The following is a 56836-nucleotide window of genomic DNA, read 5'->3' as shown; positions in this document are numbered from 1 at the left end:
ACCAATCGTTGGTGGTCGATCAATACGGGGTGATGTACTTGCCGTAGGCCCAGCCGGTGACGAAGGCGCCGTTCTTGGCCGGGTCGTGCCAGACCTCGCACCAGCGATAGCGAACCGTCTGCTGTTGCTTCCATGCCGGTTGATTGGCGGTGTCGAGCAGGTTTATGCCGCCGGTGCACCGTCCGGTCATCTGCAGGACGGTCCCGTTCGGGTATGCGGCCTGTTTCTGCGATGTGCCGGACGGATATTTACGCACATTGAGCGTGTAGCCGAACGGCACATTGGCCACTTGCCAAGCCGCGAATACGGTCGCATGAGACTGGCCAACAACGACCAGAGTCAGCGAAGCAACGGCGAAAGTCGCGGCAATCCGAGATCGAACAGTCATCATCTTCCCTCCCGGCCCATCTCCTGGAGCCGGCACCACCTCTAGGCCGCGGCCCTTGAACCCACCCTGATCGGCGTGTTCATTCACCATTCAAGATAGTTCCAAGCGAGACGCAATGACCAAGACTTCCCGATTTCCGATCGTCAGCCCGCCAACACCGCAGAAGCGGCCGGTTTTCGACACGCATCACGGCATCAAGCGAACCGACGAATATGCCTGGCTGCGGGCCGACAACTGGCAGGAGATGTTCAGGGATCCGTCCCTGCTCGATGCGGGCATCCGCGCCGAACTCGAAGCCGAAAACGCCTACCAGTCGAAGCTGATGGCCGACACGGTCGAGCTCCAAAAGCAGCTTTTCAAGGAGATGAAAGGCCGCATCAAGGAAGACGATTCTTCGGTTCCGATGAAGGACGGGCCCTACGCCTATGGGTCTTCCTTCAAGCTCGGCGGCGAGCAGCCGCGCTATTTCCGTCTGCCGCGCGATGGCGGAGCCGAGCAGATCCTGCTCGACGGCGACCTCGAGGCGGAAGGCAAGGCCTATTTCCGGCTCGGCGGCGTCGATCATTCAGCCGATCATCGCAAGCTCTTGTGGGCCTTCGACGACAAGGGTTCGGAATTCTACACGCTGCGCGTGCGCGACCTTACCGACGGCAAGGAACTGGCAGACCAGATTCCCGCCACCGGCGGTTCGGGCGTGTGGGACGCGGGCAATGACGGGTTCTTCTATACGCGTCTCGACCCCAACCACCGGCCGTCAAAGGTGCTGTTCCACGCGCTCGGACAAGACCCTGAAAACGATCGTCTGATCTATGAGGAAACCGATCCCGGCTTCTTCATGAATGTCGACGGTACGCGCAACAACCAATGGATCATGATCGGCATCAACGATCACGAGACCTCGGAATACCGCCTGTTGAGCGCCAGCGATCCGTTTGCCGAACCCAGGCTGGTTTCGGCACGCGAGACCGGCCTGCAATATGAGCTGGAGGAAGGCGGCGACATCTTCTTCATCCTGACCAATGCGGACGGGGCGAAGGACTTCAAGATCATGACGGCGCCGGCAAGCGATCCGGTCCGCGCCAACTGGCAGGAACTGGTGGCGCATGAGCCGGGCCGGCTGATCCTGTCGGTGATCGGCTTCAAGGACCATGTGGTCCGGCTCGAGCGCAAGGAGGGCCTGCCGCGCATCGTCGTGCGCGACCGCGCCAATGGCGAAGAGCATCTTCTGTCGCTCGATGAGGAGGCTTTCTCGCTCGGTCTGTCAGGCTCCTATGAATACGACACCGAGATCATGCGCTTTTCCTATTCGTCGATGACGACGCCGGCGCAGGTGTTCGACTACAATATGCGCAGCCGCGAGCGGGTGCTGCTCAAGACCCAGGAAGTGCCATCCGGCCACGATGCGGACCATTATGTCACCAGGCGGCTGATGGCACCCGCCGCCGACGGCGAGCTGGTGCCGATCTCGCTTCTGCACCATCGCGACACGCCGCTCGATGGATCGGCACCGTGCCTGCTCTACGGCTACGGCTCCTACGGCATCACCGTGCCGGCGGCCTTCAACACCAACTGCCTGTCGCTGGTCGACCGCGGCTTCGTCTACGCCATCGCTCATGTCCGTGGCGGCAAGGACAAGGGTTACGGCTGGTACGATGACGGCAAGCGGGCGCACAAGATGAACACGTTTACGGATTTCATCGCCTGTGCGCGCCACCTCGTTGCCGAGCGCTATACCGCGCATGACCGCATGGTCGCGCAAGGCGGCTCGGCCGGCGGCATGCTGATGGGTGCCATCGCCAACATGGCGCCGGACTGCTTTGGCGGCATCGTCGCCGAGGTTCCCTTCGTCGACGTGCTCACCACCATGCTCGACGCGACCCTGCCACTGACGCCGCCGGAATGGCCGGAATGGGGCAATCCGATCGCGTCGGCCGATGACTACCGCACCATCGCCGCCTACTCGCCCTACGACAATGTCGCCGCCCTCGACTATCCGCCCATCCTGGCGCTCGCCGGCCTCACCGATCCGCGTGTCACCTATTGGGAACCGGCCAAATGGGTGGCGCGGCTGCGCGACCGCAAAAGCGGCCACAATCCGGTGCTGTTCAAGATCAACATGGATTCCGGCCATGCCGGCGCGTCCGGCCGGTTCTCAAGGCTTGAGGAAATCGCTTATACCTATTCCTTCGCGCTGAAGGTGACGGGCAAGGCGCAGCTCGCCGAGGAACCGCTCAAATTATCGATCTGTCCACTTTGATTGCCTATATCGCCGTCGTGCTCGGCTTTGTCTTTATTCCGGGTCCGGCCACGCTGCTGACGATCGCCCGGGCAACGAGTTCGGGAACGAAGGTCGGGATCGCGACCGGCGCCGGGATCGCGGCCGGCGACATATTTCACACGATCATGGCGATGGTCGGCATCTCGGCGATCATCGCCACCTCGGCGACACTGTTCAGCATCGTAAAATACATCGGCGCGGCCTATCTCGTTTACCTCGGCATCCGCGCGATCATCGAGAAGGCGCCGACCGATCCAACTGCCGGCGCGCTTGCGATCTCGGCCGGCAAGGCGTTTCGACAGGCTGTCCTGACTGAAGTGCTCAACCCCAAGACCGCGCTTTTCTTCCTCGCCTTCCTGCCTCAGTTCGTGCGTCCCGAAAACGGAACCGTGATGCTTCAATTGGCCGTATTGGGAATTGTCTTCGTGATGCTCGGTCTTTTCAGCACGGTCGTCTTTGCCGTGAGCGCCGGTCGCCTCGGCGCTTTCCTGCGCCGAAATCCGACCGTGCTGAAATGGCAGGGCAAGGTTGTCGGCGGCATCTACTGCGCCCTGGGCGTGCGTCTGGCGCTGCAGCAACGCTGAGGGCTCCGGGCAGCACGTTCACTTTTGGATTTGGCGATCATGACTTTTTGAATTCCGCATCGCTCATTTCCACTCGCAATTGTGATGGTCGCGCGTTACCCAATGCACGACTTTCCCGGGCGATGAAGCCCGCACGCGCACAAGGGTCCATTATGCTGCTCGTCGACGTCTATCTCGACAAATCGCCCATTCAAGGTATCGGTGTCTTTGCCAAGCACCACATCCCCAAGGGCACGCTGATCTGGAAGCTCGACCCCCGCTTCGACCGGATCATCGACGTCGAGACCTATGAGGGCGAGACCGGGCCGGTGAAAAACTACCTCGACCGCTATTCCTACCCAGACCGGCGCGATCCGTCCTATATCGTCTTCGAAGCCGACGACGCCCGCTACATGAACCATGACGACGAGCCGAATTGCGATGTCTCCTCGCCCGAGGAAACCTACGCCTTGCGCGACATCGCACCCGGCGAGGAACTGACCTGCAACTACAATCATTTCTTCGAGACGGGCTTCGATTTCCTCGGCGACCGGCATCTGTAATCTGGAGCGCGCGGCATTCAGCCACCGCGCTTCGTGCATGTCGTTTACAAGGCCGGTGGGTTGGGGCGGACGGGCATCAATTCGCGGCCGGTTTGCGTGCGGGATAACCGTTCGGGTGCGGCGGTACGGCCTTGAGGTAGGCGGCGATCGCGGCACGATCCTCCGGTGTCAGCTCAGCCATGTTGCGCTGCACGTCGACCATGGCGCCGCCGACGGAATCGAAATCGGGCGTGAAGCCGGTTTCGAGGTAGTTGGCGATCTCAGCTTCCGACCAGTTGGCGAGGCCGCCGCCCGATGTGATGTTGGGCACGATGCCCGAGCCTTCGGCGGCCACCGCACCGGCCAGCCACTCGCTTTTCTTGGTGCCGCCTGCGAAGTCGCGCGGCGTGTGGCATTCGCCGCAATGACCAGGCCCCTCGACCAGATAGCGGCCCGCCACCACCTGATCGCGCGTACCACCGGCCAAGGCGACAACCGGCTGGTCGCTGAGATAGAGGCGTTTCCACAGGCCGATGCCGCGACGGATGTTGAAGGGGAAACCGAGCGAATTGGCCGGCGCCTTGCCGGCGACTGCGGGCAGCGTCTTCAGGAAGGCATAGAGATCGGCAATGCCCGATGGCTTCATGCGGGCGTAGGACGCATAGGGAAAGGCCGGATAGAAATGCTCGCCGGACGGCGACACGCCCTTGAGCATGGCGTTGGCGAGATCCTCGACCGACCACGCACCGATGCCGTCCTTGGGGTCCTGCGAAATGTTGGGCGGAACGAAAGTACCGAACGGGGTCTTGAGTTGGAGGCCACCGACCAGTTGAAGCCGCGCATCGCCCTGCGAACCCGGCTTCGCGTGGCAGGAGGTGCAGCCGCCGGCATAGAAAATGCGCTTGCCCTTGGTCGCGTCGCCCGGCCCGAGTTGTGCCAGGGCCGCCGCATCCAGTTTCACCGGTGCCGAAAGCAGCCAACCGGCAGCCGCGCCGGCGCCGCCCAGAATGAGGGCCGCGCCGACGAGCTTCTTCAGCCATGCCATATCAGGCAATCAGCTCTTCTTGATCCTGTACCCCTGATGGCAGGTGCCGCAATCCGAGCCCATAGCGCCGACTTGCGCTTTCAGCGCGTCGACGTCGGCGGGAGCCGCCGCGACCGCGGCCTTGACGTCGGCCAGATACTTGTCCCCGGTGGCCTTGAAGCCGGCCATGTCTTCCCAGATTTTCGGCCCCGCCGTGGTGTCGCCGGTATCGCTGCCTTTCGGGAACAACGCGTCGACATCGAACTTCTCAGCATTCGCCTGCAGCGCCTGCAGTTGCGTCAGCACGGCTGTGGCGTCAAAGGGCTCCTCGCCCTTGGCCACTTTCGACAGGCCGCCGACGATCTTTCCGCGCTCCTTCATCAGAGCCTGCCGGTCGAGGATCGGATCGGCAAAGGCCGCCGAACCGGCGAAGGCGAGCATTGAGATGGCGATGACAAGCTTTCTCATTCATTTGGCTCCAGGACGAAGGTATTTTGGGACAGAACGTCAACGGATGCGGCGGACGGATTATTCCCTTTGCTCGGACGATTTTTTGCCGGGCCTTCGCAGCCACCGACGTCGATACGGAAAAGAAAAGCCCCGGGTTTGCCGGGGCTTTTCTGACGATCGATTACTTCGCCTTTTCGTAGAGTTCCAGCACGTGATCCCAGTTGATCAGGCTGTCGACGAACGCCTCGAGATATTTTGGGCGGGCGTTGCGGTAGTCGATGTAATAGGAATGTTCCCAGACGTCGACGCCGAGGATCGGCGAGGCACCATGAACGAGCGGGTTTTCGCCGTTCGGGGTCTTCGAAATCGCCAGCTTGCCGTCCTTGACGGAAACCCAGGCCCAGCCCGAACCGAACTGCGTCGTGCCGGCAGCGATGAAATCAGCCTTGAACTTGTCGTAGCCGCCGAGATCGCTGTCGACCGCCTTCTGCAGCGCGCCCGGCAGCTTGTTGCCGCCGCCGCCCTTCTTCATCCACTTCCAGAAATGGATGTGGTTGTAGTGCTGCGCGGCATTGTTGAAGAGGCCGGCATTCTTGCCGAACGACTGCTTGACCACCTCTTCGACCGACAGGTCGCCAAGGCCCGCCTCGGCGGCCAGCTTGTTGCCGTTGTCGACATAAGCCTTGTGGTGCTTGTCGTGGTGATACTCCAGCGTCTCTTTCGACATGTAGGGCTGCAAGGCCTCATAGTCGTAGGGCAGAGCGGGCAATTCAAAAGCCATGGGTAGTACTCCCTCGTGGAAAAATCCGGTGTGGATACCGGATTAAGATAGGTCTGGATTGAGCTGGAACAACTCCGGAATGAAGCGCCGGTTCCCTTTCTAAGCGGGTTCCGGAAAACTGTCACACGGTTTTCCTGCGGCAAAGCAGGCAGCGACAAAAAGGCCGGGCTGGCGCGTCAGCCGGCCGATTTCGAATGCGCCCAATCCCAATAGAGCTCGCGCGCCTTCTTGGCCACCGGCCCGGGTTGCAGATTGCGATCCTCGATGCGCGTGATCGGCACCACCTTGGAATGGTTGCCGGTCGAGAAAATCTCGTCCGCTTCGAGGAAATCGCGAACCGACAGCGTCTTTTCCGTCGTCTTGAAGCCGTACTCGCCGAGCAGCGTCATCGTGCGCGAGCGGGTGATGCCGGACAGGAAGGTGCCATTCGGCGCCGGCGTCAGCACGTGGCCATCCTTGACCAGGAAGATGTTGGAGCTTCCGGTCTCGGCGACATTGCCCAGCATGTCGAGCACCAGCGCATTGTCGAAGCCGCGCATCTTGGCTTCGAGGATGGCACGGCCATTGTTGGGATAGAGGCATCCGGCCTTGGCGTTGGTCGGCATGGTTTCGATGGTCGGGCGCCGGAACGGCGACACCGTCACCGAAAATCCGGTCGGCGGGATCATCGGCGATTCATAGAGGCAGAGACAGAAACGCGTCGATGCGGGATCGGCCGGCACGCCCATGTAGCCGCCATGCTCGGCCCAGTACATCGGCCTGATATAGACCGCCGTCTTGCCGTCGAATTTCTTCAATCCGTCCCAGGTCAGCCCGACGATCTGTTCGGGCGACATGTTCGGCTTGAGACCGAGCGCTATCGCCGAGGCGTTTACCCGCCTGGCATGGAGGTCGAGGTCGGGCGCCACGCCCTCGAACCAGCGCGCCCCGTCGAACACGCTGGTGCCCAGCCACATGGCATGGCTGCGCGGGCCCAGAATAGCGACATTGCCCTCGTACCAGTCCCCGTCGACGAAGGTCCATGTCGCGGATTGCGCCGCTGCCGCCAGTGTCATTGCGTTGTCCCGTTCCGATCAATTGTGTGACAACATTGGATGATGCTTTGGCCGCTGCCGTCAACGGGCATCGGGGAGTTTTATTGAGGCCAGCGGCGGGCGCGATGCAATCAAGGCTTGCACCTTGCCCCGCCTCGCCTCAAAACTGTTGCCATGCAATACGCCGCCTATGTTTTCGACGCCTACGGCACGCTGTTCGACGTGCATGCCGCCGTGCGCCGCCATGCCGACCAGATCGGGCCCGACGGCCAGTTGCTGTCCGAAATCTGGCGCGCTAAGCAGCTCGAATATTCCTGGGTGCGCACGCTGATGGGCGCCTATGCGGATTTCTGGCAACTGACCGAACAGGCGCTCGACTTCGCCTTGCGCAAGGTCCCTTCGGCAGATCCCGGTCTCAGAGCAAAATTGCTGGAAGCCTACTGGCGGCTGGATTGCTACCCGGAAGTGCCGGCCGTGCTGAAAGCGCTCAAGGCTTCGGGAGCCAGGCTGGCGATCCTTTCCAACGGCTCGCCCGAAATGCTGGAAGCGGCGGTCAAATCCGCCGCACTCGACCAGGTTCTGGACGACATCTATTCCGTCGATGCGGTGCGGCGTTTCAAGACAGATCCGGCGGTCTACGACATGGTTGCCACCGGCTGGCGGCTCTATCCCGGCGCGGTGTCCTTCCAGTCCTCCAACCGCTGGGACGTTGCGGGCGCCACCAAATTCGGCTTCCGCACAGTGTGGATCAACCGCTCCAACCAGCCCGAGGAGTACCGGGACTTCCCGCCGGCGCTGATCCTGCCGACCCTCGAAGCTTTGGTGCCCGGTAGCTAGGCCTGTGTCCCAGGCGCCACAGTGGCGGCGCAGTCACAGCTTCGCCTTTGTTTGTCCACGTTCGGGCCAGAATCGGAACCGCCTATCGCGCCAGGTGTTGTCAGGCACCTGCAACGGCGATCGGCGTATTGACGCTTTGTTGCGATTTGAGTCTTAAAGAAGGCAGCCATGTCCATAGCCGAAATCGAATCCTATCGCCTGAGCCGTCGCGGCTTCCTCAACGCCGCAGCATTGGGCGCCGCCTCGATCGCGGTTTCCGCATGCGCCACCACCGGTCCCGAGCCGGTCGAGCCGCCGCCGCCAGCCTATGTCGAGCCGCCGCTTGCCGATTATGCGTCGATGTACGCGGCCGTCAGTGATGGCGGCTTCGACCTGCCGGCCATCCCCGTCGACAGGATCGATCCGCAGTTCCTGCGCCAGATCGTTCCCGACCCGACCGGGCAGAAGCCGGGAACCATCGTCGTCGATACGACAGGCCATTTCCTCTATCTGGTTCGTCCAGGCGGCCAGGCGATCCGCTACGGCGTCGGCCTCGGCCGCGCCGGCTTCGAATGGTCGGGCGACGCCGTCGTCCAGTGGAAGCAGAAATGGCCGAAATGGACGCCGCCGGATGAAATGGTCGCCCGGCAGCCGGAATTGAAGCAGTACAGCGCCGACAATGGCGGCATGCCCGGTGGGCTGAAAAACCCGCTCGGCGCCCGCGCGCTCTATCTCTTCCAGGGCAATGTGGACACTCTCTATCGCCTGCACGGCTCGCCGGAATGGAAGTCGATCGGCAAGTCGGTGTCGTCGGGCTGCGTGCGCCTGATCAACCAGGACATCATCGACCTCTACGACCGCGTGCCGTCGAAAACCCCTGTCATCGTGACCAGCGACGCCAGCCAGCCGATGGTGGCGGCAGCGACGGCGAACCACAAGGCCATCCCGATCGACGCCGGCGTGCCGGACGGATCGGTGCTGCTCGGGCCGGTCAAGGCGGTCACGAACGCCATCTTCTGAGTTTGTCGAAGGAGCGGCGGACAACCGTCGCTCCCTCCATGCATGCCGGTGCCGACAGCCTACGATTTCAGGGGCGGCATCCGTCAGAGGCCAAGCAGAGCCCTGAACGCCGCAAGCTCCTCGTCGGTGATGGCGACCACGTGCTGCGGCTCGGGATAGGCGCCGGTCTTCACGTCGGAGATGAACTCGCGATAGGCGGCGATGCGCTCGCGTTGCAGCCGCTCATACTCGGCGGCGAAGTTGCGGTAGGTCTTGGCGTGGCGCGGTCTGTGGCCTGATGTGTGGCCGAGCACGTCCTCGCTGAACAGATACTGCGCGTCGGCGTGCGGTCCGGCGCCCATGCCAAGCATGATCATCGGCGTACTCCTGGTGATCAGTTCGGCAATCCGGTCCGGCACCACTTCCAGCTCGGCGCCGAAGCAGCCGATGGTTTCCAGCCGCTTGACGTGATCCCACACCGCACGCGCGCTGTCGGCCGTCCTGCCGACGGCCTTGAAGCCGCCGGTCCAGGTGCATTGCGAGGGGATCAGCCCGACATGGGCAACGACCGGCACGGCGTTGTCGCAAAGCGTCTTCTGGATATCGAGCGAGGCGGCGCAGTAGAAACAATCGCCGCCGATGCGCATGAAGTGGTAGGCGGTTTTCAGATAGTCCTCCGCCGTGACCAGATTGCCGGCGGGGCCGTAGGGAAGCCCGACCTGGACGAAGCAGCGGCCGGCCGCCTCGCGCATCTCGGGCGAGAAAAAGCGGCCCTCGATCGAAAGCATGTCGACGCCGGCCGCGTCCGCCGCCGCCGCCTCTTCGAGCGAGGTAACGTAGAGCATGGAAATCTTCTGGCCGCGGCCCTTCATGGCGCGGATGTCGGCGACGGTCGGGCGGCTGTTCTTGGTGACCATTTTGTTCCCTCAGACGGTGAAAGCTTCGCGGAAGGCTTGCAGGGCCGCTTCGGGGTCACCGGAGGCGAACGCCTCCATGCCCACCGGCCCGCGGTAGCCCATGTCCTTCAGGGCATGGGCGATGCCTCCATAGTTGATCTCGCCCGTGCCAGGCTCCATGCGTCCGGGCACGTCGGCCACCTGGACCTCGCCGATCCAGGGCAGGCAAGCGCGGCACAGTTCGATCAAATTCCCCTCGCCGATCTGCGCATGGTAGAGATCGAGGTTGAGGCGCAGGCCAGGGCGATTGACGCTCGAGACCAGCGCCAGCGTGTCTTGCGCGCGCCCGAACGGCACGCCGGGATGGTCGACCGGCAGGTTCAAATTCTCCAGCGTGAAGGTCACGCCTTCCGCCTCGGCAAGGTCGGCGATGCGGTTCAGCGTGTCGCGCGCCTTGAGCCACATGGCGCCGGTGACGGCCTCGCAAGGCGTGACCGGCAGGCCGCCTTCGCCGAGCCCGGTGCCGTGCAGATTGAGCCGCGCGACGCCGAGGCGCTTGCCGACCGCCGCCGTCTCCCTGGCCGTCTTCAACAGCTCGGCGGCGCCCTCGTCGTCGGCAAGCCTGCCGCGCAGATACCCGTTCATGATCGAGAAGGTCGCGCCGGATCTTTCCAGCATCGCAAGGTCATGGTCCGGCCAGTTCCACAGGCCGACCTGAAAACCCATTTCGGTAAGGCGCTTGACGCGCCATTCCATCGGCCGGTCGCGCCAAAGCATTTCGACGCAAGCCGCAAGCGTAAACGTATCGGACATGTCAGACCTCGATGTACACGCGGCCGTCCTCGACCTTCGTGGTGTAGGTTTTCAGGTTCACGCAGACCGGCGCGCGCAGCGCTTCGCCGGTCCGGTAATCGAACACGCCGCTGTGCTTCGGGCATTCGATCCTGTGTTCCAAAACCAGCCCTTCGCTCAGATGCACCTTCTCATGCGTGCACAGCCCATCGGTGCAGAAGAGCGCATCGTCGGGACTGCGGTAGATGGCGAATGTCCGGCCCTCGTGATCGAAGCGGATGACGTCCTCTTCGTCGATGTCATCGGTTGCGCACGCATCAATCCATTTTGCCATTGTCACTCTGCCGTCTGTTCTTTGGTTGGTCGAAAAGGCGGCCGGCGGGATTCCGCCGGCCGCCCAGGAAGATGCCCGGGAGGAGGAGATGGGCGTCTTCACTGATCATGCATGGCTCGCACCGTGCGGCGCATGCCCGTCATCGGTGGCGGAGAAGCTCTCGATCTCGGCTTCGAGCTCGGCCATCTGCTCGCCGCCCGCCATCAGGTCGGTGATCGCCTCGCGACTTTTCTCGCCCTTGCGGAAGTCGGCGGCCTTGGCGCCTCTGATGAGCACGGCAAAATGATCGCCGACGGTGAGCGCATGCACGACATTGTGGGTGATGAAGATCACCGCGATGCCTTTGCGGCGCGCCTGGAGCACGATGCGCAGCACATGCGCCGCCTCCTTGACGCCGAGCGCCGCGGTCGGCTCGTCGAGGATCAGCACGCTGGCGCCGAAATGCACGGCGCGTGCGATCGCCAGTGCCTGGCGCTCGCCGCCTGACAGTCCGCCGACCAGGCGGTCGCCGTCGTCGATGCGGGTGATGCCGAGCTGGCGCATCTCGGTGACGGCGATCTCGTTGGCCCGTTTGCGGTCGTAGATGGTGAGCGGCCCCCAGCGCCGCGTCAGCTCGGCGCCGACGAAGAAGGAGCGGCCGATGCTCATCAGCGGGAATGTCCCGCCGAACTGGTGGACGGTGGCGATGCCATGGTCGCTGGCGTCGCGGGGGCTGTCGAAGGCGACCGATCTGCCGTCCATCTCCATCGTGCCCGACGTCGGCTTGTGGACACCGGAGAGGATCTTGATCAGCGTCGACTTGCCGGCGCCGTTGTCGCCGAGCAGGCAAAGTACTTCGCCTCTGTTGACCTCGAGCGAGATGTCGTGGAGCACGTCGATCGGACCGAACGACTTGTTGATTGCGGTCAGCCTGAGCAGGGGCGTGGTCATCAGCGTGCCCTCGGTTTGGTGCGCGGCGCGTAGGTCAGTGCCATTGTGCGGAAGGTGTTGTTCATCAGCACGGCGGCCAGCAGCAGGACGCCGATGATCAGGCTTGCCCAATTGGCGTCGAAGCCGGTGTAGAAAATGCCCTGGTTGACGATGGCGAAGGTCAGCGTGCCCAAGACGATGCCGACCACCGAACCGTAGCCGCCGGTGAGCAGCACGCCGCCGATGACCACCGCGATGATCGAGTTGAAGATGAAGGACTGCCCGGCGGCCACCTGGGCGCTGTTGTAGAGGATCGCCTGCGACATGCCGACGAAGGAGGCGCACAGGCTGCTGCTCATGAACAGCGCGATGGTCACCCGATCGGTCGGGATGCCGGCATTGCGGGCGCTGACGGCGTCGCCGCCCATGGCCAGGATCCAGTTGCCGAAACGCGAGAAATTCAGGATGAAGCCGACGATCAAGACGGCGGCGATCCACCAGAACAGCGTCACCTCGAACTTGCCGCCGAGATAGTCGCCGAACAGCAGCTTGGCGGTGGGGCCGCTCTTCAGCGCGACGCTGGTGCTGCCGGACAGGATGACCGAAAGGCCGAGCGTCAGTCCGGCCAATGCGAACAGCGTGGCGAGCGTGACGACGAAGGACGGCACCTTGGTGCGGATCACCAGCACGCCGTTGATGAAGCCGACGGCGAGCCCAAGGCCAAGTGCTGCGAGGATGCCGACGACGATCGGCAGGCCATAATGGCCCGACAGGATGGCGATGGTCATCGAACTGGCGGGGACCATCGAGCCGACGGAGAGATCGAGATGCCCGGCGATCATCAGCAGCCCGATGGGAAGCGCGATGATGCCGAGTTCCGAGGCGACGTTGAGCCAGCTCGCGGCACCGCCGGCCGACATGAAATTGGCACCGCCGAAGACCGAGAAGAAGACCAGAACGGCGACCATGCCGATCAGCGAGCCGACTTCGGGCCGGCGCACGAGGCTGCCGATCGAGGGCATCGAAGAATGCGGGGCGGGCGGCGCGGTGGCTGCCGCGGCGGGCTGGTGATGGGCTTGGGATGTCATCGAAATGTCCCTGGCGTTGTGGCTTGAAATATGGCTCCCCCTTCTCCCCTTGTGGGAGAAGGTGTCGCCGCAGGCGACGCATGAGGGGTGCTCCAGCTTGGCAAGGACGGCGATCCGTCACGCACGCCCTCATTCGTCTCGGCGCTGCGCGCCGATCCACCTTCTCCCACAAGGGGAGAAGGTGAGGCGTAGCGTTATCGAGCGCCGGCCGCGGCACCGGCCATTGTCGCGTCGACATTGGCAGAGTCGACGATCCCTGGTCCGGTCAGCACCGGCTTGGTCGGCAGGTCGAGCCCATAATTGACGAAGCCGTTCAGCAGCGACACCGCGAGATAGCCCTGTAGATAAGGCTGCTGGTCGACCGCGAACATCTGCGTGCCGGCCTTGATGCGCTGCAGGCCGGTCTCGTCCATGTCGAAGGAAGCGAGCTTGACCTTGTCGCCGGCATTGGCCTGGCTGATGGCGTTGGCGGCGCTGTTGGCGTCGCCGGCGCTGATGGTGATAACGCCGTCGATGGTGTTGTCCTTCAGCACGGCGGCCTTGATCGCCTCAGCGACCGCGGTCGGGTTGCCGAAGCTGGATGAAGGCAGCGGCAACTGGCTCGATTTGCCGCCGCTCTTGGCGATGGCGTCGGCAATGCCCTTGCAGCGGTCTTCGGTGTTGGTGGCACCCGGCAAGGTGTTGACGCACAGCACGTTCTTGGCGCCATGGCTGCCGTAATAGGTGCCGCCGCCAAGGCCGGCGGCGTATTCCTCATTGCCGACATAGTTCATGGCGCCGAGCCGCTTGGCCGCGTCCATGCCGCCGGAATTGTAGATGATGAGCGGCACACCTGCCGCAACGACTTCCTTGAAAGCGTCGTCCATGGCTTCCGGCACCCAGTCGGGGCCGACAATGGCGCTCGGCTTCTGGCTGAGCGCGGTGCGGATCAGCTTGGCGGCGTCCGGACCGAGATTGTCGTAGTTCTGCGGACCGAGCCAGGTCACCGAACCGCCGGTCAGTTCGGCGACCTTGCCGGCATCGTCGGCGCCCTTCTTGACCTTCGACCAGAACGGGTCGTCCGCCTTGCCGCCGATGACGAAGATCTTCGCCCCGTCAGCCATTGCCGAGGTGGCCGATGTCGCCGCCACGCCCGCAAGCATGATTGCCGTCAGCAGTTTCGTGATATTTTTCATTTCATTCCTCCCGGTTGCCGTCGTCAGACGGGTTAGAAAAAATTGAATTCATCTGCCGACGCGCCTCTCTCCCGTTGCGCGTCGCTAGATCAATGGTTCGCCGCGGCTTTGGCGTTCATGCGTTCCTTCTTTTTCTGGAAGCGGGCGTCCATCATGGCTTCGCCCTCTCGGGTGCCGTCGTGCCAGGTGCCGAACCACCGATCGAGCGGGATCAGCCCGTCGCCGCCATAGTTCACCTCGAAATATTTGTGGTGCAGGTAATGCGTGTAGGCGTGGCTGTTGACGGCCGTATCCTCGGTCACTTCCAGCTTGTCGAAGCCGAGATGGCCATTGACGGCGCCGAAGCCGGCGACATGCAGCTGGAACAGCGCGACGATCGGATTGGACGGGATGATCAGGTGCCAGAAGGCGACCGCGTGATAGAGGAACCCTTCCACCGGATGCATCGACAGCGACGACCAGGGCGACGGGTTGATCGAATTGTGGTGGACCGAATGGATCCAGCGATAGAGCGGTCCCCAGTGGATCAGGCGGTGGATGAAGAAGAAGTGCACCTCGTGGATGGCCGGCGCGACCAGCACCAGGGCGGCGAGGTAGACCGGATGATCCTGCCAGCCGACCCACGGCACGTAGCCATTGGCAAAGCACCAGAGAAAGATGACTTCGACCACCGTCCATAGGGGAATGGTGATGAAGAACGAGCGCATGAAATTATCGAGGTTCTGGCTCTGGAACCAGAAGACGTCGGAGGGCGCATCGGCGGGGAATTTGTGGTTGTACTTGAACCGCGTCGCCTGGGCGCGCTTGATGTAGTAGCGCAGCTCGAAAATGCCGTAGAAGACCAGGATCGCAGCGGCATTGACGGCATAGAGCCACAGCGCCCAGCCCCAGCCGATGGTCTTCATCGTCTCGACGCTCGGCACGATATAGAACCAGTACAGCAGCGCGGTGGCCATGTGGAAGGCATTCCACGGCCAGATATAGCCGGGCAGCCATGCCAGGATCTTCGGCAGCCTTGGCGGCCAGTTCCACAACGGCGCACCCTCGATGCGTCCGTTCGGCTTCCAGTCGCCGCGCTTGTCGCGCACGCCGTATTTGAGATCGTCCATGCAATCCTCCACCCGCAACGCCTTGGGATAGGCCGCACGCGCGCTGCCTCAAACCGCCTGAGGCGGTGGGCGAAAACCCGTCCGTGCTGTGCTGCTGCTATCCCTGGGCTGGCGGTGCGTCCGCCTTGCTTGCTTTTGACGAGATAAACATCTTGATCCAAAATGAATCAAGAATAGAATGTTTGTTCCAATTGGATTGTGTCATTCATATCAATCTGGCACGACAAATGATATTTTCGTATCAATTGCTACAATCGGATGAGACGAAATGGATCAGAACAAGCGGCCGACGATCAAGGATGTAGCCGCCGAGGCGAATGTTTCGGTGGCCACCGTCAACCGGGTGCTGAGCGGCGCTGGCGCCGTCCGCCAGGGCACGCGCGAGCGCGTCAAGCTGGCGGCCGAGCAGATCGGTTTCTACGGCATGGGCGCGTTGCGCAGCCGCGTGGCGGCCGCCCGACCGCGCTACCGGTTCGGTTTCCTGCTGCACCAGCCCGGCCGCGCCTTCTACCGCAACATCGCCGAGGCGCTGCGCGCGGTGGCGCCGACCATGCCCGACTGCGAGATAGAGCTGCGCACGGAGTTTCTGGACGACCTGTCGCCGCAGAATGTCGCCTCGCGGATGCTGGCGCTCGGCACCGAATGCGACGCCGTCGGCGTCGTCGCCGCGGTCCATCCCCTCGTCACCCAGGCGGTGGACACGTTGCATGCCCGCAACGTGCCGGTGTTTGCGCTGATCTCGCAGATTTCGGCGACCGGACATGTGCGCTACATCGGACTGGACAATTGGAAGGTCGGCCGCACAGCGGCCTGGGTGTTCGAGCATGTCTGCAAGGCGCCCGGCAAGCTCGGCATCCTCGTCGGCAACCACCGCTACCGCTGCCAGGAGATGAACGAGAGCGGCTTTCGCTCCTATTTTCGCGAGCACGCCCCTGGTTTCACCCTGCTCGAGCCGCTACTGACTTTTGAATCCAGCGCCATCGCGCAGGAGATGACCGAAAAGCTGCTGAACGAAAATCCCGATCTGTCCGGCCTTTATGTCGCCGGCGGCGGCATCACCGGCGCCATCGCGGCCCTGCGCTCCACCGGCAGGGCCGGCAGCCTGGTCGTTGTCGGCTATGAACTGATGGAGTCGACCCGCCCGGCGCTGCTCGACGGCACGCTGACCTTCATCATCTCGCACCCCCTCGCCCGCATCGCGCAAGAGACCCTGGCCGGCATGATCCGCGCTGTCTCAGCGCCGAACGAAAGCGGGAGTTTTACAAACATCCTGCCCTTCGAGATCTACACCCGCGAAAACATCTAGCGAGCCGCGCCCGATTCGCTGCCCTGGGCGCGGCTCAACGCCCTCGCGACAGGCTTCCCAGGATCCCGCGCACGATGGCGCGTCCGACCGACGAGCCGACCGAGCGCACCACCGACTTGATCGCGGCTTCAGCCACCGTCTGGCGATTGGAGGGGCGCGGCGCCGGTGCACGGCGGCCACCGGACTGCGGTGCGGGATCGTCATTGCCGAAGCCCGGAATGGTCCAGCGCGAACCGCCAGTGCCCGCCTGCTGCGCCTGCGCTTCGGCGTCCTGCGCCTCCTTGGTCTTCTTCTGCAGGATTTCGAAGGCCGATTCGCGGTCGATGACCTGGTCGTACTGGGCGGCGACAGGGCTCTGCGCGATCAGCTTTTGCCGCTCGGCGGGGGTTATCGGCCCGAGCCGCGACGACGGCGGACGGATCAAGGTGCGTTGAACCATGGACGGAATGCCCTTGTCTTCCAGCGTCGAGACCAGCGCTTCGCCGGTGGCGAGCTGGGTGATGGTGGTGGCACAGTCGAAATCGGGGTTGGGACGGAATGTTTCCGCCGCCGTCCTCACCGCCTGCTGCTCACGCGGCGTATAGGCGCGCAGCGCGTGCTGAACGCGGTTGCCGAGCTGGGCAAGCACTTTTTCGGGGATATCCAGGGGATTCTGCGTGACGAAATAGACGCCGACGCCTTTCGAGCGGATCAGGCGGACCACCTGTTCGACGCGGTCGATCAGCACTTTCGGCGCCTCGTCGAACAGCAGATGCGCCTCGTCGAAGAAGAACACCAGCTTCGGCTGGTTCGGATCGCCGACCTCGGGCAGTTCCTCGAACAGTTCCGACATCAGCCAGAGCAGAAAGGTCGCGTAGAGCCGCGGATTCATCATCAGCTTGTCGGCGGCGAGCACGCTGACGGCGCCCCGTCCGTCACGCGTGGTGCGCATGATGTCGGAGATGCGCAGAGCCGGCTCGCCGAAGAAGTTGGCCGCGCCCTGCTGCTCCAGCACCAGCAGTGTGCGCTGGATGGCACCTACCGATGGCTTGGTGACATTGCCGTAGCGGGCGCTGATTTCTTCGGCGCGCTCGGCGATGTTGGCAAGCAGCGCCTGCAGGTCCTTGAGATCGAGAAGCAGCAGGCCCTCTTCATCGGCAATGCGGAAGGCAATGTTCATGATGCCTTCCTGCGCGTCGGTCAGGTTCATCAGCCGCGACAGGAGCAGCGGCCCCATTTCCGAAATGGTCGCGCGGATGGGATGGCCCTGCTCGCCGAACAGGTCCCAGAAGATGACCGGGAATTCCTGGAAGTCGTAGGGGTCGAGCTTGACCTGCGCGGCCCGCTTGACCAGGAAATCCTGTGCCGTGCCCATCATGGCGATACCCGACAAGTCGCCCTTGATATCGGCGCAGAACACCGGCACGCCGGCATTCGAAAAGCCTTCGGCCAGGATCTGCAAGGAGACGGTCTTGCCAGTGCCGGTGGCACCGGTCACCAGGCCATGGCGATTCCCGTACTGCAGCAGCAATTGCTCGGGGCGCTGATAGCTGTCGTCGGGCTTGCGGCTGGCGCCGATGAAAATACTGGTGTCGTCAGCCATATCCAGGGTCTCCGCAAACTGATGTGTCAAAAGCCAGCCTTTGCCCGAAGGTATAGTGAGGCTGTTGCACAGCGACAATGCCAATTGTCCAAAGCGGGGCCGATCGTCTCAATCGGGCCTATCGCCGAAATCGGATTCTGGAACTTGCGGATTTTGCTGGTGTTTGGCAATCGTTCATGGTTCGTCCACATGGGTCGACCTATATATCGGGGATCGAATCCGGCCCTCGCGATTGCATTGCATTGCGGTAATGAACCGGGAACCGTAGACTGATGCTGATGGCTGGTGCGGCCGCATGAAAACGAGGAAGATGAATGGGCGCCGGAGCCTTGACTAGGGATGCTGAACCTGTGAACGCGGAGCGCCAGCGTTGGCTGGCCTTGGCGGAAAAGGCGTTGGCCGGCGCATCCTTCGAGGAAAAGCTGGTTTCGCACACCGACGACACCATCCGCATCGAACCGCTCTATGAGCGTGCGAGCGGGGCCGAGCCGATCGTGCGCGCGAATCCCCGATCGCCCTGGATCGTCAGCCAGCGCGTCGACGATCCTGATGTCGATCGCGCCAAGGCGCAGGTCCTGGACGATATCGCGCAGGGCGCGACGGGACTGTCGCTTGTCTTCGAAGGTGCTCCTAACGCATTTGGCTACGGTCTGCCGAGAACCGCGCAGGCGCTGGAGACGGTGCTGGAGGGCGTCCCCCTCAACCGGATCCAGATCCGCATCGACACCCATCCGTGGAGCCGCCCCATGGCCGACTGGCTGGTGGCGTTCCTGAGCAAGCGCCGCTCCGACCCGGCAAAGCTCAATCTGTCCTTCGGCATCGACCCGGCGGCGATCCTTGCGGGCACCGGCCGGCTGCGCATGTCGATCGAGGCGCTGCAGGAATCGATGCCGCAATCGCTGGCGCATTTCTTCTCGATGGGCGTTCCCGGCGTGCTTTTGGAAGCAGACGGTCGCGTCTTCCACAATGCCGGCGCCACGGAGGCGCAGGAGCTCGGCATCATGCTGGCTTCGGCGGTCTCATATCTCAGAATGTTCGAGAAGGCGCGGCAGCCGCTCGTCTATGCCGCACCGCATATCGGCTTCGCGCTCAGCGTCGACCAGGACCAGTTCCTGTCGACGGCCAAGGTCAGGGCGCTGCGCAGGCTCTGGGCACGGGTGCAGGAGACCTGCTCGATCCCCAACTCCACGGCCAACATCCATGCCGAGACTTCTTTTCGCATGATGACGGCACTGGACCCGGAGACCAACATTCTGCGCACGACGATCGGCTGTTTCGCCGCGGCGGCGGGGGGAGCCGATTCGATCTCCATCCTGCCGCACACGATCGCGCACGGCCTGCCGGCGCCTTTTGCCCGCCGCGTCGCACGCAACGCGCAGCTGATCATGGCCAATGAAAGCCATGTCGACCATGTCGCCGATCCCGCCTATGGGTCCGGCGCGGTCGAAGCGCTGACGTCAGACCTTTGCGAAGCCACCTGGGCGGAGCTGCAGACGATCGAGGCCGAGGGAGGTGTGCTGTCCAGCCTTCGGGACGGACATATCCAGACACGCGTTCGCGCCGCGGCCGCTCGCCGCGACGCCGCCTTCAAGGCCGGCGAGCGGGCCATTATCGGCACCACGCTCTATCCGCAGAAGACCGAGCGTCCGGTCGAGACACTGGACGCGGTTCAGCGGCCCGCTTTCACCGAAGGCGTCGTCCTGTGCGAACCGCTGTTTCCGGTCCGCATCGACCAATCCATCGGGGCAGCCTCTTGATCCCGGATTTCAGTCAGATCGGCTGGGCGCCGCCGCGCCGCGGACCGGTCGAGGTCAAGGGCCAGCGGACGACGCCGGAAGGCCTTATCGTCAAGCATCTCTACAATCAGGGCGACCTCAAGGGCCTGCCGCATCTCGACACCTATCCGGGCCTGCCGCCCTTCGTGCGTGGCCCCTACCCGACCATGTATGTGCAGCAGCCCTGGACGATCCGGCAATATGCCGGTTTCTCGACGGCCGAGGAATCCAACGCCTTTTACCGGCGCAATCTTGCCGCCGGCCAGAAAGGCCTGTCGGTCGCCTTCGATCTCGCCACGCATCGCGGCTATGACAGCGACCACCCGCGCGTTGCCGGTGATGTCGGCATGGCGGGCGTCGCCATCGATTCGATCCTCGACATGCGACAGCTGTTCGACGGCATTCCGCTCGGCGACATGACGGTATCTATGACGATGAACGGCGCGGTGCTGCCGATCATGGCGCTCTACATCGTCGCGGCGGAGGAACAGGGCGTCGCGCAGAAGGATCTGGCCGGAACCATTCAGAACGACATTCTGAAGGAGTTCATGGTCCGCAACACCTACATCTATCCGCCAAAGCCCTCGATGCGGATCGTTTCGGACATCTTCTCCTACACGTCGAAGAACATGCCGAAGTTCAATTCGATATCGATCTCCGGCTATCACATGCAGGAAGCCGGCGCGACCGCCGACCTGGAGCTCGCCTACACGATCGCCGACGGCATCGAATACGCCCGCGCCGGCGTCGCGGCGGGCCTCGACATCGACCGCTTCGCGCCGCGCCTGTCCTTCTTTTGGGCGATCGGCATGAATTTCTTCATGGAAGTCGCCAAGCTCAGGGCCGCGCGCCTGCTGTGGGCGACTCTGATGAAGAAGAATTTTGCGCCGAAAGACGAGCGCTCGCTGTCGTTGCGCACCCATTGCCAGACGTCCGGCTGGTCGCTGACGGCGCAGGACCCGTACAACAACATCATCCGCACCATGATCGAGGCGATGGCCGCGACGCAGGGGCATACCCAGTCGCTGCACACCAACTCCTTCGACGAGGCGATGGCGCTGCCGACCGACCATTCGGCGCGCATCGCCCGCAACACGCAGCTCATCCTGCAAAAGGAATCCGGCACGACGCGCATCATCGACCCGTGGGGCGGATCGGCCTATCTCGAACGGTTGACGCACGATCTGGCGGCGCGCGCGCTGAGCCATATCGAGGAGGTCGAGGCTCTCGGTGGCATGGCCGCAGCGACCGAACAGGGCATTCCGAAGCTGCGCATCGAGGAAGCGGCGGCGCGCACGCAGGCGCGCATCGATTCCGGCGAGCAGATGCTGGTCGGCGTCAACGCGCATCGCCCCGAGAACGACATCGAGGTCGATGTGCTGAAGATCGACAATGCCGAGGTCAGGGCCCGGCAATTGTCGAAGCTGCAGCGGCTGAAGGGCACGCGCGAGGTTACCGCCGTCGAAAGCGCGCTCGATGCGCTGACCCGCGCTGCACAGGGCAATGAAAACCTGCTGGAGTTCGCCATCCGCGCCGCGCGGGCCAATGCGACAGTCGGCGAGATTTCGTTTGCACTCGAAAGAGCCTTTGGCCGCCACGTCGCGACAGTGCAGACCATTTCCGGCGTCTACCGCAAGGCGCTTGGCGACAGTCCCGTGGTCGACGGGCTGCAGGACAAGCTCGCGGCTTTCGAGAAGAAAAACGGCGGCAAGCCGCGCATCCTCGTTGCCAAGATGGGACAGGATGGCCACGACCGTGGGCAGAAGGTGATCGCCACGGCCTTCGCCGATCTCGGCTTCGATGTCACAGTCGGCGCGATGTTCCAGACACCGGAAGAGATTGCGAAACTGGCGGTCCAGCATGACGTCCATATTATCGGCGCCTCATCGCTGGCAGCAGGACACCTGACGTTGATCCCCGAATTGCGCGACGCGCTGAAAAAGCTCGGCCGCGGCGACATGCTGATCGTGGCCGGCGGCGTCATCCCGCCGCAGGATTATGAGGCGGTTCTGCAAGCCGGGGCGGCGGAAATCTTCCCGCCGGGGACGGTTATTCCAGAAGCTGCGGATCGGCTGATGGATAGGTTGTTGTCAACCTAATAGACTTGTTATAATCCTTGTTGCAACATGCCGCCAATCGGGTTATAATTGGCGTTGCAACAGGATAATCCGTCATGAACACGACCATTCGCAAGATCGGCAATTCCGAAGGTGTGATCCTGCCGAAGGAACTGCTTGAACGTCTGAACATGAAGACGGGCGATCAGCTTCAGATCGTCGAAACGGACAAGGGCATTGCCCTTGAACCGATGGACGACAGTTTCGAGCGGCAAATGGAAGCTGCTCGCAAGGTCATGGACAAATACAAGGTCGCGCTTCAGAAGCTGGCCGAATGAGTTGGGAGTTCCTCACCCGGCGCGCGGTCGAAGCAATGCATGCCGAGCAATTGCGCAGGCATGGCGGAGCGCAAGGCTTGAGAGATGAAAACGCTCTCGAATCCGCGCTCGCCCGTGCCGAGAACAAGGCCAATTATGGAGATCCTACGATCGAGGATCTTGCAGCCGCCTATGTCTTCGGTATTGCCAGGAACCATGCCTTTGTCGATGGCAACAAGCGGACTGCCATCGTGGCCGCTGGCGCATTTTTGATCGTGAACGGCCATGTCCTGACAGCCGACAACGGCACGCTTTACGAGTTCGTCATGGCTATCGCTTCAGGGGAAATCGACGAAGCCGGCGCCGCTGCATTCTTCCGCGACCATGTCGTCAAGCTTGACGATTAGCTCTCTGACAGCTTGACGATTTCCCATTCCTTGCCGTTGACCGCAGCCACATCGCCGACCTTCTTGCCGAACAAGGCGACGGCCATCGGCGAAACATGCGAAATGCTGCCCTTGGTGGGATCGGCCTCGTCCTCGCCGACGATCTTCCAGTGCACCTTCTTGCCGTCATCGCCCTCCAGCGTGACGCCCATGCCGAAGCGGACGACGTCGCTGCCGGGTTCCGGTACGGAAAGCTCGGCGTTTTCGCGCCGGGCGGTCCAATAGCGCAAATCCCGCGACACGACCGCGATGCGCTCGCGGTCAGCTTTCTTCTCGGCTTTCGCCAGAATATCGCGCAGATCGGCCAGATTGTCTTCGATCTGCGCCAGGCCGCGCTCGGTCACGAGATTGCGGTGCGTGCTGATCGGCCGCTCACCAACACCAGCAATGGCATTCTCGCTGTCTTCTTCGCGGGTAAAAGCTCTGCTCATTGCCTGAACTTAGGCGCCAAGCGGCGGCTCGACAAGCCATTGTCGATACCGCGCGAAGGAGAACACAAAGTCTGGCACGATTCCTGCGCTGTCACGGCTGAACCCTGGGATTCTGTGCCGATGTTGAACAGACGAACGCTGCTGACTGGAACCGCCGGCTTTGCCGTCATGGGTCTCGCGCTCGGCAAGGCGGCGGCAGCCAGCCTGACCGGTATCGAAAAAGCCTCGATGCGTGGCTCGATCAATGCCACCGAACTTGGCGTGCAGCCCGGCACATTCGACGACCAGAGCAAGGCCTTCGCCAAGCTGCTGCGTGACGCGAACGATCGCGACATACCGGTGTTCCTGCCGGCGGGCACCTATGTGGTGTCCAATCTCTCGCTGCCCAGCCGTGCGCGTCTTTCCGGAGTGCCGGGGGCCACGCGGATCGTCTATGGCGGCGACGGTCACCTCTTCATGGCCGAACAGGCCGACCATATCGAACTCAGCGGGCTGGTCTTCGACGGTTCGAACCGCTCGATGGGCGACTATGCGCAAGGGCTGCTCGAACTGCGCCGGGTCGGCCATCTCGTTGTCGACAATTGCCAGATAACCGGCAGCGGCAAGAACGGGCTGGCGCTGGAACACGCGGCGGGCCGTATCGAACGCTCCGACATATCGGGCGCGGCCGACGCCGGCATCTATTCGGTCGAGGCGGCTGGACTGGCGGTCACAGGCAACACCGTTTCGGACTGCGCTAATGGCGGCATCCTGGTGCATCGCTGGCAGGCGGCCGAAGACGGCACGATGGTTACCGGCAACCGTGTCGAACGCATCGGCGCGCGCAGCGGCGGGACCGGCCAGAACGGCAATGGCATCAATGCCTTCCGCGCCGGCAACGTCATCATTTCGGGCAACGTCGTTTCGGACTGCGCTTTCTCGGCGATCCGTGCCAACAGTTCCAGCAATCTGCAGATTTCAGGCAACACCTGCTCGCGCTCGGGCGAGACCGCGGTCTATTCCGAATTCTCCTTCGAGGGCGCCGTCATCAGCAACAACATCGTCGACGGCGCGGCCAACGGCATCTCGATCGTCAACTTCAACGAAGGCGGTCGCATGGGTGTCTGCTCCGGCAACATCGTGCGCAATCTGTCGACCAGCGGCCCCTACACCGCCGATCCGCCCGGCTTCGGCGTCGGTATCGCCGTCGAGGCCGACACCATCGCCTCCAACAATGTCATCGAGAATGCGCCGCTCTACGGCATGTCGATCGGCTGGGGGCCGTATCTGCGCAATGTGGTAGCCACCGGCAACATCATCCGCAAGGCGGGCACCGGCATAGTCGTCAGCGTGGTCGAGGGCGCCGGCACGGCCGTCATCTCCGACAATGTCATCGATGGCGCGTTGAACGGCGCCGTCATCGGCCAGCGATGGGCCGAGCCGGTGACGTCAGACCTGACTCAGTTAAGCAACAGCGGCTTTGCGCATCTGACGGTCGAGCGCAACCGCGTCAGTTGAGGGCAGTTTTCAATTCAAGGCTGGTGTCGGCCTCAGCGCCCCAACCTTGGCGCCGATCCGGCTTTCAATCGGCGCGTTCGCCAGTTCGATGAGCTTCGCCGCCACCGCCTCGTCGGCACGCAACAGCCTGGCAAGGACGGCGGCAGCCATGGCCTCGCCAGCGCGGCCGGCGCCATCATCGCATTTGATCGCGATGCCGAGGCCAAGTTCAGGTATCGCGCTGCAGTGGACACCTTCGGCGCCGCCTTTCGCAAAAATCCGGCTCGGTGCGACCTCCATCAAGGCGACATCGGCGCGGCCGGTGCCGGCGACAAAGAAGGGCTCTGCCATGCAGGCGGAGAGTAAGCGCTTCGCGGCCTTCGCGCGCTCTGGACCAAAACCGTTTGTCGTCGCCATGCGGGCAAAGCCCAGCGCGAAACTTCTGAGTGGCACCGCATAGGTCGGGATCGAGCAGCCATCGGTTGCCCGCTCATCGGCGCCATGGACAGCGCCGGTGACCGATTGCATGGCGTCGCGCAGCATCTCCTGCAGGCCGTGGCCCGCCTTGACGTAGCCGCGGTGCGCAATGCCGGAGTGGACGCAGGTGCAGAGGAAGCCGGAATGCTTACCTGAGCAGTTGTTGTGCAGCGCATTGGGCAAATCGCCAGTGCGGGCGAGTGCAATCTCGGCGTCGTGGTTTGAAGGCCAATGCGCGCCGCATTCAAGCGCTGACTTGTCCAACCCGGCCTTGGCCAGCATGGAGCGCGCCAGTTCGACATGCGCCGGCTCGCCCGAATGCGAGGCACAGGCCAGCGCCAGCTCGCGGTTGCCGAAGCCGTAGGCATCGGCAGCACCCGTTTCGACCAGCGGCAAGGCCTGGATGGCCTTGACCGCCGAGCGCGGAAACACAGGCTTCGAGGTGTCGCCGATCTCCAGGACCGGCTTGCCGTCGGCATCGAAGACAGCGACGGCACCGCGATGCACACTCTCGACGATCGTGCCGCGCAGAACCTCGATCAGAACCGGATTTGCCATGCCACCTCCAACGAATGCTGGGGCGGTTTACCTGATCCGGTCGAGAATGGAAACGTAGTTGGCGACCGCAGCCCCACCCATGTTGAAGATGCCGCCAAGCTTCGCGCCCGGCACCTGGATGCCGCCGGCTTCGCCGACAAGCTGCATGGCGGTCAAGACATGCATGGAGACGCCGGTGGCGCCGATCGGATGGCCCTTGGCCTTGAGCCCACCGGAGGGATTGACCGGCAGGCGGCCGTCCTTTGCTGTCGTGCCGTCCAGCGCCAGTTTGGCGCCCTCGCCCGGCTTGGCCAGGCCCATCGCCTCGTATTCGATCAGCTCGGCAATGGTGAAGCAGTCATGCGTCTCGACGAAGGACAGATCGTCGAGCGTCACGCCGGCGTTCTTCAGCGCCCGGGTCCAGGCCTGCTCGCAGCCTTCGAAGGACAGGATGTCGCGCTTCGACATTGGCAGAAAATCCTGCACATGCTCGTTGGCGCGGAAGGCGACCGCACGGCGCATCTTCAGCGCTGTTGCCGTGTCGGCAAGGATCAGAGCCGCAGCACCGTCGGAGACCAGCGAACAGTCGGTGCGCTTCAGCGGGCCAGCGACGAAGGGATTCTTCTCGCTCTCTTGCCGGCAGAATTCATAGCCGAAATCCTTGCGCATCTGCGCATAGGGGTTGTCGACGCCGTTCTTGTGGTTCTTGGCGGCGATCATGGCGAGCGCATCGGACTGGTCGCCATAGCGCTGGAAATAGGCCTGCGCGATCTTGCCGAAGACGCCAGCGAAGCCCGCAGGCGTCTCGCCGTCCTCGGGCAGATAGGACGCTTTCAGCAGGTTCTTGCCGATTTCCGGACCGGGCGTCGTCGTCATCTGTTCGGCGCCGACCACCAGCACGATGCGGGCCGCGTTGGCGTCGATAGCGCGGATGCCTTGCCGGACCGCCGCCGATCCGGTGGCGCAAGCATTTTCGACACGCGTCGCCGGCTTGAAGCGCAGCCGGTCGTCGGCCTGAAGCACCAGGCTGGCGGTGAAATCCTGTGCCGAAAAGCCGGCGTTGAAATGGCCAAGCACGATCTCGTCGACTTCGTCCGGGCCGATGCCGGCATGGTCGAGCGCGTCCGTCGCGACCTTGACGATCAGGTTTTCGAGCGTCTCGCCCTCGAGCTTGCCGAAGCGCGAATGCGCCCAGCCGACGATGCATGCGGTCATGGCGGTCTCCATCCTTGGCGCCAGCCTAGCATACCAGGCTCATGGCGCACTTCGCCTTTATTGTTCAAATGTAAACATTCTCACCCAGGCCGTGAAGGGCCGCAAGCCGACAATCGCTTGGTACAGGTCGTGGTCGTGTCGATTTTTTGTTGATTGACCCGTCAATAAAAAATAATCTCCGCGCATAAATCGGGAACAGCATGCCGAAAGTCGGAATGGAGCCACTGCGCCGCAAGGCGCTCATCGACGCGACGATCTCTGCGATCGGCGAGCGCGGTTCTTTGGACGTGACCATGTCCGAGATAGCCGGCCGCGCCGGTGTGTCCTCCGCACTTGCCCATCATTATTTCGGCGCCAAGGACGAATTGCTGCTGGCGACGATGCGCCACATCTTGGCCGAGCTGACCGCGGACACACTTCGCGCCCTTGGTTCCGCGACGACTCCTCGTCAGCGCGTCTCCGCCGTTGTAGCCGTCAATTTCTCCGATCTCCAATTCCAGCCGGAAACCATTGCTGCCTGGCTCGCCTTCTATGTCGAGGCGCAGAAATCATCGGCTTTGCGCCGGTTGCTCAGGGTCTATGCAAGACGGCTGCATTCGAATCTGATGAGCGGGCTGGCCGGCATCCTGCCCAGGGCCGAGGCCGACCGTGCCGCCGAAGCGACAGCGGCGATGATCGACGGGCTCTACATCAGGCGTGCGCTGAAGGACGGCGTGCCCGACGCCGCGACCGCGATCGCGCTGGTCGAGGACTATCTCGAAACCAAACTCGGCGAGCGGCACAAACAGTGACAGTCAAGCGGCCCAATTTCCTGATCGTCATGGTCGATCAGCTCAACGGGACTTTTTTTCCCGATGGCCCGGCAGGCTTCCTGCATGCGCCGCATCTGAAGGCGCTCGCGGCGCGTTCGGCCCGATTCAAGAACAACTACACCGCCTCACCGCTCTGCGCGCCAGGGCGCGCCTCGTTCATGAGCGGCCAGTTGCCATCGCGCACCGAGGTCTATGACAACGCCGCCGAATTCGCCTCGTCGATCCCGACCTTTGCCCATCATTTGCGCGCCGACGGCTACCACACCGTGCTGTCGGGCAAGATGCATTTTGTCGGCCCCGACCAGATGCATGGGTTCGAGGAGCGGCTGACCACCGACATCTATCCCGCCGATTTCGGCTGGACACCGGACTACCGCAAGCCTGGCGAGCGCATCGACTGGTGGTATCACAATCTGGGTTCGGTGACCGGCGCCGGCGTCGCCGAGATCTCGAACCAGATGGAGTATGACGACGAGGTCGCCTTCCACGCGGTGCAGAAGCTCTACGACTTCGCCCGCGTCTCCGACGATGCCGCGCACCGGCCCTGGTGCCTGACCGTTTCCTTCACCCATCCGCACGATCCCTATGTGGCGCGGCGGCGGTATTGGGATCTTTACGAGGATTGCCCGGCTCTGGAGCCAGAGATCGGTTCCATCCCGTACGACAAGCAGGATCCGCATTCGCAGCGGCTCTACAAGGCTTCCGACTACGACAGTTTCGACATCACGGCAGAACAGATCCGCCGCTCGCGGCGCGGCTATTTCGCCAACATCTCCTACCTCGATGACAAGGTCGGCGAGTTGCTGTCGGTGCTCGAGCGCACGCGCATGCTCGACGACACGATCATCCTGTTCTGCTCGGACCATGGCGACATGCTCGGCGAACGTGGCCTGTGGTTCAAGATGTGCTTCTTCGAGGGCTCGGCGCGGGTGCCGTTTATGATCGCCGGCAAGGGCGTTCCCGCCGGCCTGATCGAGGCGCCGGTCTCCAACCTCGACGTGACGCCGACGCTGTGCGATCTCGCCGGCATCGACATGGGCGCGATCGCGCCATGGACCGACGGTCAGTCGCTGCTGCCGCTGCTGAATGGGAAGCCACGCACCGCGCCGGTGCTGATGGAATATGCCGCCGAAGGCTCCAACGCACCGTTGGTGGCAATCCGCGACGGCCGCTACAAGTTCGTCCATTGCGAGATCGACCCGTCACAACTCTATGATATCGAATCCGATCCACACGAGCTGAACAATCTCGCCGCCGATCCGGCGCATGCGGATCTGGTGGCGGCTTTCCTGGAAAAGGTGCGCGCGCGCTGGGACATGGCGGCCTTCGACGCCGCCGTGCGTGCCAGCCAGGCACGGCGCTGGGTAGTCTACCCGGCGCTGCGCAACGGCACGCACTACCCCTGGGAATTCCAGCCGCTGCAGAAGGCTTCCGAACGCTACATGCGCAACCACATGGATCTCAACGTGCTCGAAGAGCAGAAACGGTTCCCGCGAGGCGAATGATGGCAGACCTTCTCGTCCCTTCGCTGGCCCATCTCAAACAGGCCTATGCCGTCACCTCCCGGGCGACGCAGATCACGCCGCTGCTGGAATCGACAGCACTGGCCAGGGAGACGGGTGCTGCCCGCGTCTTCATCAAGCCGGAATCGCTGCAATGGGCGGGATCCTTCAAGATACGCGGCGCCTATTGGCGGCTGAAGCGGCTTTCGGCCGACGAGGCGAGGAAGGGCGTCGTCGCCTATTCCTCCGGCAATTTCGCGCAAGGGCTGGCCGCTGCCGGGCAAGCGCTCGGCATTCCGGTCACCATCGTCATGCCGATCGACGCGCCGGCCGCCAAGCGCGACGCGACGGCGGGCTATGGCGCGCGCGTCGTGCTGACCGACCACGGCGATCGCGCGCGTGAAGAGGTCGCCGCCGCCAAGGCGCGCGAGATCGCCGAGACCGAAGGGCTGGCCTTGCTGCATCCCTTCGACGATCCGGAGATCGTCGCCGGCCAGGCGGGTGCCGGCCTCGAAGCGCTCGACCAGCTTGAGGCCAAGGACGCCAGCGCTGATCTGTTGTTCTGCTCGGTCGGCGGCGGCGGGTTGATCGGCGGCGTTTCGCTCGCCTTCCACTATCTGTCGCCCGCGACCGAGATCATCGGCGTCGAGCCGGAAGGTTTCAATGGCATGGGCTCGTCGCTGGCGCATGGCAGCATCGAGACCATGCCGATCGGCCCAAAATCGATCTGCGACGGGCTGATGTCGCGACGACCGGGCGACGCGCCGTTCGCGGCGGTCAAGACCGCCGGCGTTCGCGGCGTCACTGTCGACGACGCCTCGGTGCGCAAAGCCATGCGGATCGCCTTCGAGCGCATGAAGTTGGTGCTCGAGCCATCGGGCGCGGCGTCGCTGGCGGCGCTGCTTGGCGGCAAGGTGAATGTGGCGGGTAAGACCGTCCTTATTGTGGCTACCGGCGGCAATGTCTCGCTCGCCGATTTTATGGCGCATATGAACCATGCTTGAAGCGGATTTCGTCATCATCGGCTCCGGCTCGGCCGGCTCGGCCATGGCCTATCGCCTGTCGGAGGACGGCAAGAACTCGGTCATCGTCATCGAATTCGGCGGCAGCGATATCGGGCCGCTGATCCAGATGCCGTCGGCGCTGTCGATCCCGCTCAATATGAGCCTCTACGACTGGGGCTTCGCCAGCGAACCGGAGCCGCATCTCGGCGGCCGCGTGCTGGCGACGCCGCGCGGCAAGGTCATCGGCGGCTCGTCCTCGATCAACGGCATGGTCTATGTGCGCGGCCATGCCCGCGACTTCGACCACTGGGCCGAAGAAGGTGCGACGGGTTGGGGCTTCGCCGACGTGCTCCCCTATTTCAAGCGCATGGAGGACAATGACGGCGGCGAGGATGGCTGGCGCGGCCACGGCGGGCCGCTGCACGTCCAGCGCGGCTCGCGCAAAAATCCACTCTACGGCGCCTTCGTCGAAGCGGGCCGCCAGGCCGGCTTCGAACTAACCGACGACTATAACGGCTCCAAGCAGGAAGGCTTTGGGCCGATGGAGCAGACCATAAGCGGCGGCCGTCGCTGGTCGACGGCATCGGCCTATCTGAAGCCAGCTCTCAAACGCAAGAATGTTAGCCTGGTCAAGGGTTTCGCCCGCCGGGTGATCATCGAGAATCAACGCGCCGTTGGCGTCGAGATCGAAGCTCATAAACAGATTCAGGTCGTTAAGGCGCGACGCGAGGTGATCATTGCCGCCTCGTCAATCAACTCGCCAAAAATCCTGATGCTGTCCGGCATCGGGCCTGCCGAGCATTTGCGCGAAAACGGCATCGCCGTGGTGGCCGACCGGCCCGGTGTCGGCGGCAATCTGCAGGACCATATGGAGCTTTATATCCAGCAGGAATCGACCAAGCCGATCACGCTGAATTCCGTGCTGAACCCGTTCTCCAAGGCACTGATCGGCGCGCAGTGGCTGTTCTTCAAATCGGGCCTCGGCGCCACCAACCATTTCGAGGCGGCCGCCTTCGTGCGCTCGCGCGCCGGTGTCGATTATCCCGACATCCAATATCACTTCATTCCGGCGGCGGTGCGCTATGACGGCAAGGCGGCGGCGAAGTCGCATGGCTTCCAGGCGCATGTCGGACCGATGCGGTCGAAGTCGCGCGGCTCGGTGACGCTGCGCTCGCCGGACCCGAAAGCGAAGCCGGTGATCCGCTTCAATTACATGTCGCATCCGGACGACTGGACGGAGTTCCGCCACTGCATCCGGCTGACCCGCGAGATCTTCGGCCAGTCGGCCTTCGACGCCTATCGCGGCCAGGAGATTTCGCCGGGCAGCCATGTGCAATCGGACGACGATCTCGACGTCTTCATTCGCGACCATGCCGAGAGCGCCTACCACCCCTGCGGCACCTGCAAGATGGGCCGCGCCGACGACCTGATGAGTGTCGTCGATCCGGAATGCCGGGTCATCGGCGTCGACGGTCTGCGGGTCGCGGACTCTTCGATCTTCCCGCGCGTCACCAACGGCAATCTCAACGCACCGTCGATCATGACCGGCGAGAAGGCATCCGACCACATTCTTGGCCGCACGCCGCTGGCGCCGTCCAACCAGGAACCGTGGATCAATCCGCGCTGGCAGCTGTCCGACAGATAGGCCATGATCGTGTGACTGCACGATCCGCATGCCGCGAAAGACAATTTGGAGATTCCCATGCGCGCCCAGCCCACGGCATCGCACTATGTCAACGGACGCTATATCGACGACGAGCAAGGCGCGCCGCTGCCGGTCATCTATCCGGCAACCGGCGAGGTCATCGCCACCCTGCATTCGGCGACGCCGAATGTGCTGGAACTCGCTGTCGAGGCCGCACGAGCCGCGCAGCCTGCCTGGGCGCGGCTGAAGCCGGTCGAGCGCGGCCGCATCCTGCGCCGTGCCGCCGACATCCTGCGCGCCCGCAATGCCGACCTTGCCCGCATCGAGACGCTCGACACGGGCAAGGCGATCCAGGAGACACTGGTGGCGGACGCACCATCCGCGGCGGACTGCCTTGAATATTTCGGCGGCGCGGTCGCCGCCTACAATGGCGAGGCCGTCGACCTCGGCGGGCCCTTTGCCTATACGCGGCGTGAGGCGCTCGGCGTCTGCGTCGGCATCGGCGCCTGGAACTACCCGATCCAGATCGCCGGTTGGAAATCGGCACCGGCGCTCGCCATGGGCAATGCCATGGTGTTCAAGCCGTCGGAAAACACGCCGCTTTCGGCACTGGCGCTGGCCGAAATCTATAGCGAGGCCGGTCTGCCCGACGGGCTGTTCAACGTCGTGCAGGGCTATGGCGATGTCGGCGCCGGCCTCGTTGGCCACGATGTCGTCGCCAAGGTTTCGGTGACCGGCTCGGTGCCAACCGGGCGCAAGGTGCTGTCGCTCGCCGGCTCGAAGATGAAGCATGCGACGATGGAACTTGGCGGCAAGTCGCCGCTGATCGTCTTCGACGATGCCGACATCGAGAACGCCATCGGTGGCGCCATGCTCGGCAATTTCTACTCCACCGGCCAGATCTGCTCCAACGGCACGCGCGTCTTCGTCCAGAGCGGGATTCACGACCGCTTCATCGACCGTCTGGTCGAGCGGACCAAAAAGATCCGCATCGGCGATCCGCTTGACCCCGAAACCCAGATGGGGCCACTGGTCTCCAAGGCACAGCATGAGAAGGTGGTCGGCTATATCGAGGTCGGCAAGCAGGATGGCGCCACACTGGCCTGCGGCGGCAATGTGCCCTCGCTGCAAGGTTTTGACGGCGGCTTCTTCGTCGAGCCGACAGTGTTCACCGGTGTCACCGACAATATGCGCATCGCCCGTGAGGAGATTTTCGGACCGGTCATGAGCGTGCTGAAATTTGATGGCGAGGACGAGGTCATCGACCGCGCCAACGACACCGAATTCGGCCTCGCCGCCGGTGTCTTCACCCGCGACCTGCCGCGCGCCCACCGGGTCATCGCCGAGCTGCAGGCCGGCACCTGCTGGATCAACGCCTACAATCTGACGCCTGTGGAAATCCCCTTCGGCGGCTTCAAGCAATCCGGCATCGGGCGGGAAAATTCGCTGGCGGCACTGGCGCTCTATTCGCAGCTGAAATCGATCTATGTCGAGACGGGGGACGTGGCGAGCCCGTATTGAGCCAAGCTCAAGCCGCCTCCCCCGCCGTCCCATCCAAATACTGGGTCAACGCGCAGACCAGGTGATAGAAGATACTGGCCGGCACGTCCGATGCCAGCGAACGGCCGCGCTCGTCGATGCGGTCGATCCACAGGCCGAGCGGCGCCGGGTCAATGTGCCAGCGGAACAGCCGGCCGACGCGTTCCTCGATCTCCGGCTTGAGATCGGGTCCACCCGAACCATCCAGCGCAATCGCCGCCTTGACCGCTTCGGCCTGTGGCCAACTGCGCGAGATCAGGTCCAGCGGCAGCCCCTGCCGCGAGACGGCGCCATAGGCAAGGCCGGTGGCGCGGTTGAGGCCATTGGCGATGGCCGAGGCATAGAGTTTCCTGGCGAAACCACTCAATTCGGCCTGGCCGCTGCGTCCGGCGAAATCGACCAGCAGCGACGCCCATTCAAAGTGATGGCCGGGCTCGGTCCACGCGCCCTTGTCGCCGGCTGACGGCTTCCATTCATCATCGAAATATTCACCCAGCGTCCAGCTTTCCCGGTCGAAGAAATGGCTGCGGAATAGATCGATGATGCGTGCCGCGCGGCGCAGATGAGCGCGCTCGCCGGTTGCCTGATGCCAGGCCAGGAACGCTTCGAGCAGATGCATGTGCGGGTTGGAGCGCCGCTCGCCCTCTCCGTCCGATGTTTCGAGGAAGCCGGTCATGCGGCGATCCTCGAGATGGGCATCGAGGAAGGCGAAAGTTTCTTCGCCGAGCCGCAAGGCATCGGGATTGCCCGACATATGCGCATGCGCCAGCGCCAAGAGCACGCAGGAATGATCGTAGGCATCCTCGGTGGGGTCGGCGACGGAGCCATCGACATGCAGGGTGCGCACCCAACCGCCTTTGTCGGTGCGGCCATTTCTGACCATGAACTCGATGCCGTGGCTGATCAGCCGGTCGGCCGGGCCATCCCAGCCGCGCGCGCTGGCGACCGCGAAGGCATAGACCTGCCTGGCCATTGTGCGCATGCGCTTGGGCTTCATCAGCGGCGCGCGATCAAAGCCGAGCGCTTCATGGAAACCGCCATGGCGCTCGTCGACACCTGATGTCGACCACAGCGGCAAGGTCTCCTGGAACAGCCAGTGGTGGACGCGCCGCCGCCAGGCGCCGCTTTCGATGACGCGGTCATGCGCCGGCGTGAACCTGGTTTCCAGCCGGCCGGATTTTTCGAGCTGCTCGACGATCTTCTTGACGTGCTGGCTGTGGCTGACCGGCGCGACGAAAGTCGCGTCAGCGGTCGAAACGATGGCGACATCCTTCATCCCGATCGCCGACAGCAGGCGGCCATCGCTGCGGATGTAGGAGTTCTCGCAATCGATGGCGACGACATCGCCGATGACGACATTGCCGTGGTCGTCGGCCGGGCCGACGTCGAGCAGCGATTGCCAGGAGCCGAGATCGTTCCAGCGGAAGTCGGCCGGCACCATGGCAATGCCTTGCGCCCGTTCCATGATGGCATAGTCGATCGAGATCGACGGGATGGCCTCATAGAGCTCCAGCGGCATATAGAGGCCGGACAGGTCCGATGTCGCCGCCTGGTAGGCGGCTTCGGTGGCCTGCCAGATGTCGGGCTCGAAAGCGGCGAAGGCGTCACGCATGGCAGCGGCGCGAAACAGGAAGATGCCGGTGTTCCAGTAGAAGCTTTCCGCCTTGAGATAACCCTGCGCGGTCGCAAGGTCCGGCTTTTCGACGAAGCGCGTCACGTCGAAGATGCCGCCCTGCGCGCCTGCTACCTCGATATAGCCATAGCCGGTTTCGGGCTGTGTCGGTTTGATGCCGAACACGACGAGCCGGCCGGCATGCGCCGCCTCGGCGCCGGCCTCGACGCTCTGCCAGAATTGCCCCGCGGTCGATATTTCATGGTCCGACGGCACGACCAGGACCAGGCTGTCGCCAAATTCGGACAAAGTGCGCAGCGTTGCGAGTGCAATCGCGGCGGCGGTGTTGCGCCCCGTGGGTTCGAACAATGGGCCGCCGCCGGCGAGGTCGAGCCCGGCCAGGTCGGCATGGACACGATCGGCATGGCGCTCGGAGGCGATCAGGAAGATCGGCGTTTGGCCGGCCGGCCTTGCGGTCAGCCGTCGCAAGGTCTTGGCCAGCATCGAGCCGTCACCGGAAAAATCGTGAAACTGCTTGGGATTGTCCTCGCGTGACAGCGGCCAGAGCCGCGAACCGACGCCGCCGCTCATGACAAAACTGACGATGCGCTGGCTCATTCGGGTCTCGCTTGGAAGTTGGCCTGACGTAGCAGATATGCCTTAAGCCGCGTTTGCCCGATTGGAAATCCGCTCGACCGCCAGATCGATGAAGGCCTTAACCAGGGGTGAAAGGTGCCGGCTGCTGGGATAGAGAACGTGCAGGCCGCCGGCCGGCGTCGTGTAGCCATCGAGAACGCGCCGCAGCCGTCCCTCGTTTATCAGCCCCTCGGCCATCAGCTGGGGCAATTGGGCGATGCCGAAGCCTGCGATTGCGGCCGCCCCCACCGCCTGCATCTCATTGGCGGCGAAGCGCCCGGCGACCACGACGGTTTCCTGGCCTTGTGGTCCGTCCAGCACCCAGTGAGCGCCCGAGGCCGACGGGCCGGCGATAACGCATCGATGGCGGACGAGATCGGCCGGGCCTTCCGGCATGCCGTAGCGTGCCAGATAGTCGGGGCTGGCGCAGAGCAGCCGGTGCGTGGAACCGATCTTGCGGGCAATCAGCGTCGAATCCTCAAGTCTCCCGGTGCGGAAGGCGAGGTCGATGCCGTCCTCGACCAGGTTGAGTTTGTCGTCGGTGAGACGGAGCTCGACATTGGTCTTCGGGTACAGTGCCAGAAACTCGATCACGGCGCGGATGAGGAAGTGACCGCTGAAACCAACAGGGGCCGAAATGCGGATCGAGCCTGAAGGCTCCGCCCTCGCCTCGGCGAGGCGCAGATTCGCCTCCTCGATCGTCCGCAGGCCCTGGCTGCTTTGCTCATAGTAAAGGCGCCCGGCATCCGTCAGGTTGAGGCTGCGCGTGGTGCGCTGCAGCAGGCGCACACCGACCTCGCGTTCGAGCGCGGCGACCCGGCGGCTGACGGTCGTCTTTGGCATGGCGAGCAGGCGCGCGGCAGCGGTGAAGCTGCCGGCTTCGACGACGCGGGCAAACACGATGACATCGTTGAGGTCGATCATTGTGCTCAAGATTGGGACAAAGTTTTCCAATTATAGGCAATTATGCATCAATGCGACAGAGCCTAATTTTGCTCCAGACAAAACAAGATGGAGCAAATGAGATGACCAGCAAACGAAGCATTCTTGTGACCGGCGCCACGGGCCAGCAAGGCGGCGCCGTTGCGCGTGCCCTGTTGTCCAGGGGCCATCGCGTCAAGGCACTGACGCGCAAGCCCGACAGCGATGCCGCACGGCAACTGACGGCGGCGGGTGCCGAGGTTGTGGCCGGAGATCTCGCCGACGCAGCCTCCGTCGTGAAGGCCGCAAAGGACGTCGACACCATGTTCCTGATGGGCAACAGCTACGAGGCCGGCCTCGAGGAGGAAACCCGCCAGGGGATCCTTGCCGCCGATGCGGCGAAGGCCGCCGGCATCGGACACCTGATCTATTCATCCGTTGCCGACGCCGACAAGCAGACCGGCATTCCGCATTTCGAAAGCAAATATCTGGTCGAGCAGCATGTCAGGCAGCTCGGCATCCCCTACACGATCAGCGCGCCGGTCGCCTTCATGGAGAATGCCGTCGCGCCGTGGTCGATCGGCACGCTCAGCCAGGGCATTCACGCCTTCGCCATGCCGCCGAAGCGCGTCCTCCAACTGGTCGCGCTGGCGGATATCGGCGCCTTCGTCGCCACCCTCGCGGAACGGCGGGAACAGGTGTTCGGCAAGCGCTTCGATTTTGCCGGGGATGAATTGTCCGGCGAAGAGCAAGCGAAAATCCTATCCGAGGCCATCGGCCTGCCGATTCGCTATCAGGAAATCCCGATTGATGCTGCCCGCCAGCAGAGCGAGGACGCCGCGCTGATGTTCGAATGGTTCGACCGCGTCGGCTACGACGTCGACATCGCCGCCTTGCACAGGCAATTCCCAGAGGTGCGCTGGCACGGTTTTGCCGACTGGGCGCGCGCATTTAACTGGGGCGCCAGCGGCATGCGCGGCGAAAGCTGATGAAATGCGACAGAAGTCCTGCCATTGCCGCTTGCAGGAATGAGGTGTGGCGGCTATAAGCCCGCCGTCTGGTCACGGAGTGTAGCGCAGCCTGGTAGCGCACCTCGTTCGGGACGAGGGGGTCGCAGGTTCAAATCCTGCCACTCCGACCAGAAAAAACAGACACTTAGGTGTTTGTTTCTCCCGACACCCCACAGATATCCCCACAGAAATGGAAAGTAGTTGGCAGCTCTTAGCGGCTGGCAGGGTGTATAGCTCTCCTAACCAGCGTTCAGTTGCCGGCAGTCTTCGGATGACTGCAATGGGCCGTTAGCTGACCGGCAGGTTACAGCAAGCGAACCCAGGATATCCGTCGTTGGCACGCAGCTCTGCCGCATCGGCACGCGGTGAGGCTATCCGCCTGTCTTAGGCTGCGGTGCTGGGAGGCAATAACCACCAATCTCAAACATCGACTGGCCCCACTTTGAGCTACGTCCTGACAATCCCTAGTTTCTCTTCACCGGACTGCCGCCCGCGAGCAGATAAAGATAGGCGATTGAATATTCGGAGGCCGATTGCTGGGTCTGGCCGCTGATAAGCGTGCCGTCGACGACCACATGGACGCCCCATGGCTCAACGCAGCTGAACCTGATTCCGGCCGCTTCCATGACCGGCTGCGGGAAGTTTGGGATGAAGTCCTTGCCGTATAGCTCCTCGGCCTGCGCGTCTTCCGTGCGCGAGAAGCCGGTCGCAGAGCGGCCCGAGACCCGGAAGGGTACGTTGGCGAGCGCGATCGACCCGTGGCAGATCGTGCCTACGATCTTTCCCTGGGCGAAGGCCGCCTCGAGGATGCGTGCGACGTCTTCGCTGGGATACAGATCGACCGCCGCGCCACCGCCACCGACTATGTGAATTCCGTCGAATGACGCGATATCGACGTCCTTGAGGGCGACGGTTGGGCTCAGGCGCTCGATCAGCGCCGGATCGGAGAGGAACCCTTTGCTGACGAGGTCGCCAGCCTCCCAGGAATTCTTCGAATAGGGACCGCTGATCTTATCAGGCAAAATCCTACCGCCTTTCGGACTGGCCAGCGTGATCTCCGCACCGCGTTCGGACAAGTGCCAGAAGGGATGCGTGAGCGAGAACAGCGCAGTCAGGCCCTGGATGACAAGCGCGCTGGCCTGGACAAGCTCGATTCCCTCTGGAAGAGGAATGACGTTCGCGGCCGGAACGACGACATATTGCGCATAGCCTCCGGTCCGCGCCCGCCTAGACGCGAGTACTCCGCCCACCGCAAAGCGATGTGAACGCTTTTGCAGTCCAGGAGGGAGAGTGGCGCGGCCGGAACGGAAACTCGTGGCGGTCCTGGCTGCGGACGTTGTCGGGTACTCGCGTCTGATGGGCGCCGACGAGGCCGGAACCCTTTTGCACCTGAAGACACTGCGCGCCGAGGTGATCGATCCGAAGATTGCGCAATTCAATGGTCGGCTGGTCGGCACGGCGGGTGACAGCTTGCTGATCGAGTTTCCCAGAACGCGCCGATATTGCATAAGTCGCAACTTATAGGCGGGTCACCAACCCACCCGCCCGGCTGTTTTTCGCCGTCGCACATAGCCATTGCGACGACGGACTATGAATAACCCGGTATATCTCTTGAGACGACCGAGCACTTTGTGTCCAGGTCGGAATTTACCAGAACAACTGTCATATCTTGCAGAAATATTAATTTTAGTAGATGCTGATTTAAAGCCTTGGGAGGGCTGGGGATGAACAGAAAGATGTTGATGGCACTAGTTGCCATTGCGCCGCTTTGCGGCTGCCAAACAAGCAATCAAGCCGACTACATGCAAATCGGTTATGGGCCAAGTTTTGATGTCGCCCATGCTCAGTGCGAGATGCAAAAAGGGTCGGTTGACCAAGGCTATATTGCCATCGGATCGCCCGGCTTCGTTGCAGGAGCCGGGATAGGCAATGCTCTCGGCAACCTGGCCGCCGAAGATCAATACATGAAGAACTGCCTCATCCTAAGTGGATGGAAGCGCGCGCCGCACGGACAGGGCACCGCGGCTGCATCAGCCGTAGCCGCCGGTGCGCCGCCGACACCCTATGGGATACAGAGCGCACCTGGCAGTTGGATCAACACGGCCCTTCTGGATTGGTCGGATGCGAACAACAAATGCGTCGCTGGCGACAAAGCCGCATGCGGCACTCGAGCGAAGCTTGGGGCTCGACTTAGGGCGGCTGGCGTCAACCCGGCACCGGTCTGATGGTTGGCGCGACGACGATCTGGCGCCGGGGATCGCTGCTCTGCCTGAGCGCCCTTCTGGGAGTCAGCGGGTGCGGCGCTGACTACCTCAACCACTACGACTCCGTGACGCTCGCCGCCGGCGAAGCCAACCGCGCCAACAGCATCGCCCAGACCGTCGACCCGTTCAACCCGAATAGCCAGAACACGCACATTGAGAGCGATGGGCAGCGGATCGCCGGCGTCGTTCAACGATATCGGGGGACGACGTTAGGGCCTGCACCGCAAGCCGGCATCGTGGTGAATGTCGGTTCAGGCGAACAACATCCTTGCGACCTTCAAACACAAACGGACAGCGCGGGCAGGCTTTGCGGCGGCCGGGCTGCTGAGGCGAAGCCAGGCGGTCGTACGGGTCACGAGACGGGCTACTAACAGGGCCGAGAGAGACAGACGAACGTGGGCAAAGTCCAGCGTCATGAAGGTGCCGATCAGACTGACCGGTGGCGAAAGGACGCCAAGAAGCGGCACCGCGGGTTTTGGCGGCTAGAGTATTTGTTCGCGCTGATCCTTGTGCCCGTGGCCGTGATCCTCTCTCAGAACCCCGATATCATCGGCGCGGCACCAAGCCTCATGCCACCTGAAGGCATTGTCGACGCGGCTCCTAGCACTTCCCTCTTTGGCGTCGGTTGCAACATCAAAGGAAATATCTCGATCAACACCGGGGAGCACATTTATCACGTCCCCGGCCAAAAACATTACATCGAGACGATTATCCGGCCAGAGTATGGCGAGCGATGGTTCTGTAGTGAGGCCGAGGCCGTCGCGGCTGGTTGGCGGAAGGCGCGGCGGTGATAGCGCGGACGTTGAAATACCAGATTGCAGTAGCCGCTTTGCTGGCCAGTGTTGTTGGATCTCAAGCTGACACGCGGCGTGGTGATTTCACCAATGCTCTTTGGTATTCGTCTAAGTGCCCAGCCTATGAACTCGACCCTGATATAGCCATGGGGGTAGCAGTTTCCGTAGGGCTTCCGGATACCCCAAGTTCAATCATAGTTGCAGAAAACGAGGGCGAACAGTCCATGCTCTCGAACGTAGCGCCATTCGCTGGGCGTCCCGAAGCATCACAACTCCCAGAAGACGTGTGCCGCTGGGCATACTCAATGTTTGGGCCAGATGGAACAAAGATCAAAGGGCTGATGAGAATACGGACCAAGGGATGAAAACTAGCGTCATAGTTGCGGCCTCGCTATCTGCCTAAGCGTCGGCATCGGGATGGCAATCGCCAGCTAAGGGCCGAAGCTGATCGCCCCGCCTACGAAGGTCTTTGACCCTGAAAGCGTGAAGGTGAAATCATCCGTGGCGGTCGCCGCAGACGTGGCGATAACCGTGACGACATGCCTGAGGTAAATTGGGCATTCGGTCCCATTTACGGCTTGACCCCTTTTTTTGCCGAAAGGTTGCGCATCTTGATGGTGATACCCTCTGGCTGAATCGCAGTGAACTGCGACGTGAGCCCGTATTTCTCCCATTCGGGCCCGAAGCCCGCCATCACCGGACCTACACAAAAGGTAAACCGCTTTGGATTCTTCGCGACACCAGGCTCGCACTGATTGGTGATGTAGCAATGCGGTGCCTGGTTGGTTGGAATGTTGTCGGCAGAATAGATCAACGTGTCGTCGCAGGTGACTCTGATCCAGCCCGTCCTGTCGGCCGCCCATCGTACCTTCATGGAAAAGGCCACCCAGGAACCGAAACGCGCCGGCGCCTGGCACTCATTGCCGAGGAAGGTAACACCCTTGGTTGCGTCCACCTTCAGCATATAAAGAAAATTGTGGATGAACGGCCCCTCCCAACTGGCGATGCGAAGGCGGCTGTCCAAACCGTCCGGCAGAAAGGCTATCGACTGGCCGTTGAAAAAGCCGAGATAGTTGAACGATGGATCGACCCACAGGTCGAAGCGATAGTCCATGCTCTCGCCTATCCTGCCGTCCGGCCCAATCAATGTGGCGCGTACATTGCCGTTGTGGCAGTCATTCTCGCCACGGCCGTCACCGTAGTCCACGCTGCTGCATTTGCGATCGAATATCTGGAAAGTGGTGACGCCGCCCTTGGTCACCGGTCTCAATGGCCCGTTCAGCCCATTGTTCTTAAAGCCGACAGGGAACTTGTCGGCCAGTGCGGAACTTGAAAAGAGCGCCGCCACCAACGTCACAAACAGGAGAATGCACCGTTTCATGCTCCCCTCCCCCTCCCAATTCTGGCAGGCGAAGCTATCAGCGAGGTGCCGGCCAGGCAATCAAGCGCTGGCCGTCGCAGACAGAGGAACCGACCTTATGGGAAACACGGAGCTGGGCTCGGGGCACGCTTGCACCAGTGGTCATGCCGGCCAGCAAGTCGCTCACGGCGCCGATCCCGGCCGGCAAGCTACTGCTGTTTCGTCACAAGCTGACGCACAAAGGCCAACGCTTGGCGTTTGCAACCGCTACTCACCATCCATCCAAGAACGCCCACCGGATTTTGGGGAATGGCGTTCTGCGGAAACACCTTGATCTCGATCAACGCCGATGTCTTGTTGGTCTCGACGACGAAAGATTTCACCTGGGCAGGGACAGGGTTCGGAAGCGAGTAAGTGGGCTTGCCGGCGCTCCAGACCAAGCCCGTCAAGGACTGCCCACCGCCGAAGCGAACCGAGAACACTACCCTCTCTCCCATACCGCGGCGTGCAAGAACCACATCGCCATTGCGGATGCAGCCGGGAGCGGATTCTTCGATGGAAATCGCCCAGGGATCGTCAAGACCACTTGGTTTGGATTGGCCGGCGGTGGTGCGCGCGCTTCCGATGGACTCGCTTCTCTGGCGCTCGTTGGTCAACAGGCTCGCTATCAGCGCAAGATTCGAAGGTCCCGCCTGCCCGTCGCCTGCCCGCGGCGAACTGTTGGGCGTCAAGGCATCCTCAGTGACCACGAAGGCAGCAGGCCCTGAAATTGGATTCACGCTGCCGTCCTCGCCGAGCAAGGTGACGACTGTACCGGCCGGCACGTTGATAACGTCGCTTGGCGCGAAGACCTTGCCTGGCGGCAGTTCTTCCACAACCGGCTCAGTCGACAGGACCACATATTGGCTGCCGGCCACTGCGCATTGCGCCGTCACGAAAACGGCCACGGCAAGGGTCAGAGAGGCGATTTGCGAGATCGGACGCATGCGGCTTATCATGGCCCTATTTGTCGGCAAGATGAATGTCTGCCCGGAAGTGTCCGCTTGCAAGACGGCCATTGTGAAAAGCGATCAGAGCGTCTTGCGGATAGTTTGCGACCAACAGCTCAAATGCCGCTGTCGCGAGCTTGTCGCCGTTGGCAAGCAGGGCGTAAGCCTTGGCATACTCTTCGCAAAGTATCGAATTTTCCGACGTAGGGCTCATTGCCTCGAAGGCCTCGATGCCTTGGTTCTTGCCCTTAAGGTGTAGAACTCCTGCAGGGCGCAGCAAGAAGCGCGTTGTCCTTTTCGCGACTTCGGAGCTTATGCAATTTTTCGTGCCTATGTACTTGTTTGCGCCCTCCAGTCGGGCCGCGGTGTTTACCGTGTCGCCAATAGCTGTGTAATTAAAGAAACGATTTCCCCCGAAGTTGCCGACGATCGCCGGCCCGCCGTGAATACCTATGCGGGTAGCGCCGCATGAATGGCCTCGTCCACGCTCTCGCAGCCGCTGCGCCAGATCCTGCACTGCCAATGCCAGGGACACCGCGCGCTCCGCCTGATCATCTTGCGCTGCCGGGGCCCCGAAGAAGCCGACCACAGCATCGCCGATGACCTTGTCGACCGTTGCACCATGCTCGATGAACAACTCGCAGAGCCCGTCCAGATATTCGTTCAGTATGTCTGCCAGCACCTCTGGCGCCAGCTCCTCGCTGAGTGATGTAAATCCCTCGACATCCGTGAAAACGCAGGTGATCTCACGGCGCTCGCCACCGAGATGGAGAGCGTCGGGCTCCTTGACGATCGCTGCAACGACGGCCGGACTGACATATTTCGAGAACGCGCTCTGAATGAAGCGGCGAGCGTTCGCGTCCCGTCTCCAAGCCAGGAAGCCAGTGAAGGCCGACAGACCGAGGACAAGCAATGCCGGGGCGACCATCGGAACGATGATCGCAAACCTCGCGAAGGCCCACGCCTCACCGATCCACACCAGCAGCACCGCACCGGCGACCGCAACAGGTTTGAAGACCACTGGGATAGGCCGCGAAACGAACCACAGGCAGAACAGCCCGGCAAGAAGCATCGGCGCGTATCCCAGAGCAGGCCAAGGGATCGATACTGTGTCCCCGGACAAGAGCCCGGCCAACGCATGGGCATGGATGGCGACGCCGGGCAGAACACCAGTTTCCGCGCCGCTCAACAACGCGAACGGTGTTGGATGACGGTCTATCTGCTGCAGGTCCAGGCCGATAAGCACATATTTTCCCTCGAACCAACTCAGCGGTGCCAGCGGAACGGCCTGTGCCGGATAGGTTGGAAAGTTGAAGGGCAAGCTGTTGGCCGTGCGGTAATAGGCCATTTCCTTCGGCCCGGGGTCGCGACCAATGCCTGCCGATGCTGCAATCGCGGCAGCAAAGCTTGGCGTCCAGCCGCCTTTCGATTCTCGTCCGGGAAAAGCGCCGCGGACCACGCCGTCGAGATTGTCGTGCAACAACGCGGCAAGGCCCCTCTTTGCCGACGGGGCGAACGCGTTGAGATAGTCGAACTGCCTCGGGGTGAGGCCGTCAATGCGCGACGCGGAGGCGATCACCACAGGGACGCTGGCGGTTTCGATAACCGTCTCCAGCCGGGTATCCTTTTGCGGCTCCGTTGGCTGGTCGAACAGCAGGTCGATACCGATGACAAGCGGGTGAGCCGACTCGATCCGGGCCACGATGTCGGCCAGGAAGCCGCGGTCCAGCGGTGAGCGGTATGGAAATTTCGCCACGGTTTGTTCTGTTATTGCGACCACGACGATGTTGCGCGGAGCGCGAGTGAATGGCGAGATCGAGACCATCATCACATCGCGCAGAACATTCTCCAACGGCGGTGACACGAGAGCAGTCGAGATGCATAGCAGAACCAGATAGACGAGCGAAGCGGCAATGCCACCTCGCCGGAGGCTGACGATCCCTCTAAGTATTCGCACTCCGAAATAGCTCCCTAGGCCAGTGGAAGCGCTACTTCCCGCCAGCATACCCGTTCGGCCCTATCAGGCAAATTGTCACCCGGTTTGCCTGGGAATGCAGGGGCTGGCGCCAAAAACGTTGTCCGCCGAAAGCCACCTCCCTGCGCCGACCATTCGTCCGCAGCACGGGGGGCAAAGCTCTTTTCGGTTGCATTAGCCTCTGCTACATTTCCCTGGGGGAGCCGTCTCTGCCATGCGCAGCGCTTTCATCCTGTTGGTTTTATTGTTTGTTGCTGTTTCAGGAAAGGCAGCCGCCGAGAAACGGGTGGCGCTGGTAATAGGCAATTCTGCCTACCTGCATGCCGCACAGCTCGCCAATCCGAAGAACGATTCGTCCGACATGAATGCCAAGCTTCAAAGCCTTGGCTTCGAGGTTGTCAGCGGCCAGGACCTCGACCTCGCGGGAATGCGTCGTACGGTGCGCCAGTTCCTCGACAAGCTCGACGGCGCCGACATGGCGCTGTTCTTCTATGCCGGGCATGGACTGCAGGTGAACGGCAACAACTATATGGTGCCGGTCGATGCCCAGTTGTCCAGCTACAATGACCTCGACTTCGAGGCCCTTCCGATGGACCTCGTCCTTTCAGCGATGGAGCGCAGCACCAAGGTCAACCTCATCTTCCTGGATGCCTGCCGGGACAATCCGTTCGCCGAGAAGCTGTCCCGCTCGATGGGGACGCGCTCAGGTTCCGTGAGTCGGGGTCTGGCCAGGCTTGGCAGCGGAGTCGGCTCGCTCATAGCTTTCGCGACGCAACCGGGCAATGTCGCCATGGACGGAGCGGGGCGGAATTCTCCATTCACGAGCGCGCTGGTCGCTCACCTCGGCACACCGGGGCAGGATATCATGCGCGAACTTATCGACGTGCGCCGCGATGTTCTGGCGGCCACGGATGGCAAGCAAGTGCCGTGGGAGAACTCTTCGCTGACTGGCGAGGTCGTGTTGAAGCCTCTCCCCACGGAACCGAAAGCGGTATCTGCCCCCACTTCGCAGTCTACGCCGCCGGACAATGCCGTCGAGCTTGCTTATTGGGCGACGATCAAGGACTCGACCGACAAGAGCTTCTTCGAGGCGTATTTGCAGCAATTTCCGGGCGGCGTTTTTGCCCCCCTTGCGAGGTTGAAGATCGACGCGATCGACAAGCGGATGGAAACGGAACGGCAGGCGGCGCACGTGCCGGAGACGGGGCGCGCCACCAACGGAACCGGCAATGCCAAGGGGACGGAAGTCGCAAGCCTTGAACACCGCGACCCGCTCGTCCCGTCATCCGCACCTGGCATAGACGCCAGCGAGCTTGCGCGCGCCACCCAAAGGGAACTCTTGCGCATAGGATGCCTTTGGGGCTGGGCTAACGGAGAGTGGGGAGCCGCCAGCCGCAAAGCGCTTCAGGCCTACGCGGATCGCCAAGGTGTCAGGCTTGCATCGCTGGAACCGACAGCCGAAATTCTGGAAAGACTAAGGGCGGCCGGAGCGCGTGTCTGCCCGCTTACTTGCGACAACGGAATGAGGGTGCAAGGCGATCATTGTGTGCCGCAGGCGATTGGCCTAAGCGCGTTTGACGGCACATGGAGATTGGTCAGACGAGCCACAACGAACTGCGGCGATTGGCGAGAACTTTCATCGTCCGTCGTCATCAGTGACGGCAAAGTATCGTCTGATTCCGGATTTACAGGAAGTGTTTCGAGCAGTGGCGCCATCAATATGAAGCAGACCTTTGTCTATAAAGGACGAACAGGCGGCAACACCCTGACTGGCGTCATAAGGGGTGACAATGGAACGGGCAAATTCAAAGGGACCGGAGCTGGCAGCGGGTGTTCAGGAAAAATTATCATGGATAGGATGTAGAAATACGGCGTCGGCTGTGGCCCGCATCGGCGTCATTCAATCAATCCTCAGCGCCAGAACGCCGAATCCACTGCGTGAAAAGCGCGCTTGGCACTTGGTCCGTCGGCGGCGCCGGAACGGTCGCCGGTCCGCATGTCCGCCAATGTGAAACGACAAATTGGCGGCCCTCCTGTGTCGCGAACAGCGGCTGCTTTCAGGATTCACAGACGATGATCCCTTCGACTGAGGTGCCGCGCCAAGCAGCGATGTCCGCAGTGGCGCCGAAAGCCGACCGACAGCTAACAGGAAGAGATCATCTAAAGCCGTCATATCCCGCTATCGGCAAGGCGTCCTGACGAAGAAGTGGCCTTTACGCTCCGAGCTCACATCGGGGACGGAGGGCGATGAAATAAGTGCCGGGGCTCCAGCACTTCACGCGAAAGCTTGGATGCAAGCGCCCGAAGGCGTTAGCCGAATCTATCGACGAGATGCCGGCGCCTCGCCAAAGCTTTTTTGTTAGAGGCTTTGTCCACGCATTTCGAGTGGTTACCGGGGCGCTGATACTTGTTCTCGTCGCAGGGCTGCTCAACCGCTAACGGCAATCATATTCACGCCCGTCGTCTCGCACATATTCTATCGATGTCGGAGTGTGAAAGTAACGATGTTTCTCGAAATCGAGGAGGTTTACCAAGCGGACGGCAATTTTTGATGCAAAGACCTGTGTTGAGTGGCAAGGTGCACTGGGGATTTAGGGAGGCGGGGAGCCTGATGTACGTAAGTATGAGCCAAAAGCTGGCCAGCTATGGCCAGTGGACATACCGTGGCGCGTGGGCACTGGAGATCATAGCTTCAATTATTGGCCTTGCCACCGGTCTTGTATTAGGCGTCCAAGCCTTCGAAGCAAGTCAATCTGCAACCGCGATGGACCTCATTCTAGCCAGTGCGCCGTTCTTCATCGTCTCGATCGCAGAGCTTACGAAGATTCCGATAGCCACACTTTTGTACAGCGCCTCCTGGGTCTGGAAGCCGTTTATCCTGGTGTTTCTTCTTCTTTTGGCCGGCATCACTTTTGAGACGGTCTTGCTGGGCTTGGAACGGGCCGGCACCCTTCGCGAACTGCAGTATGAGGAGTTAGCCGATGGGATTGACTCGCTCAACAGAGAGAGCGCGAAGCTGACTGCCTCGGATCAGGCCGCTCAGCAGACTGACCAGGTCGCGAAGGCAAGGGCGGACCTGGAAGAGGTGAGTGCGCTCGCCGACAAGGCGCGCAAGGAAATTCAAAACCGCATCGCCGATGTCGATACGGAACTCCAGGCTGCCACCGTGTTGACGCCGGAGGCGGCCAGAGCAAGAGAACAGGTTCGCGAGAGCGAGCAGAGGCGAGCGGACTTGATTGCCGAGCGAGACGGCAAAGTTAAGCAGGCCGTAGAGGAGTTTGAAAGGCAGAGGGACAGTTTCGTCCAGCGGATCAAAGACGCCCGGGAATCTGGCGATGCTGCGTCCGTGAAGCACTGGGAAGACGAGATCGGAAAACTTGCCAATCCTCGTGCCAAGATGGAGGCGAAATACGAACCGCAAATCCTCGCCATAGATCAAGAGATCACGGCCGCCCGAACAGAGTTCGACCGCTTGAGGGCTGAAAGCCCCGAGATGACCACAGACCAGAAGCAGGTGCTTCAAAACCGCCGAAGTGACCTCGAAAAGTCGCTGGACGCCACGTCCGGGGATTGGGAACAGCGCCTCAATCAGGCACGGACCACGTTGGCGGCTGCCCAATCCGCAGAAGCCTCCCAAGATAAGGTGTTGGCTGCAAATCAGGCGCGGCGCGACGAAATAGCGAGCCAGTTGAGCGAACTTGAAAAGAAGCGAATCCCGCTCGCTCGCACGGACCAAATCCGACGCATCGCGGCTCGCTGGTATGGCGAAAAGCCGGAGGAAGTAAGCGAGGCCCAAGCAGGAAAGGTTGCGGCAATCTGGTTCGGCTCGCTCGCCGTAATTGCCGGATTGGCCGGTCCGATCACTGCCATGGTGGCTCTCGGCTTGCAGAGAATTGCAGCACAGGCCGAAGACCGCTCTGAGAGCCGGCTGTCGAGACTGATTAGACGAATGCTAATAAGATGGCGCTGGCGCCGAGTTCGAACCGTTAAGGTCCCCTTTGAAGTGGTTGTCGACAGGGAGGTCGAGAAACGGGTTGAGGTTCCCTTCGAGAAGGTCGTGAAAGAAATCCTCTATGTGCCGGTTTTGACCGACGATCCGGATGCCCTTCGAAGGGCGCTGAACGAGGATTTGCCGGCCGAGGTCGCCGATCTCGTCAAAGTGTCTGCAAAGGGTGGCCGCAAAAGTGCTGATCCGGCATAACACGGCGCTTCTTGAGCGGGCTGTCGATCTGGTTGTCAAACAGGCGGCCATCCCGACGCTGCAGGCTGAGGCTGCAGCGTATGACAAGATAGCTCGCGCGAACGCCTTCAGGAGGATGATGACGGGCGGTTCGATAGCGGTCGCCGCTGTTGGTATAGGTTTCGGGGCGGCGCTGTTCTTCGGGCAAGAGCACAAACTTCCACCTGCCATAGACACAACGCTAACCGAAAAGCGCGACGACAGGATACCAACAACGGAAACCGTACCCCAGGACCGCAAGGCCGAGCGCACGAAAGCGGCCGACCCTGACGTGACCCCTAAACCGGAGACCACCACCCCGACGCCGGCACCAAAACAACCCGATGTCATAACTGCGGACTTCAACAAGTTCCTCACTCGAGAAATCGACTGGCAGGGTTCGCATTGGTCGTTGGTTTCTGGCCATCATTTCAATGACGAACACGATGCGACTTGGGACCATGCCTGGTGCTACACACGCCGGCTCGTCAATGGCGTCGACGTAAACGCAGACCTGGTGAACCGGCCCTCCCCAACGGCGAGGCCTCAAGCGCCGGTTTCTCCCGCGACGACTCTCGCATCCGTCGGGCTGAATGACGCATCCGCTTTGGAACTCGGATCGAAATGTGTATGGCTCGACAAAGGCACCTTCAGCGCCAGTGATTATGAGGCTCCCGCTGGCAGAGCCGAGATGGCGAATAAACTCGTTGCCCAGGATGGCTGGGACGCGATGGGCTTCGACCTCCCGAGTATGCCTCTGTGGAATGTATCATTCGACCAATGTCAAACCCAATGCGAGGGCGACAATCGTTGCTCAGCTATCACGTACGACAAAAAGCATTCTGCATGTTTCATGAAAGGGGACGCATCTGTTTTGGTGAAGGATCCAGATGCCACCATGGCAGCGAAGCAGGCGGTTGCGGGTAAGCTGCAATACTCCAGTCTCGTTTTCTACAAGAACACCGTTGTGGTGGGTGACTCCTATTCGAACGTCCCTAGCGCATATGCCGATTGTGTCATGGCATGTGCGGCGGATCAGAAGTGCTTGGGTTTCAATTTCGACTCTCCGAACAAGATGTGTTCGATGCTGGATCACGTAGACTCGCTGTCCCTGTTCAAGGGGGTGGCTTCGGGGAGCAAGACTGCAGGGAATTGACGATCATCGGGCTTAGGCGGCCTACCCGCGCAGGCGGACCTTATGTTGGCTTGTGAGGGCAGCGGCGCATCTTCCTCTTGGGGAGTGAGGGGTGTGGACAAATACCGATACGACAATCAGTCCGACCAATGGCGCAAGCGGAGAGGCGCACAGCGACGGCGTGCTCGCATGCTGGCAGGCATTCCGAAGCGACTCGTGATCGTGACAGTGGCGTCGGTGGCCGCCTTCGTGGCGCAGTTTGTCGTTCAGAACAGTGAAGGCGCACTCGACCACAACGTATCCCACTGGATTGGGCGCACGCCGGAGCCGATCGCCGGGGTGGCTTCCGTCATCGACGGCGATACGATCGAGATCCACGGACAACGCATCCGTATCAACGGCATCGACGCACCTGAGTCCGAGCAGCAGTGCGACGACGCCAAGGGCTTTCGATATCAGTGCGGCGTCAAGTCGGCTGCTGCCCTTGATACGTTCCTGGCGCTCTCCAGGCCCACTCTTTGTACGTTCGTCTCGTGGGACCGTTACGGCCGCTATGTAGGGGACTGCCACCAAGCGGACGGCAAGAGCATCGCCGGATGGCTGGTTGAGAATGGCTTGGCCCTGGATTGGCCCAAATACAGCCACGGGGCCTATGCGAGGCAGCAGGCGAAGGCCGAGGCGGCCAAAGTCGGTCTGTGGGTTGGTGCCTTTCAGGCGCCCTGGGATTGGCGCGCAGAGCATGCCGGGGGCGTTAAGCCATCCACTATCAAGCCGCTCGGGATCATCAGTCGCCCTCAGGTGGCGCAGAGCTACTCCTGCCAGCCGCGCCGAACGTGCTCGCAAATCAGTTCTTGCGATGAAGCGAACTGGTATTTGGCCAACTGCCCCTGGGGCGGAAAGCTCGACCGCGACAAGGACGGCATTCCGTGCGAGAGCCTATGCTGAGATATGTGTCGGGTCGCCGACGAAAAGTACAAGAGACTCTTTGACAGTCATTAAGCCTGACGAGACCGCCTTAGGCATTTCTCTCGAATACAGCCGTCCGCCGATATTCAAATCCGAATTTCAAAGTATAATGGCCGAGGTGGAGATTTTCGACCAGGTGGGGCCGCACAGCGCAGATCAGATTACAATTGAGATTCCGCCGAACTTTCGCAGTTTTGTGGATGGCGCGTTAGTTCGTGTCCAAGCTCAATATCCATCCCTTAGATTTGTCGCATCGGCTGCTGGGGTTGAGGTGGCTTGCATTTCTTCGGGTGATTTGGATGACGTGCGCAAAAGCGTGCTCCATGCCGTTTACCGAGAGAAGATCTACGTTGAGACGCTGCCGCTTCGGCAAGCCTTGATCGAGGCGGTGACTGCGAAATGACGGTGTGGCCACTTAAGTTTCGCGAGCGTCGCGACGGCAAATTTCTCTTAACCGACGATGCAGGCGGGTTCTTCCTCAGCGATCAGTCATTTCTCGAACGGTATGTCGGCAACAATCTATCGTCGGCCGATCAGACTTTTCTCCGTGAAAATGGTCATTCGTTCGAATGGGAAGGCGACCCCGACTGGACGGCCTTTGCCTATCGATGGGCTCGACGCCAATCAAAGCAGCAGGAACTTTCTTACGTTATCCTCGTGCCAACGCTGCGCTGCAATCTGACATGCGGCTACTGTCAGGTTTCCAGAGCGCCGGAAACTGCACAAGGTTTCGACTGGAGCGAAGAGACGCTGAACGGCGCTCTCAGGCTTATCGGAGCGATGAAGGGGCCACGGATTAAAGTCGAGTTTCAAGGCGGCGAACCTTTGCTACGTGTCGATTTGCTTGAACAGATACGCTCATTCGCACGAGCGAGGTTTCCCGGTAGCCAGTTTGTGGTCTGCACCAATCTCCAACGCCTGGGCGAGCGAGAATGGGCCTACCTCGACCAAGCGGACACCTTCGTTAGTACGTCGCTAGACGGAGATCGAAATACCCATCAGCGCCAACGCACCAATGATGATGCGACAACCGATGCGTTCTTCAACAACCTCGCCGATGCTGTGCGTCGCCTTGGACCGGGAAAGGTATCCGCGCTTCCCACGATCGACGTTGATGAGCCGCCGGATTTCGAGGAACTCGTCGGCAATTTCGAGCGCTACGGCATTCAATCGATCTATCTCAGGCCGATAAACCACCAAGGATTTGCTCGCCGCCGAAGAAGCGATCCGCATTCGATAGCCAAGTGGAACAAACTTCATTCCAGCTTCATCGACTATCTGATTGATCAGAACCACCGCACTGGTCGTTACGTCGAGGAATATTATTTCAGCCAGTGCCTGAGGAGGTTCCTCAGATCAGGGGCTGACGATCATGTCGACCTTCGCAATCCCAACTTCTTCGCTTCCGATTACATAGTCATTGATCATGACGGGCAGCTTTATCCGACGGACGAAGCAAGGATGCTTTCGCGCATAGGGCGTGTCGATCTGTCGATCGGCACGGTGACGGCCGGCATCGACCAGGCGAAGATCCAGTTGCTCAATCATGCCTCGCTCAACAATTTCGACCCGGACTGCATTCACTGCGCCTATCAGCCCTTCTGCGGGACAGACGTGGTCGACGATCTGTCGAGGGACGGGCGAATTGACCTGGTTCGCACCGATACCTGGTTCTGCCAGCGACACATGCGCCTCTTCGACAAGGTTATAGAGGTTATCAGTCGGCGGGATGAACCCGCGCTTCGGTCGGTTGCAAAATGGGCCCGTGTGCCATCTTGGGGGGATCACATGATCCCGGTACATACGTGATCCCGCTCCGCCTCAAGATCGAGACAGACGCTGTCGATCCATATGTGGTTCGGCTCCGGTCGTGCGAAGGAATGCCCGAACCCCTGGCTAACGTCAGTTCTCTGGACGCAGCACTAGCAACCGCGGACGGTGAAAAGGCCCTCTTTACGGGAGCGGCAGGCAGCCTTCACTTGTTTGGGATCGACCCATCCGAGGTGGACGGCGACGTTGTGTTTGTCGTGCCATGGCGAAAAACTGCACATCGGCTAATTCGGGCGAACTCTCGCCACAACACGCTTTTGATCACCGAGCGCTGCGACCAACTGTGCGTAATGTGCTCGCAGCCCCCGAAAAAGCAGCACGTCGACATGTTTCCGTTTTTCGAGACGGCCGTGCTTCTGGCACCGGAGAATTCAACGATCGGCCTGTCAGGCGGAGAGCCGACGCTTTTCAAATCGGAGCTGTTCGAATTCTTGCGAAAGACGATGAAGCAGCGGCGTGACATCGACTTTCACATTCTGACCAATGCGCAGCATTTCGAGCGCGATGATCGCGCCAAGCTCCGTGATTTGGACTTGAGCCGGATCCTTTGGGGTGTTCCCGTCTACTCTAGCGACAGCACAATCCACGATCATATCGTCGGAAAGCCAGGAGCCTTCGATCAGGTCAGGAGCAACCTTTCTCTCCTTTGCGAAGCTGGAGCCAAAATCGAGTTGCGAACCGTGCTTATGAAGCCCAACGCACCCGGGCTGCTGGACCTGGCCAGATTCGTGACGGCCGCCCTACCATTCATCGACACATGGGCAATCATGCAGCTCGAAAATATCGGGTATGGCCGCAAGAACTGGCATTCTCTGTTTTTCGACAACTCCCTGGGCTTCGACTTGGTGAGCAAGGCGCTGGATTTCTCGATCAGCCGCGGCATCGACACCAAGCTCTACAATTTCCCGCTGTGCACCGTTCCTGCTGACTATCGCGCATTCGCACCATCCACGATTTCGGATTGGAAACGGGCTTATGTTGAGGATTGCGTCGATTGCAGTCTTCGCAACGAGTGCGGCGGCTTCTTCGAATGGCATCCAAAAGTGCACGGATATGGAAGGTTTGGTGTCGCATGAAAAAGCGGTTCTTCGCGATCCCATCTTTGATCGCTGCTGGGTTTATGCCGATCGAAAGCGCCGCGATGCCGCTCGCGACAACTGGTGATGGTGGCAAGACAAAATCGCTTTTTGATATCTTCAAACTGGATCACAAATACACGTTAGCTGGCCATACCTCGCACAGCAGCCACAGCTCGCATAGCAGCCACCGATCTTCATCCGGAGGCACTTACTATCCCCCGCCGGCAGATTCAGCACCCGCCTATCAGGCACCCGCGCCTGCCTATCAACCGCCCATAGCGGCGCCAGCACCCGCTCCTCTTGCGACGCTTCCTGGAAATGCCAACAGGTTCAAAGAAATCGTTTTCCAAGTTCAATTCGCGATGCTTGCGTTCGGCTACTACAATGGGGAATTGGACGGAACGATGAGCCCCGAAATGAGGGCCGGCTTACTGAGAATGCAGTCGGACTATAATCTCAAGGTCACAGGTACGATTACCCCAGAAACGTTGACTGCCTTAGGGATCGTGGCGAACTGAGGACTTCCGAGCGTTGCGTTCTGGCGCGGAACTCCCGCTGCGTCGCTACGACGTATGCTCGAAAGTGGACCAGCAGAGCCCCTCCCGACCTGGCCTTTCTGGCGCAGGTTGAGTGATGACCGCTTTCGGGAAGCCGCACTTCGCCAGGAATGGCGGACATAGGCGCAAAGCGGATATTCCCTTAAACCCGACGTGCACCTCATCACCCGAACAACCGCATGTCACTCCGAGGATCGACATGTCTCCTTTCAGAGACCCAACGAGCGCACGGTGCTGTGTCCCGCTGCAGGGACGACTCCGTCCGACGCACGCGCGGCAGTTGTCCCCATTTGCGGCTCATCTCCTGGAAAGGTGGCTCAAGGCATCCAATGGCGACCTGATGCGTTGAGGGTAACGTCAGCAGGCCATCTATCGGATCGGCAAAGGACTGGCGCAACTCGGAGACTCACCAATGGATATTCCCAAGGGCGCCATCGTCGCTGTTGTTGACGGCGAGAAGCTCAACGTATTTCGCAATACTGGAGACGAAGCCAATCCAAAGCTGACGGCGTCGACGGCAGACGACGTGACAAACGACAACAAGGGGTCAGGCGCCCGGCACCAGAGTAGTTCCGCGAACCCTGACAGCAGTCAGATCGAGGAAGACAGTTTCGCGGCCGGCACAGCCGACTTGCTCAATCGCCAGGTTCTCGGCGGTCAAATCGCCAACCTCATCGTAATCGCCGCCCCTCGGACGCTTGGAGAGCTTCGTAAGCATTACCATCAGAAACTATCGGCCGTGCTTGTCGGCGAGATTCCCAAGGATCTTACGGGACATTGGGCCCAGGAGATTGAGAAGGTGGTTGCCGCCGCCTAGCGATATCGACATCGGGTCCGCCCTGATGATCGAGCAGGCCACGCGGACCTGGATGCAGTGGGCGACCGCCGGAGCTTAGGTGGCACGCAATCCGGCCCACGTCCAGCCAACGATACAATCCAATACGCCGTCAGCTTGCACGGCCAACAAAAAATCGGCACTGACAGCGTGAAGTGTCGCGAGCCACGGCCAGGTATGTTTCGACACTACGTCGAGATCGGTCGTCACCATGAACTGCACACGATGAAGGTATCGACTTGGAACGTCGCGGGCCCTCACAAGTTGTACGAGCGCAATTTATTCCCTGGAGGACATTTATGGCCAAGCGTCGAGAACAAAAGACAGACCTCACACCCGCCGAGGCAACAGCCCGCATTTGGGAACTCGCCAAGAAAATCGACATCTGCATGTTCGTGACGTGGGACGGCGAATACAATCGCGCTAGGCCGCTCTCTGCGCGCGTCTTCCGTGACCAGAGCGCTATCTACTTCCTCGTCAATGACGACAGCGCCAAGAACAAGCAGCTGTCGAAATATCCGAAGGTAACATTGGCCTGGAGTGACAGCAGCCACTACAAATATGTCACGATCTCCGGCCCGGCTGCAGTGACAAATGACAGGGAAAAGATCGCTGAGCTATGGGAGAAGACTGACGCGGCTTGGTGGGACAACGCTGACGATCCCGAAATCCGTCTGATAACGGTGAACCCGGACGAAGGCGAATTGTGGGACAGCCCGGGACTGGTCGTAGCTACAGCGAAAATGGTGTTCGCGGCTGTGTCCGGCGCCAAGCCGAATGTGGGCGATAACGCGAAAGTCGATCTCTAAGAGAGCCAGGCCGCGCTGCATCGTTGCCGGAGAAGCACATGACCAATCGCGCCTGCAGCACATGCGCCGCTTTCGTCCTGCTTGCATCGGTGAAGTCACGTACACGGATGGCGGCGTTTTCGGGGCCAATGGCGGCACAGGCGTTGTCTAAAGCCAGTTGATTGCGATCAGGCCTATCGCAGCAAGCCCTCGTCCTCGAACGCGTCCCATCCTTCCAACTTGGATGGCGCCCCCTTCTCTTTACCGGGTTTTTTCGCACCCTTGCCCTTGCCAGCGCGCGTCAGCGCGGCCTTGCCAGCGCCGCGCCGCCTGTTCTCAGCAACTTCTTGCGCGTCCTGTTCTCTCCAGACGGACGATAGGTCGCGATCGAGCACGTCCTCTATGTGCCGCGGGTCGAAAACATGGAAAGTGACGGCCTTCGTAAGCGCTGTCTCGTTGGCACCTTTCGCGCGTTGTCGTGAGCGACGATGCTCGGAGCCTTGAGGGCTTCGACACATGACGATTTCAGAGCTTACGCTTAAGTCCAGGGACGAGGAGCCGGTTCGA

At 61.7% G+C, this 56836-nt stretch carries 52 protein-coding genes, 1 tRNA gene and 2 pseudogenes; 32 read left to right on the top strand and 23 right to left on the bottom strand.

Annotation, left to right across the window (positions count from 1 at the left end):
* Nucleotides 1-19 precede the first annotated feature (19 nt).
* A complete protein-coding gene (locus CKW40_RS35050; RefSeq protein ID WP_095204296.1) occupies nt 20-388 on the bottom strand; it encodes an SH3 domain-containing protein in 369 nt (122 codons plus the stop codon).
* Between the two features lie 115 nt (nt 389-503).
* Here CKW40_RS35050 and CKW40_RS35045 point away from each other — a divergent pair, with 115 nt between their 5' ends.
* From CKW40_RS35045 to CKW40_RS35035, 3 genes are all read left to right on the top strand, one after another.
* Nucleotides 504-2645, top strand: coding sequence for a S9 family peptidase (locus tag CKW40_RS35045; RefSeq protein ID WP_095204284.1), 2142 nt, complete (start codon nt 504-506; stop codon nt 2643-2645).
* Complete coding sequence (locus tag CKW40_RS35040) at nt 2624-3250, top strand: LysE family translocator (protein WP_095204283.1); 627 nt, start codon at nt 2624-2626, stop codon at nt 3248-3250. Before CKW40_RS35045 ends, CKW40_RS35040 begins: the two co-directional genes overlap by 22 nt.
* A 152-nt stretch (nt 3251-3402) precedes the next feature.
* Entirely contained in the window at nt 3403-3792 is a 390-nt protein-coding gene (locus CKW40_RS35035; RefSeq protein ID WP_095204295.1) for an SET domain-containing protein, read from the top strand.
* Between the two features lie 76 nt (nt 3793-3868).
* Here CKW40_RS35035 and CKW40_RS35030 read toward each other — a convergent pair whose 3' ends face one another.
* The 4 genes from CKW40_RS35030 to CKW40_RS35015 form a co-directional block, all read right to left on the bottom strand.
* Nucleotides 3869-4816: a c-type cytochrome gene (locus CKW40_RS35030; protein WP_095204282.1), complete on the bottom strand. Its 948-nt coding sequence runs from the start codon at nt 4814-4816 to the stop codon at nt 3869-3871.
* Between the two features lie 9 nt (nt 4817-4825).
* Nucleotides 4826-5263, bottom strand: coding sequence for a c-type cytochrome (locus CKW40_RS35025; RefSeq protein WP_095204281.1), 438 nt, complete (start codon nt 5261-5263; stop codon nt 4826-4828).
* Between the two features lie 163 nt (nt 5264-5426).
* Nucleotides 5427-6026: a superoxide dismutase gene (locus CKW40_RS35020; protein WP_013532667.1), complete on the bottom strand. Its 600-nt coding sequence runs from the start codon at nt 6024-6026 to the stop codon at nt 5427-5429.
* Between the two features lie 176 nt (nt 6027-6202).
* On the bottom strand, nt 6203-7081 hold the full coding sequence (locus tag CKW40_RS35015; RefSeq protein WP_095204280.1) for a branched-chain amino acid aminotransferase: 879 nt from the start codon (nt 7079-7081) through the stop codon (nt 6203-6205).
* 153 nt (nt 7082-7234) lie between these two features.
* On the opposite strand from CKW40_RS35015, the gene CKW40_RS35010 reads away from it, so the two are divergent.
* Both CKW40_RS35010 and CKW40_RS35005 read left to right on the top strand, forming a co-directional pair.
* Nucleotides 7235-7897 carry a haloacid dehalogenase type II gene (locus tag CKW40_RS35010; protein ID WP_095204279.1) on the top strand — a complete coding sequence of 221 codons (663 nt, stop codon included), beginning with the start codon at nt 7235-7237 and terminating at the stop codon, nt 7895-7897.
* A 168-nt stretch (nt 7898-8065) separates the two neighbouring features.
* A complete protein-coding gene (locus tag CKW40_RS35005; RefSeq protein WP_095204278.1) occupies nt 8066-8896 on the top strand; it encodes a L,D-transpeptidase in 831 nt (276 codons plus the stop codon).
* Nucleotides 8897-8979: 83 nt separating this feature from the next.
* Here the strand turns inward: CKW40_RS35005 and CKW40_RS35000 are convergent, their stop codons facing one another.
* From CKW40_RS35000 to CKW40_RS34970, 7 genes are all read right to left on the bottom strand, one after another.
* Entirely contained in the window at nt 8980-9792 is an 813-nt protein-coding gene (locus CKW40_RS35000; protein ID WP_095204277.1) for a 3-methyl-2-oxobutanoate hydroxymethyltransferase, read from the bottom strand.
* Nucleotides 9793-9801: 9 nt separating this feature from the next.
* Complete coding sequence (locus CKW40_RS34995) at nt 9802-10584, bottom strand: hydroxypyruvate isomerase family protein (protein WP_095204276.1); 783 nt, start codon at nt 10582-10584, stop codon at nt 9802-9804.
* 1 nt (nt 10585) lies between these two features.
* Entirely contained in the window at nt 10586-10897 is a 312-nt protein-coding gene (locus tag CKW40_RS34990) for a MocE family 2Fe-2S type ferredoxin (protein WP_095204275.1), read from the bottom strand.
* 105 nt (nt 10898-11002) lie between these two features.
* Complete coding sequence (locus CKW40_RS34985; protein WP_095204274.1) at nt 11003-11827, bottom strand: ATP-binding cassette domain-containing protein; 825 nt, start codon at nt 11825-11827, stop codon at nt 11003-11005.
* Complete coding sequence (locus tag CKW40_RS34980) at nt 11827-12828, bottom strand: ABC transporter permease (RefSeq protein ID WP_095204294.1); 1002 nt, start codon at nt 12826-12828, stop codon at nt 11827-11829. Before CKW40_RS34980 ends, CKW40_RS34985 begins: the two co-directional genes overlap by 1 nt.
* A 260-nt stretch (nt 12829-13088) precedes the next feature.
* Nucleotides 13089-14069, bottom strand: a complete 981-nt coding sequence (locus tag CKW40_RS34975; RefSeq protein ID WP_095204273.1) for a sugar ABC transporter substrate-binding protein — start codon at nt 14067-14069, stop codon at nt 13089-13091.
* An 89-nt stretch (nt 14070-14158) separates the two neighbouring features.
* The gene (locus tag CKW40_RS34970; RefSeq protein WP_095204272.1) at nt 14159-15178 is read right to left on the bottom strand and encodes a sterol desaturase family protein; all 1020 of its coding nucleotides are present in this window, start codon (nt 15176-15178) and stop codon (nt 14159-14161) included.
* Nucleotides 15179-15446: 268 nt separating this feature from the next.
* Here CKW40_RS34970 and CKW40_RS34965 point away from each other — a divergent pair, with 268 nt between their 5' ends.
* Nucleotides 15447-16484 (top strand): LacI family DNA-binding transcriptional regulator, encoded by a 1038-nt coding sequence (locus CKW40_RS34965; RefSeq protein WP_095204271.1) that lies wholly within the window; start codon nt 15447-15449, stop codon nt 16482-16484.
* A 34-nt stretch (nt 16485-16518) separates the two neighbouring features.
* Here CKW40_RS34965 and CKW40_RS34960 read toward each other — a convergent pair whose 3' ends face one another.
* Nucleotides 16519-18066: a helicase HerA-like C-terminal domain-containing protein gene (locus CKW40_RS34960; protein ID WP_095204270.1), complete on the bottom strand. Its 1548-nt coding sequence runs from the start codon at nt 18064-18066 to the stop codon at nt 16519-16521.
* 314 nt (nt 18067-18380) lie between these two features.
* On the opposite strand from CKW40_RS34960, the gene CKW40_RS34955 reads away from it, so the two are divergent.
* The 4 genes from CKW40_RS34955 to CKW40_RS34940 all read left to right on the top strand — a co-directional run bounded on the left by CKW40_RS34955 (nt 18381) and on the right by CKW40_RS34940 (nt 22622).
* Nucleotides 18381-19823 carry a methylmalonyl-CoA mutase subunit beta gene (locus CKW40_RS34955; protein ID WP_095204269.1) on the top strand — a complete coding sequence of 481 codons (1443 nt, stop codon included), beginning with the start codon at nt 18381-18383 and terminating at the stop codon, nt 19821-19823.
* Nucleotides 19820-21940, top strand: a complete 2121-nt coding sequence (gene scpA / locus CKW40_RS34950) for a methylmalonyl-CoA mutase (RefSeq protein ID WP_095204268.1) — start codon at nt 19820-19822, stop codon at nt 21938-21940. The genes CKW40_RS34955 and scpA overlap by 4 nt, the downstream gene beginning before the upstream one ends.
* Before the next feature lie 74 nt (nt 21941-22014).
* A complete protein-coding gene (locus CKW40_RS34945) occupies nt 22015-22236 on the top strand; it encodes an AbrB/MazE/SpoVT family DNA-binding domain-containing protein (protein WP_095204267.1) in 222 nt (73 codons plus the stop codon).
* A complete protein-coding gene (locus tag CKW40_RS34940; RefSeq protein WP_095204266.1) occupies nt 22233-22622 on the top strand; it encodes a type II toxin-antitoxin system death-on-curing family toxin in 390 nt (129 codons plus the stop codon). The genes CKW40_RS34945 and CKW40_RS34940 overlap by 4 nt, the downstream gene beginning before the upstream one ends.
* Here the strand turns inward: CKW40_RS34940 and greA are convergent.
* The gene (gene greA, locus CKW40_RS34935) at nt 22619-23092 is read right to left on the bottom strand and encodes a transcription elongation factor GreA (RefSeq protein ID WP_095204265.1); all 474 of its coding nucleotides are present in this window, start codon (nt 23090-23092) and stop codon (nt 22619-22621) included. The two genes, CKW40_RS34940 and greA, sit on opposite strands and share 4 nt — an antisense overlap.
* Nucleotides 23093-23212: 120 nt before the next feature.
* On the opposite strand from greA, the gene CKW40_RS34930 reads away from it, so the two are divergent.
* Nucleotides 23213-24589 (top strand): TIGR03808 family TAT-translocated repetitive protein, encoded by a 1377-nt coding sequence (locus CKW40_RS34930; protein ID WP_095204264.1) that lies wholly within the window; start codon nt 23213-23215, stop codon nt 24587-24589.
* A gap of 9 nt (nt 24590-24598) precedes the next feature.
* Here CKW40_RS34930 and CKW40_RS34925 read toward each other — a convergent pair whose 3' ends face one another.
* On the bottom strand, nt 24599-25603 hold the full coding sequence (locus CKW40_RS34925; protein WP_095204263.1) for an asparaginase: 1005 nt from the start codon (nt 25601-25603) through the stop codon (nt 24599-24601).
* 27 nt (nt 25604-25630) lie between these two features.
* A complete protein-coding gene (locus CKW40_RS34920; RefSeq protein ID WP_095204293.1) occupies nt 25631-26797 on the bottom strand; it encodes an acetyl-CoA acetyltransferase in 1167 nt (388 codons plus the stop codon).
* A 200-nt stretch (nt 26798-26997) separates the two neighbouring features.
* Between CKW40_RS34920 and betI the strand changes: the two genes are divergently transcribed.
* The 5 genes from betI to betB are packed head-to-tail and all read left to right on the top strand — an operon-like array spanning nt 26998 to nt 33281.
* Complete coding sequence (gene betI / locus CKW40_RS34915; protein WP_095204262.1) at nt 26998-27588, top strand: choline-binding transcriptional repressor BetI; 591 nt, start codon at nt 26998-27000, stop codon at nt 27586-27588.
* Complete coding sequence (betC, locus tag CKW40_RS34910; RefSeq protein WP_095204261.1) at nt 27585-29114, top strand: choline-sulfatase; 1530 nt, start codon at nt 27585-27587, stop codon at nt 29112-29114. The genes betI and betC overlap by 4 nt, the downstream gene beginning before the upstream one ends.
* The gene (locus CKW40_RS34905; RefSeq protein WP_179298230.1) at nt 29111-30115 is read left to right on the top strand and encodes a threonine/serine dehydratase family protein; all 1005 of its coding nucleotides are present in this window, start codon (nt 29111-29113) and stop codon (nt 30113-30115) included. The genes betC and CKW40_RS34905 overlap by 4 nt, the downstream gene beginning before the upstream one ends.
* Nucleotides 30108-31760 (top strand): choline dehydrogenase, encoded by a 1653-nt coding sequence (betA, locus tag CKW40_RS34900; protein WP_095204259.1) that lies wholly within the window; start codon nt 30108-30110, stop codon nt 31758-31760. Before CKW40_RS34905 ends, betA begins: the two co-directional genes overlap by 8 nt.
* A 57-nt stretch (nt 31761-31817) precedes the next feature.
* Nucleotides 31818-33281 carry a betaine-aldehyde dehydrogenase gene (gene betB / locus CKW40_RS34895; RefSeq protein WP_095204258.1) on the top strand — a complete coding sequence of 488 codons (1464 nt, stop codon included), beginning with the start codon at nt 31818-31820 and terminating at the stop codon, nt 33279-33281.
* Nucleotides 33282-33288: 7 nt separating this feature from the next.
* Here betB and CKW40_RS34890 read toward each other — a convergent pair whose 3' ends face one another.
* Together CKW40_RS34890 and CKW40_RS34885 are read right to left on the bottom strand one after the other, a co-directional pair.
* On the bottom strand, nt 33289-35529 hold the full coding sequence (locus CKW40_RS34890; RefSeq protein WP_095204257.1) for an AGE family epimerase/isomerase: 2241 nt from the start codon (nt 35527-35529) through the stop codon (nt 33289-33291).
* A 42-nt stretch (nt 35530-35571) separates the two neighbouring features.
* Nucleotides 35572-36471 carry a LysR family transcriptional regulator gene (locus tag CKW40_RS34885; protein WP_095204256.1) on the bottom strand — a complete coding sequence of 300 codons (900 nt, stop codon included), beginning with the start codon at nt 36469-36471 and terminating at the stop codon, nt 35572-35574.
* 101 nt (nt 36472-36572) lie between these two features.
* Between CKW40_RS34885 and CKW40_RS34880 the strand changes: the two genes are divergently transcribed.
* Together CKW40_RS34880 and CKW40_RS34875 are read left to right on the top strand one after the other, a co-directional pair.
* On the top strand, nt 36573-37457 hold the full coding sequence (locus CKW40_RS34880; RefSeq protein ID WP_095204255.1) for an NmrA/HSCARG family protein: 885 nt from the start codon (nt 36573-36575) through the stop codon (nt 37455-37457).
* A 75-nt stretch (nt 37458-37532) separates the two neighbouring features.
* Nucleotides 37533-37609, top strand: a tRNA-Pro gene (locus tag CKW40_RS34875).
* Nucleotides 37610-37942: 333 nt separating this feature from the next.
* Here the strand turns inward: CKW40_RS34875 and CKW40_RS44120 are convergent.
* The gene (locus CKW40_RS44120) at nt 37943-38554 is read right to left on the bottom strand and encodes a DJ-1/PfpI family protein (RefSeq protein ID WP_179298229.1); all 612 of its coding nucleotides are present in this window, start codon (nt 38552-38554) and stop codon (nt 37943-37945) included.
* Nucleotides 38555-38768: 214 nt separating this feature from the next.
* Between CKW40_RS44120 and CKW40_RS44115 the strand changes: the two are divergent.
* The 4 genes and pseudogenes from CKW40_RS44115 to CKW40_RS34855 form a co-directional block, all read left to right on the top strand.
* A pseudogene (locus tag CKW40_RS44115) lies at nt 38769-38963 on the top strand (adenylate/guanylate cyclase domain-containing protein); the annotation flags it as partial.
* Between the two features lie 239 nt (nt 38964-39202).
* On the top strand, nt 39203-39703 hold the full coding sequence (locus CKW40_RS43285) for a hypothetical protein (RefSeq protein WP_143748433.1): 501 nt from the start codon (nt 39203-39205) through the stop codon (nt 39701-39703).
* Nucleotides 39703-40113: a hypothetical protein gene (locus CKW40_RS34860; protein WP_095204252.1), complete on the top strand. Its 411-nt coding sequence runs from the start codon at nt 39703-39705 to the stop codon at nt 40111-40113. The genes CKW40_RS43285 and CKW40_RS34860 overlap by 1 nt, the downstream gene beginning before the upstream one ends.
* 24 nt (nt 40114-40137) lie before the next feature.
* Entirely contained in the window at nt 40138-40533 is a 396-nt protein-coding gene (locus tag CKW40_RS34855) for a sunset domain-containing protein (RefSeq protein ID WP_095204251.1), read from the top strand.
* A gap of 574 nt (nt 40534-41107) precedes the next feature.
* Here the strand turns inward: CKW40_RS34855 and CKW40_RS34850 are convergent.
* The 3 genes from CKW40_RS34850 to CKW40_RS34840 form a co-directional block, all read right to left on the bottom strand.
* Entirely contained in the window at nt 41108-41917 is an 810-nt protein-coding gene (locus tag CKW40_RS34850) for a hypothetical protein (protein WP_095204250.1), read from the bottom strand.
* 188 nt (nt 41918-42105) lie between these two features.
* The gene (locus tag CKW40_RS34845) at nt 42106-42882 is read right to left on the bottom strand and encodes a hypothetical protein (RefSeq protein ID WP_143748432.1); all 777 of its coding nucleotides are present in this window, start codon (nt 42880-42882) and stop codon (nt 42106-42108) included.
* 16 nt (nt 42883-42898) lie between these two features.
* A complete protein-coding gene (locus CKW40_RS34840; protein ID WP_095204248.1) occupies nt 42899-44890 on the bottom strand; it encodes a CHASE2 domain-containing protein in 1992 nt (663 codons plus the stop codon).
* A gap of 184 nt (nt 44891-45074) precedes the next feature.
* Between CKW40_RS34840 and CKW40_RS34835 the strand changes: the two genes are divergently transcribed.
* From CKW40_RS34835 to CKW40_RS34790, 10 genes are all read left to right on the top strand, one after another.
* Nucleotides 45075-46724 carry a caspase family protein gene (locus CKW40_RS34835; protein ID WP_095204247.1) on the top strand — a complete coding sequence of 550 codons (1650 nt, stop codon included), beginning with the start codon at nt 45075-45077 and terminating at the stop codon, nt 46722-46724.
* Between the two features lie 759 nt (nt 46725-47483).
* Nucleotides 47484-49061 carry a coiled-coil domain-containing protein gene (locus tag CKW40_RS34830; RefSeq protein ID WP_143748431.1) on the top strand — a complete coding sequence of 526 codons (1578 nt, stop codon included), beginning with the start codon at nt 47484-47486 and terminating at the stop codon, nt 49059-49061.
* Nucleotides 49045-50235 (top strand): PAN domain-containing protein, encoded by a 1191-nt coding sequence (locus CKW40_RS34825; RefSeq protein WP_095204245.1) that lies wholly within the window; start codon nt 49045-49047, stop codon nt 50233-50235. Before CKW40_RS34830 ends, CKW40_RS34825 begins: the two co-directional genes overlap by 17 nt.
* Before the next feature lie 168 nt (nt 50236-50403).
* Complete coding sequence (locus CKW40_RS34820; protein WP_095204244.1) at nt 50404-51159, top strand: thermonuclease family protein; 756 nt, start codon at nt 50404-50406, stop codon at nt 51157-51159.
* Between the two features lie 40 nt (nt 51160-51199).
* Nucleotides 51200-51583, top strand: coding sequence for a hypothetical protein (locus CKW40_RS34815; protein WP_143748430.1), 384 nt, complete (start codon nt 51200-51202; stop codon nt 51581-51583).
* Nucleotides 51580-52989 carry a His-Xaa-Ser system radical SAM maturase HxsB gene (hxsB, locus tag CKW40_RS34810; RefSeq protein WP_095204242.1) on the top strand — a complete coding sequence of 470 codons (1410 nt, stop codon included), beginning with the start codon at nt 51580-51582 and terminating at the stop codon, nt 52987-52989. Before CKW40_RS34815 ends, hxsB begins: the two co-directional genes overlap by 4 nt.
* Before the next feature lie 71 nt (nt 52990-53060).
* On the top strand, nt 53061-54086 hold the full coding sequence (hxsC, locus tag CKW40_RS34805) for a His-Xaa-Ser system radical SAM maturase HxsC (protein ID WP_342202960.1): 1026 nt from the start codon (nt 53061-53063) through the stop codon (nt 54084-54086).
* Nucleotides 54083-54607 carry a His-Xaa-Ser repeat protein HxsA gene (hxsA, locus tag CKW40_RS34800; protein ID WP_095204240.1) on the top strand — a complete coding sequence of 175 codons (525 nt, stop codon included), beginning with the start codon at nt 54083-54085 and terminating at the stop codon, nt 54605-54607. The genes hxsC and hxsA overlap by 4 nt, the downstream gene beginning before the upstream one ends.
* 451 nt (nt 54608-55058) lie before the next feature.
* On the top strand, nt 55059-55463 hold the full coding sequence (locus tag CKW40_RS34795) for a host attachment family protein (protein WP_095204239.1): 405 nt from the start codon (nt 55059-55061) through the stop codon (nt 55461-55463).
* A 317-nt stretch (nt 55464-55780) separates the two neighbouring features.
* The gene (locus tag CKW40_RS34790) at nt 55781-56290 is read left to right on the top strand and encodes a pyridoxamine 5'-phosphate oxidase family protein (protein ID WP_095204238.1); all 510 of its coding nucleotides are present in this window, start codon (nt 55781-55783) and stop codon (nt 56288-56290) included.
* A gap of 173 nt (nt 56291-56463) precedes the next feature.
* Here CKW40_RS34790 and CKW40_RS44420 read toward each other — a convergent pair.
* Nucleotides 56464-56836 (bottom strand): annotated as a pseudogene (locus CKW40_RS44420) (hypothetical protein); the annotation flags it as partial.

The organism is Mesorhizobium carmichaelinearum (genome assembly GCF_900199455.1).
Classification (GTDB): domain Bacteria; phylum Pseudomonadota; class Alphaproteobacteria; order Rhizobiales; family Rhizobiaceae; genus Mesorhizobium; species Mesorhizobium carmichaelinearum.
This window is presented reverse-complemented; position numbering and strand designations above follow the sequence as displayed.

Excerpts from the sequence above, each read along its gene's own strand:
- CKW40_RS35050 (WP_095204296.1), bottom strand. The coding sequence starts at position 388 with ATGACTGTTCGATCTCGGATTGCCGCGACTTTCGCCGTTGCTTCGCTG.
- CKW40_RS35045 (WP_095204284.1), top strand. The coding sequence starts at position 504 with ATGACCAAGACTTCCCGATTTCCGATCGTCAGCCCGCCAACACCGCAG.
- CKW40_RS35035 (WP_095204295.1), top strand. The coding sequence starts at position 3,403 with ATGCTGCTCGTCGACGTCTATCTCGACAAATCGCCCATTCAAGGTATC.
- CKW40_RS35030 (WP_095204282.1), bottom strand. The coding sequence starts at position 4,816 with ATGGCATGGCTGAAGAAGCTCGTCGGCGCGGCCCTCATTCTGGGCGGC.
- CKW40_RS35025 (WP_095204281.1), bottom strand. The coding sequence starts at position 5,263 with ATGAGAAAGCTTGTCATCGCCATCTCAATGCTCGCCTTCGCCGGTTCG.
- CKW40_RS35020 (WP_013532667.1), bottom strand. The coding sequence starts at position 6,026 with ATGGCTTTTGAATTGCCCGCTCTGCCCTACGACTATGAGGCCTTGCAG.
- CKW40_RS35015 (WP_095204280.1), bottom strand. The coding sequence starts at position 7,081 with ATGACACTGGCGGCAGCGGCGCAATCCGCGACATGGACCTTCGTCGAC.
- CKW40_RS35010 (WP_095204279.1), top strand. The coding sequence starts at position 7,235 with ATGCAATACGCCGCCTATGTTTTCGACGCCTACGGCACGCTGTTCGAC.
- CKW40_RS35005 (WP_095204278.1), top strand. The coding sequence starts at position 8,066 with ATGTCCATAGCCGAAATCGAATCCTATCGCCTGAGCCGTCGCGGCTTC.
- CKW40_RS35000 (WP_095204277.1), bottom strand. The coding sequence starts at position 9,792 with ATGGTCACCAAGAACAGCCGCCCGACCGTCGCCGACATCCGCGCCATG.
- CKW40_RS34995 (WP_095204276.1), bottom strand. The coding sequence starts at position 10,584 with ATGTCCGATACGTTTACGCTTGCGGCTTGCGTCGAAATGCTTTGGCGC.
- CKW40_RS34990 (WP_095204275.1), bottom strand. The coding sequence starts at position 10,897 with ATGGCAAAATGGATTGATGCGTGCGCAACCGATGACATCGACGAAGAG.
- CKW40_RS34985 (WP_095204274.1), bottom strand. The coding sequence starts at position 11,827 with ATGACCACGCCCCTGCTCAGGCTGACCGCAATCAACAAGTCGTTCGGT.
- CKW40_RS34980 (WP_095204294.1), bottom strand. The coding sequence starts at position 12,828 with ATGCCCTCGATCGGCAGCCTCGTGCGCCGGCCCGAAGTCGGCTCGCTG.
- CKW40_RS34975 (WP_095204273.1), bottom strand. The coding sequence starts at position 14,069 with ATGAAAAATATCACGAAACTGCTGACGGCAATCATGCTTGCGGGCGTG.
- CKW40_RS34970 (WP_095204272.1), bottom strand. The coding sequence starts at position 15,178 with ATGGACGATCTCAAATACGGCGTGCGCGACAAGCGCGGCGACTGGAAG.
- CKW40_RS34965 (WP_095204271.1), top strand. The coding sequence starts at position 15,447 with ATGGATCAGAACAAGCGGCCGACGATCAAGGATGTAGCCGCCGAGGCG.
- CKW40_RS34960 (WP_095204270.1), bottom strand. The coding sequence starts at position 18,066 with ATGGCTGACGACACCAGTATTTTCATCGGCGCCAGCCGCAAGCCCGAC.
- CKW40_RS34955 (WP_095204269.1), top strand. The coding sequence starts at position 18,381 with ATGGGCGCCGGAGCCTTGACTAGGGATGCTGAACCTGTGAACGCGGAG.
- CKW40_RS34945 (WP_095204267.1), top strand. The coding sequence starts at position 22,015 with ATGAACACGACCATTCGCAAGATCGGCAATTCCGAAGGTGTGATCCTG.
- CKW40_RS34940 (WP_095204266.1), top strand. The coding sequence starts at position 22,233 with ATGAGTTGGGAGTTCCTCACCCGGCGCGCGGTCGAAGCAATGCATGCC.
- greA (WP_095204265.1), bottom strand. The coding sequence starts at position 23,092 with ATGAGCAGAGCTTTTACCCGCGAAGAAGACAGCGAGAATGCCATTGCT.
- CKW40_RS34930 (WP_095204264.1), top strand. The coding sequence starts at position 23,213 with ATGTTGAACAGACGAACGCTGCTGACTGGAACCGCCGGCTTTGCCGTC.
- CKW40_RS34925 (WP_095204263.1), bottom strand. The coding sequence starts at position 25,603 with ATGGCAAATCCGGTTCTGATCGAGGTTCTGCGCGGCACGATCGTCGAG.
- CKW40_RS34920 (WP_095204293.1), bottom strand. The coding sequence starts at position 26,797 with ATGACCGCATGCATCGTCGGCTGGGCGCATTCGCGCTTCGGCAAGCTC.
- betI (WP_095204262.1), top strand. The coding sequence starts at position 26,998 with ATGCCGAAAGTCGGAATGGAGCCACTGCGCCGCAAGGCGCTCATCGAC.
- CKW40_RS34905 (WP_179298230.1), top strand. The coding sequence starts at position 29,111 with ATGATGGCAGACCTTCTCGTCCCTTCGCTGGCCCATCTCAAACAGGCC.
- betA (WP_095204259.1), top strand. The coding sequence starts at position 30,108 with ATGCTTGAAGCGGATTTCGTCATCATCGGCTCCGGCTCGGCCGGCTCG.
- betB (WP_095204258.1), top strand. The coding sequence starts at position 31,818 with ATGCGCGCCCAGCCCACGGCATCGCACTATGTCAACGGACGCTATATC.
- CKW40_RS34890 (WP_095204257.1), bottom strand. The coding sequence starts at position 35,529 with ATGAGCCAGCGCATCGTCAGTTTTGTCATGAGCGGCGGCGTCGGTTCG.
- CKW40_RS34885 (WP_095204256.1), bottom strand. The coding sequence starts at position 36,471 with ATGATCGACCTCAACGATGTCATCGTGTTTGCCCGCGTCGTCGAAGCC.
- CKW40_RS34880 (WP_095204255.1), top strand. The coding sequence starts at position 36,573 with ATGACCAGCAAACGAAGCATTCTTGTGACCGGCGCCACGGGCCAGCAA.
- CKW40_RS43285 (WP_143748433.1), top strand. The coding sequence starts at position 39,203 with ATGAACAGAAAGATGTTGATGGCACTAGTTGCCATTGCGCCGCTTTGC.
- CKW40_RS34860 (WP_095204252.1), top strand. The coding sequence starts at position 39,703 with ATGGTTGGCGCGACGACGATCTGGCGCCGGGGATCGCTGCTCTGCCTG.
- CKW40_RS34850 (WP_095204250.1), bottom strand. The coding sequence starts at position 41,917 with ATGAAACGGTGCATTCTCCTGTTTGTGACGTTGGTGGCGGCGCTCTTT.
- CKW40_RS34845 (WP_143748432.1), bottom strand. The coding sequence starts at position 42,882 with ATGCGTCCGATCTCGCAAATCGCCTCTCTGACCCTTGCCGTGGCCGTT.
- CKW40_RS34840 (WP_095204248.1), bottom strand. The coding sequence starts at position 44,890 with ATGCTGGCGGGAAGTAGCGCTTCCACTGGCCTAGGGAGCTATTTCGGA.
- CKW40_RS34835 (WP_095204247.1), top strand. The coding sequence starts at position 45,075 with ATGCGCAGCGCTTTCATCCTGTTGGTTTTATTGTTTGTTGCTGTTTCA.
- CKW40_RS34830 (WP_143748431.1), top strand. The coding sequence starts at position 47,484 with ATGAGCCAAAAGCTGGCCAGCTATGGCCAGTGGACATACCGTGGCGCG.
- CKW40_RS34820 (WP_095204244.1), top strand. The coding sequence starts at position 50,404 with ATGCTGGCAGGCATTCCGAAGCGACTCGTGATCGTGACAGTGGCGTCG.
- hxsB (WP_095204242.1), top strand. The coding sequence starts at position 51,580 with ATGACGGTGTGGCCACTTAAGTTTCGCGAGCGTCGCGACGGCAAATTT.
- hxsC (WP_342202960.1), top strand. The coding sequence starts at position 53,061 with ATGCCCGAACCCCTGGCTAACGTCAGTTCTCTGGACGCAGCACTAGCA.
- hxsA (WP_095204240.1), top strand. The coding sequence starts at position 54,083 with ATGAAAAAGCGGTTCTTCGCGATCCCATCTTTGATCGCTGCTGGGTTT.
- CKW40_RS34795 (WP_095204239.1), top strand. The coding sequence starts at position 55,059 with ATGGATATTCCCAAGGGCGCCATCGTCGCTGTTGTTGACGGCGAGAAG.
- CKW40_RS34790 (WP_095204238.1), top strand. The coding sequence starts at position 55,781 with ATGGCCAAGCGTCGAGAACAAAAGACAGACCTCACACCCGCCGAGGCA.